Here is a 57,671-nt window from a genome sequence, read left to right as displayed (position 1 = left end):
TATCGCTGATGTCGTGCTCAAAACGCATGGTGGCAGTATCGGTGGTCGAATCGTCGTAATCGGAATCCGTACCATAAAAGTTATGCGTATCAACTTTTCCGGAATGATTCAGCGCCGCCGTACCCGCAGAAGGTGCGGAATAGCCCGGTAAACCAATGGTCGGAATGCCGCCGTCTGGCGTATTGTGCTGGGTAACGTGTAAATAGTTGAGATACAAACGATTCGACGTACCGAGACCAAATGCCACAGAAGGGGCGACGCCGTAACGCTCGTTTTTGACTTTATCGCGTCCGGCATCGTGCGTTTTTTCGCCCATCATATTCAGACGTACCGCTGTGGTATCGCCAATGACCTGATTAACATCCAGCGTGCCGCGACGGAACCAGGCGCTACCAATACTGGCGGAGGCGTCAATACCTGAATCATTGCGCGGTTGTTTGCTGATCATATTGATCGAACCCGTCGGCGCACTACGCCCGTAGTCGGTGCCGGATGGGCCTTTAATCACTTCGACCTGTTCGGTATTGAAGGTGTCGCGCGAGACGCTGCCAATATCGCGAATGCCATCAATATAAATGCTGTTAGAGGTATCGGCGCCGCGCATATAAATGGCGTCACCAGTGGTGGAGTTACCGTTCTCACCAGCAAAAAACGCACCCACGCCGGGGACGTTTTTAAGCGCGTCGGTAAGGTTGGTTGCGCCCTGATCTTTAATCACTTGTTCCGAAATCACCGTCATCGTGCGGGTTGTATCCGCTACCGGACGCGAGAATTTCGGGTCGGCAGATTGTTGTGGTGCATAAAGCGAAGGCGTTGATGCTTCGACAACCAGCGTGTCATCCGCGTTAGTTTGCCCTTCGGCGGCGAGTGCCTGTGCCACAGGCGTGATACCGATACAAAGACCGGCAAAGAACGTGAGCGAATGAAATTGTCTGGCGGGGAAATTGCGATTGTTTTCCATTTTGCAGGTGACTTTTTCTTATATGTTAAAATTTTCACTGTCACGAGAAAGCATCTCTGCGGATGCGATGCCACTGTTAATCCCGTAAAAGCGATCGTGTAAGTGATAATAATTTTGATAAGCATTATCACTTGGCGCGATTTTCTATCACCCATTGCGCGAAAAAGAAATACATTTATTTACATTATGTTCATATTTGATGTTTTTTGATTACAAAATGGGCGAAAACTGCATCCAGAGGCGAATGCAGTTACGTTGGTGGGGTTATTTGTAGATGGTTGCAGTACCGAACATCTGGTCATTTCCGCCTGCGGAATTAATGACATAACCTTTCGCGCCTTGTTCGCGCGCTTTTTCTGCCAGTTTATCCTCCAGATCGCTTAGGTTAGATGCGCCGGTCGCCGAAACGGTTCCGGCTGGTCGTAGTTGACCGCTGTCCTGGCTACTCAGTGGCTGCGCGGCATAAGCCGTGAAGGTGATTCCGCTCAGGACGGTGGCAATCAGTAGTGCGAGGCACTTTTTCATAATGACATCCTCATAAATACAACGAGTAGTGCCTGATAAGTGTAGGTCTCCTGTGCGATGAAAATGACGCAAAAAATTGACAGACATGTGCTTATTTTTTGAACAATATATTTTTACAAAACAAGACAAATCAATGACATGCAGCGTGCTGATTTTTATGATGAATTGATGAAAAATGCAGTCGGGTTAAGGTTTTGAAGCATGTTAAACGCAGCCAGATATTTACCCTGCTGCGTTATGCGGGTATCTTACGCCGCTGCTTAAAGGAGAATGCTATGTCCGCCCAGAAACCGGGGTTACACCCGCGCAATCGTCATCACAGTCGCTACGATCTCGCCACGCTTTGTCAGGTGAATCCTGAACTGGCGCAATTCCTTACGCTTACCCCTGCCGGTGAGCAAAGCGTTGACTTCGCCAATCCGCTGGCAGTGAAGGCGCTCAACAAGGCGCTGTTGGCACATTTTTATGCTGTGGCGAGCTGGGATATCCCTGACGGTTTTCTCTGCCCACCGGTGCCGGGTCGGGCGGATTATATTCATCATCTTGCTGATTTATTGGCTGAAGCAACCGGAACAATCCCGGCCAATGCCAGCATTCTGGATATCGGCGTTGGTGCGAACTGTATTTATCCGCTGATTGGCGTACATGAATATGGCTGGCGTTTTACTGGTACAGAAACTAACAGCCAGGCGTTAAGCAGCGCGCAGGCGATCATCAGCGCCAATCCGGGTCTTAACCGCGCTATCCGCCTGCGTCGGCAAAAGGATACCGGCGCCATTTTTAACGGCATCATCCACAAAAACGAGCAATACGACGCAACCTTGTGCAACCCACCATTCCATGACTCCGCAGCAGCAGCGCGTGCCGGCAGCGAACGCAAACGGCGTAACCTGGGGCTGGACAGAGATAACGCGCTGAACTTTGGCGGTCAGCAACAGGAGCTGTGGTGTGAAGGTGGCGAAGTGGCCTTTATCAAAAAGATGATTGAAGAGAGTAAAGGCTTCGCGAAGCAGGTGATGTGGTTTACCTCGCTGGTATCTCGTGGCGAAAACTTACCGCCGTTGTATCGTGCTCTGACGGATGTTGGCGCGGTGAAAGTGGTCAAAAAAGAGATGGCCCAGGGGCAAAAACAGAGTCGCTTTATTGCCTGGACCTTTATGAACGACGAACAGCGCCGTCGTTTTGTCAATCGCCAGCGTTAAAGCGTAGGCTCCCCCGATGGCAGTGGTGCTACCGGGGGCGTTCCCGGCAGCACCTGATAAGTTTGCACCGGCGCACGAACACCAGCCTGGTCGAAATGTTTTTTCACCTGGCTGTCGAGGGCAAATCTCACCGTCCACTGTTTGAGCGGCAGCGTGGTAAACGAAACACGCAGCGTAAACGCGGTATTGCTTAAGCCGACAATACCGGCAAAGTTCGGTTCACCAATAATCAGCCCGCGAATTTCTTCATTTTCCATCACCGCCGCTACGGCATCCTTCAGCGCCTGATTGGCTTTATCGGCATCCTCATGCCGATCGACATCATAGTTTGCTACCACCGAACCAATGCCACGGACGAAGTTAGCAAAGGTGGTTATCGAAGACCACGGAATGATGTGATACGCACCGGTATCCTGACGCACGCCCACGGAGCGAATCGACATCCGTTCCACCGTGCCGGTCAACGGCCCGATGGTAACCAAATCTCCAGTGTTCATGCCGTTTTCAAACTGAATGAACACTCCGGTAATAATATCTTTCACCAGCGTTTGCGAACCAAACGAGATAGCCAGACCTAATGCCCCGGCACCTGCCAGCAGCGGCGCGATATTGACGCCGATTTCCGACAACACAATCATGATGGTGATGGTGCTGATAATCACCGCCAGCGCATTGCGAAACAGTGTCAGCAGGGTACGCGTGCGGGCGCTGGGCAGCGGGCGACCGTGAATATCCGAAGCCAGCCGGTTTTCGATCAAACTGGCGAGCACCGTCCAGCCAACCGCCGAGAAGAAAAGGATGAGCGCGATACGGATCAGGATATCCACGGTTTTCTGCCCCGCGCCGTTTTGCAGCCAGTTCCAGAAATCGAACAGCCCCCAGGCGCTGAGCAGCAACATTACCGCCACGCACACCGTCAGAATACGCGCCGTTTTCAGTGCTGCTGATAGCCAGCCGTTCAGCCGTTTTTGCAGCTCCGGATAGTTACGCTGAGTATGTGGCGAGAGAGTGATGGTCTTCGCCAGCCAGCGGGAAAACATACCGGAAACAAACGCCGCGATACCAATAATCGCCAGACTGCGCACCGTTGCGCCCATCATAAATTTCAGGCTGTTTCCTGGATCGAACAACGAAAAGAAAAACAGCACAATAAAATAGGCGCTTGCCAGCCAGTGCCACACCAGCGCAAAGGCGCGGATAAACAGGCTGAAGAATGCCAGCGAGTGCTCCGCGAAGTTGAGCAAATGCTGGGTAATCTCTTTTTTATTACGAAAGATCAGATACAGCGCCCAGACGGTCATGCACAGCATGATTATCACGTTGGCGAGCGCCCCGATTTGCACATTCACCTGATTAGAGATAATCGGCACTGCCACAATCAGTCCATAACCAATCAGACTGCTTAACCAGCTAAGACGGCGGCACCAGTAGCGGGCGCTTTCATCCTGAATATTGAACGGGCGCAGCTCTGCCACGTTCGGGCAGAAAATCAGGCGTAAAACAGCTTTGAAAAATTCAATCAGAGCGAAAGCATTGAGAAACAGGCTTTGTTGAAAAGCGATGGTTTTGCTACCGGCGTTGAGATTGTCGCTTAGTACCTGGCCGACAAATAACGTCAGAGCCAGCAACAGCAAATCGATAATAAACGCCCCGATGATCATCGCCGGAAGCTGTAACCAGTTGCTGCGCTCACGGTTTTTTTGCCGCGCCCACTGACCCATTTTGCGATATAACGGCAGCGCGCACAGGCGAATCAGCCAGTAAAAACCAAACACTAAAACCGCTAGCATTGAAAAATGGGTCAGCGCATTGCTGAAGGTTTGTAGATTAAACGGCTTATGCGGGGAGCCAGTGATATTGCGGTAAAGTTGCCCGAAGCGGGCGGAAAGGGCTTCACCATAATGGCGGCTGATTTCAGTCACCTTTTGCAGCACGGTTTGCTCTTCAACCAGCGTCGGCGGCACGATTTTCGGTACGGGGTCTGCAGGGGGCGTGGCGGCAACGGTGCGTAGCTGGTCGATCAACTCTTTGCGCGAGGTGTCATTATCCAGCACGTCCGCCAGTGCGCCATAGGCCGCTTTTTTTTGTTCGATATCCGGTTCCTGAGCCGGTTCAGAGCCTGAATCTGTTGTTGCTGTGGTGGTAACGCCGGGTATGGATACTGCATGGACAGGTGCGCCCAGCAGGCAGATGAGGATGAACAGAATCCACCGCATGACTCCTCCAGTGAGAAAACAGAGCAAAAAGATAAGTATAGATGCTGGGGGAGGAGCGATTTGAAATGAGAGGAATCTGGTGTGCCTCCCTTTCAGGGGAAAGGGAGGCTGAGAAGTTAAGAGACGTGCTGTAAAAATTCCTGCAAACGCTGGCTCGGCGGGTTCTTGATCAACACCTGAGGATCGCCATCTTCCGCAATCCGGCCTTTATCAATAAAGATCAGACGTGAAGCCACTTTCTCAGCAAAACCGATTTCGTGGGTCACAATCACCATCGTCATGCCTTCTTCTGCCAGATCCTGCATAACCTTCAGCACTTCATGGCGCAGTTCCGGGTCAAGAGCGGAAGTCGGTTCATCGAACAGCATCATTTTCGGTTTTACCGCCAGCGCACGGGCAATCGCCACACGCTGTTGCTGACCACCAGAAAGTTCGGAAGGGTAGTGATGTGCGCGTTCTGCCAGACCGACCTTCGCCAGCAGCTCACGTGCCAGTTTTTCCGCCTCTTCTTTGTTTGCGCCACGCACGCGTAGCGGACCAAACATCACGTTTTCCAGCGCCGTCAGGTGCGGGAAGAGGTAAAATTGCTGGAACACCATGCCCGCTTCCTGGCGAATCAGACGCTCGTCAACTTTCGGATCGTTAACCTTCAGACCATCGACAATCAGATCGCCAGAGGTAATTTCTTCCAGTTTGTTGATGCAGCGCAGCAGGGTTGATTTACCGGAACCTGACGGCCCGATAATCACCACCACTTCGCCCTGGGCAATGTTCAAATCGATATTGTGCAGCACCTGGGTAGGGCCAAAATGCTTGGAGACGTTTTTAAATTCAATCACAGGATTTTCATCCTTCTTTCCAGACGACGCAGAATAAAGCTCAGCACCAGGGTAATAATCAGATAGAACACCGCCACGGCGCTCCAGATCTCAAGGGCGCGGAAGTTACCGGCAATAATTTCTTGCCCCTGACGGGTCAGTTCCGCCACGCCGATAACAATAAACAGCGAGGTGTCTTTAATGCTGATGATCCACTGGTTGCCCAGCGGCGGCAGCATACGGCGCAGTGCCAGAGGTAAAATGACGTAGCGAATGGTTTCCCAACGTGAAAGACCAAGTGCCAGCCCGGCTTCACGGAAACCTTTGTGGATTGACAGCACTGCACCACGCGTGATTTCCGCAATGTATGCGCCGGAGTTGATCATGATGGTGACCACCGCCGCAGTAAACGGGTCGATGCGTAAGTCGTTAAACGCCATCGGCAGGGCGAAGTAGATAAACATCACCTGGACGACGATAGGTGTGCCGCGAATCACTTCAATAAAGACTAACGCGACGTGGTTGGCTATCCAACCGCCAAAGGTGCGTGCAAAACCTGCCGCCAGTCCGATCACCAGGCCGCCAGCCAGACCGAGGATCGAAATCCACAGGGTCATTTTGGCGCCTTCAATCAGAAGCGGAATGGCAGGCCAGATGGCACTCCAGTCAAACTGCATATGTTGTTCCTGTTACCGTGGTGTAAATAATCAAATTCAGGGTAATTAATGGCGTTGGAGCAGGCCTGTGCCCTCACCCTAATCCTCTCCCCAGAGGGGAGAGGGGACTGTCCGTGCGCTTTACAGGCGTGGTGTTATTATTTCGGTTCTGTACCGAACCATTTTTTGTAGATTTCGTTGTAAGTTCCGTTTTCGCGCAGGGTTTTCAACGCGCCGTTGACTTTATCACGCAGCTCGTCGCTACCTTTCGGGAAAGCAATACCGTATTGCTGTGCTTCCAGTGAGTCACCCACCGCTTTGAACTGGCCGTTACCGGCGGTTTTGATGAAGTAAAGAATGTTTGGTGTATCGTGCAGGACGGCGTCTGCGCGGTTAGTACCCAGTTCCATATAGGCGTTATCGATGTTCGGGAACTGTCGCAGATCTTTGGTTTTGATGTTCGTCTTCGCGTAATCAACGGAGCCAGTGCCGCTCTTCACAGCAACCACTTTACCGTCGAGATCTTTCACGCTTTTCACATCGTTGTTGTTCGCTTTCACCATCACTAACAGACCGCTTTTGTAGTAGCCGTCAGAGAAATCGATCGCTTTTTTACGCTCGTCGGTGATAGTGATGCCCGCCAGCGCCAGATCGACGTTTTTGGTTTGCAGCGCCGGAATGATACCGCTGAAATCCATCGGTTTCAGTTCGTAATCCAGCTTCAGTTCTTTGGCGATTGCCGCCCACAGATCGACATCAAAGCCCACGTATTTGTCGCCCTGTTTAAATTCAAACGGAACGAAAGCGGTATCTGTCGCGACAACTAATTTTTTATCTGCGGCATGGGAAGAAACCGCAAAAGCCAGGGTCAGTGCTGCCAGTGAAACTTTTAATACAGACTTCATAGCATTTCCTTTTTTCTATCCACGGGACGATCCCCTGCGTAACATTTACCTATATGAAAAAATCGTGCCAGTTTTGCAACTCGTTGATTTTTCGAGAGGCGATGAAAACGGATTGCACGATTTATGAGGCAACACCGTTAGATTGCACCATTATGGGGCGCCAAAGTGGTGCGCTAAAATAGTGCAGTCAACACAGTGATTATTTAGCGTAAATCCTGATGAAAAAACAATCTTTATGTAACGATTGTGTGATGATGTTGATACAAAAAGTTTACTTTGGCAGGCTGGAAGGGCAGTTGGATGCACTAAAAAAGTGCGTAGAGACTGGGCATTAAAAAAAACGGCCCCCTTTCAGGAAGCCGCTTTTATTGCCTGCTAACGTTTTGAACCATCAGCGGCGGTGTTATTCGATGTTAGATTCGATAAACCACAGGAATTTATCCAGGTCGCGGGAGGCGGCGGTCAGGATATCTGCAGTATCATCATCTTTTGCTTCACCGATGGCTTTACGTACATCATTGGCGACAATTGCATAACGATCCGCCAGCTCTTTCAGGTGATCCTGAACGTTGTGGATGTCCAGCGGGTAGCTTTTCAGCGGTGTTTTGCTATTGATAACTTGAGTGGTGCCAAGGGCAACGCCGCCCAGTTGTACCGCGCGTTCAGCCATGGTATCCAGATGATCGATCAGAGCGGTACGGAAGCCATCCAGCATTTCATGTACGGCAATGAAGTTAGCGCCGCGCATATTCCAGTGTGCCTGTTTGGTAATCAACGAAAGATCAATAAACTGGATAACCTGACGATTCAGCAACTCTACTGTCGCTTTTTTCTCGCTGTCAGAGACATCGTTGCGGGTATAAAGCAGATTGGTCGCTTTTGATTTAACTAATTTAGCGGTACTCATAATTTCATATCCTCTTGATGTTATGTCCCAGTAATTAACGAGACTAAGTATAGCACCGGCTATGTGTTCCGCTATTCTGGCTGTTCCTATCACACTAATAGTGGTAACAAGCGTGAAAGATAAAACCGACGAAAATACAGTGGCTTATATATTCAAATAAGAACGATTCTTATTTATTTGTTCACCAGGAATTTTCGGAATAAATATGCTTTTGTGTAGTCAGATATATAAGGATGTGGCAGGTGAAAATTAGCGAAATATTCTGCATGGTTATGCATAACCATGCAGAATTGTAAATTTAATTAATATCTATTTCTTCTATTTTGCTCTCTTTGCGTGCTGTCAGCGTGGAGCCCATTGAAGCTGCGATGATAGCGCCGAGCGCCAGAATCTGTATTGGCGTCAGCATCTCACCGAGGAAAATCATCCCGGAAATGGCGGCCAGTGCCGGTTCCATGCTCATCAGCGTACCAAATGTCCGCGTCGGCAAACGGGTGAGGGCAATCATCTCCAGCGAGTAGGGCAGAGCGGTCGAGAGAATTGCGACAGCTAAACCTAATGGAACAACCGACCAATGCCAGAGAGCCTCTCCAGCCTGTAACGCGCCGATTGGCACGAAAATTAATGCCGCAATCAGCGAACCGATCGCCACCGTCGCAGGGCCGTGTTCAGCACCGGCACGTTGCCCACTTAATATGTAGATAGCCCAACAAGCACCGGCACCGAGCGCCAGCGCACAGCCGGTTAAATCGACATGGGAAACATCTTGCCCCAGCGGCAGCAGGAACCACAGACCGAGCACTGCCAGCAAAACCCAAACGAAATCTACCGGGCGACGAGAGGAGAACAGTGCCACCGCCAGTGGCCCGGTGAATTCCAGCGCAACTGCAATTCCCAGAGGTACAGTCTGAATAGAGAGATAAAAGAGATAGTTCATCCCACCCAGAGATACACCGTAAAACAACAGCGGTAACCGTTGTTCTCTGGCAAAACGCAGCCGCCACGGTTTAAAGAAAGCGACAAGAATCAATGTTCCCAGCGCAAGGCGCAGTGCAGTCACTCCAGGCGCGCCAACCAGTGGAAAAAGTGATTTTGCTAATGAAGCCCCACCCTGAATAGACGCCATGGCAACGAGCAATATGACTATTGGTAACCAGACCGGCATTTTACGTAATGACCCTGGCATCCTTTCTCCCATAAAGTTGTATAGCAAGGTAAAACGTGGAGTGTACTGGATGTACCAGTGGCTGGTTGAGCATTTGTTGAAAATTTTTTCCCCGTTTTGGCTAAAATGCGCCAGGATTGATGGATTCATCAGTTTGCTGATTAAGAATAATCTGGATGAGAGAGTGTGAATATATGCGTAATACTTACGCTGTTCACAGAAAAAGTGATTTAAATTTAGATGGATAGCGGTGAATGGAAACGTTCTGTTACACGAAATGGCCCGTTAGACATCACAAATCGCGAAGAGTTTCCCATTAATTTTTGATATATTTAAAACTTAGGACTTATTTGAATCACATTTGAGGTGGTTATGAAAAAAATTGCATGTCTTTCAGCACTGGCCGCAGTTCTGGCTTTCACCGCAGGTACTTCCGTAGCTGCTACTTCTACCGTAACTGGTGGTTATGCACAGAGCGACGCTCAGGGCAAAATGAACAAAATGGGCGGTTTCAACCTGAAATACCGCTATGAAGAAGACAACAGCCCGCTGGGTGTGATCGGTTCTTTCACTTACACCGAGAAAAGCCGCACTGCAAGCTCTGGTGACTACAACAAAACCCAGTACTACGGCATCACTGCTGGTCCGGCTTACCGCATTAACGACTGGGCAAGCATCTACGGTGTAGTGGGTGTGGGCTATGGTAAATTCCAGACCACTGAATACCCGATCTACAAACATGACACCAGCGACTACGGCTTCTCCTACGGCGCGGGTCTGCAGTTCAACCCAATCGAAAACGTTGCTCTGGACTTCTCTTACGAGCAGAGCCGTATTCGTAACGTTGACGTAGGCACCTGGATTGCCGGTGTTGGTTACCGCTTCTAATCACTTCGGTGATATAAAAAATCCGCCTCTCGGGGCGGATTTTTTTATCTTAAGATTTGGGATCGAATATATCGGTTCCGAGATGGTTGTAATCCACCTTCTGTAACTGGAAGTTAGTGATGTATATCGGCCCGGCTTTCTTCTCAGAGATAAACGGGTAATTGATGTTGATCTCCTTCGCTTTAATCCCTGTCCATTGAGAGAAAAAACCTAAGAAGTCATTGGCTGAACGGCGGGCTTTAATTATCCGGTGCGCTTTATCGTCGCTGGAAATGACCATAAAAGGCACCTGGAAATTTTGCTGATATTTATCGTCATGAGCCAGATATTGCACTTCTTTACCGCGTTCTTTAAAGGCCAGACCGTGGTCAGAAAAGTAAACCAGCGAGAAACTGCTACCGCTGTTGCGTAACTGGTCATAGAGTTTGCGCAGTAAATCGTCCGTTTGCGTCATGGTGTAGAGATAGCACGACGTCTCTTTCGATTGCACAAAGGTTTCGTATTTGCCTTGTGTCCGGTCGCAGGCCTGCGGATGTGAGCCCATCAGATGCAAAACAATCAGTTGCGGTTGCGAGTGTTCTTGCGCCAGCACCTGAGCGGTCATGTCCAGTAACGCTTCGTCTTTGGTGTTCTTATCTGCTTCAAAATTACCTTCTTTCAGGAAGTGCACTTCATCTGCACGTTTAGCAATGCTGGCGATGGCGGTATCGTACTCACCAATTTGTCCCTGATTGGAAAACCACCAGGTCTGAAAACCTGCGCGGTTGGCAAGGGTGACAAAGTTATCCTGAAATTGTGGCTTGCCATCGACGACGCGGTTAAGCGTTAAGCCAAGCGATTTTTGCGTGGAGCCGCTGGCGGCAATGTAGTCAGCGAAGATCAGACCGTTAACGCTGCTGGCAAACGGGGTGTTGTTCCAGTGACCGCCAAAGGCACCGAGAGCGTCGCGACGTGCGCTTTCACCGATCACCACCACATAGGTCTGATATTTCGGTTTAACTGCAGTAACCGTCCAGGTATCTTTCATCCCGGAAAGTTTTGCCATCCGCTCTTGCTCTTCAATCACCTCGTTATTGTTGACGATGACATCCTTAGCGAAACGAAATACCGGATAGCCAGTATCCTTCAATTTAAATACGCCGCCCCAGGCCAGGTTTTGCACGGGGGCAACAAAAAAAGTCGCCACACTGAATACCAGACACAGGCTGTCGAAGGTATTCCAGCGCGCTTTTTCATTCTCTTTTTTTCGCCTGATTGCTATTACGCCGAGCGCAAAAATAAATAAGCCGATCAGGTAGCTGTACCACGGAAAAATCGTCAGGATTTCGGTCGACTCTTCCATATTGGTGGAGTGCAATGCCAGCAATGTATTGAAATTAGGCGCGCCGTAGGCCTGAGCAAAAGGGAAATAACAAGCCGCCACCAGCGAACTGACACCGACCAGAATTTTTTGTACGCGAGGCAATGTTCGCCATAGCAAAAGCAAAATAGCCGTAAACGCAGCGGTGTAGAGCAAACTGAAGGGATAACCTAAGCCGAGATTAATTAATAGCGACTGTAAAAAGTAGAACGCAGTCCACGGGCTAAATACCCGGCTACGGGTAACAAGCGATTCTTTGAGGGTTAAATTCATATGCCACTATCGTAACAAACGCCATGTGCTTACCCTGGCGTCAAGGGTCAATACCTGCAAGAGTGCGTGAAGAGGGGAAAAGGGTCCGCATCCGCGAGCCGCAATATACGCAGGGCTGCAAGAAGATAGAGCGAGCCGCCGTTCAGGTCAACTACTGACGAACAAATCTTTTGCGAAGGGGATTGCAAATCCGACAAAAAGTGGGGGTTTTCAGGCAGAAACTATTTATGCCTGCAATAACGCAGGAGTGAAGCGGCGTACCGCGACGCCGCTATTTATCGGAAGGTTTATCTTGCTGCGGTTTATTGTTGACCATATCGCACAACATAGAGAGCAGCATTAACCGTACTTTAAAGGGAGAATGACTAAACACGCGCATACACCTCTTGAACTCATTCATAAGACCTCCTGACTTGCTAATCCCGTCGATCCATGAGGGATGATTGCATTACATACAGATATAGCACAGGCTATATTATATAGCTATTGCTAAAACGTTAATTTTTTGTGCCTTCGCAACTCTGGTTTACAATGTGCGCACGAAATAAGAACGCTATATATGTGTCACCATAATGAGGAAGCACAATGAGTCGTCGCGCAGGTACGCCAACAGCAAAAAAAGTGACGCAGTTAGTGAACGTGGAAGAGCACGTTGAAGGGTTTCGCCAGGTAAGAGAAGCGCATCGCCGCGAACTTATTGACGATTATGTTGAGCTGATTTCTGACCTGATAAGAGAAGTGGGGGAAGCCCGTCAGGTGGACATGGCTGCTCGTCTGGGCGTTTCGCAACCGACGGTGGCTAAAATGCTTAAGCGGCTGGCAACCCTGGGGCTGATTGAAATGATCCCGTGGCGTGGCGTGTTTTTAACGGCGGAAGGAGAGAAGCTGGCGCAGGAAAGCCGCGAGCGCCATCAGATAGTCGAAAATTTCTTGTTGGTGTTGGGCGTCAGCCCGGAAATTGCCCGTCGCGACGCGGAAGGCATGGAACACCATGTCAGTGAAGAGACGCTGGACGCCTTTCGTTTGTTTACCCAGAAACACGGTGCCAAATGAGCCTGCCTTTTTTACGCACGCTGCAAGGCGATCGCTTTTTTCAGTTATTAATTCTCGTTGGTATCGGATTAAGTTTTTTTGTTCCCTTTGCGCCGAAATCCTGGCCTGGCGCTATCGACTGGCACACCATCATTACTTTAAGTGGCCTGATGCTGCTGACCAAAGGTGTTGAATTAAGCGGTTATTTTGATGTGCTGGGGCGCAAAATGGTGCGCCGTTTTGCTACTGAGCGTCGGCTGGCGATGTTTATGGTACTGGCGGCGGCGCTGCTTTCTACCTTTCTGACCAACGATGTCGCGCTGTTTATTGTTGTCCCGCTGACCATCACGCTGAAAAGACTGTGTGAGATCCCGGTTAATCGGCTGATTATTTTTGAGGCGCTGGCAGTGAATGCCGGATCGCTGCTGACGCCGATTGGTAATCCGCAAAATATCCTTATCTGGGGACGTTCGGGTCTTTCGTTTGCCGGTTTTATTGCACAGATGGCACCGCTGGCTGGTGCGATGATGCTGACATTGCTGCTGCTGTGCTGGTGTTGTTTTCCTGGAAAGGCGCTGCAATATCATACGGGGACGCAAACGCCGGAGTGGAAACCACGGCTGGTGTGGAGTTGTCTGGGGCTGTATATCGTCTTCCTTACGGCGCTGGAGTTGAAACAAGAGCTGTGGGGGCTGGTGATTGTGGCGGCGGGCTTTGCGCTGCTGGCACGTCGCGTGGTGCTCAGTGTGGACTGGACGTTGCTGCTGGTGTTTATGGCGATGTTTATTGACGTCCATTTACTGACCCAGCTTCCGGCGTTGCAAGGCGTGTTGAGTAACGTGAGTCATTTATCCGAACCCGGATTATGGTTAACGGCGATTGGTTTATCGCAGGTGATCAGTAACGTGCCGAGTACTATTTTGCTGCTGAACTATGTGCCGCCGTCGTTGCTGCTGGCATGGGCGGTTAACGTAGGTGGTTTTGGCTTGTTACCGGGATCGCTGGCAAATTTGATTGCGCTACGGATGGCGAACGATCGTCGTATCTGGTGGCGTTTCCATCTTTATTCGATACCAATGCTGTTGTGGGCGGCGCTGGTAGGATACGTTTTGTTAGTTATGCTCCCGGCAGTGTAAGAGCTGGCAAATAAAAAGGCGGATTATGAGTCCGCCTTGTGCTTTAAGTTTTAAAGATTAATTCAGACGAACCGGCATCCCGGAACGGTTTTGAATAGCCTGATCCAGAACAGCCTGGTCAACATCTGGCTGACCGGTCACTGTCTGCACGCTCTTGGTTAGCGTAATCGGCACAATTTCCTGACCTTCAAACTGGGCTTCGGTCGTAGACAGCGGATTATGGACTTCAATATAACGGCTGCCGTCCGGCTCGGTGGTCGCTTTTACCGGCTCATCAATAAACTGTACGCGAGTACCGACCGGCACTTTCTCGAACAGGAATTTGATGTCTTCGTTACGCAGACGCACACAACCGTGGCTTACGCGCAGGCCGATACCAAAGTTGGCGTTGGTGCCGTGGATAGCGTACAGGCGACCGATATACAGTGCATACAGTCCCATCGGGTTATCCGGGCCAGCCGGAACGACAGCCGGAAGCGGTTCGCCCGCAGCGCGGTATTCTGCATGCATTTTAGCGGTCGGCGTCCAGGTCGGGCCTGCTTTCTTACGCTCTACTTTGGTGGTCCAGTTGATAGGCGTGTCTTTACCTAACTGACCAATGCCGATCGGCAGTACGATAACGGTGTTAGTCCCTTTCGGATAGTAATACAGACGCATCTCTGCGCTGTTAATCACAATGCCTTCATGAACAGTGTCCGGCAGGATCAGTTGCTGCGGGATGTTCAGTACGGTGCCGCCTTTCGGCAGGAAGGTATCCACACCAGGGTTCGCTTCCATCATATTGGAAAGCCCCATCTGATACTCAGCCGCAAAGTACTCCAGCGGCTGAGTGTTACCTTCAGGGATAGTGATCACCTGATTCTGACCAACCAGGCGACTCCCGTCGGTTGGCAGAGGATAAGTTACCGCTGAAGCGGTACTGCAAAAGCCGACAACAGCGAAGGCCGCTGCGAATAACGTTTTCAATTTCATATTCATGTTAAGCGAGATTTCGTGCCTGGCAGGCCATTAGGTTGAGAATATTAGAGTATTGGAAGCGCATTATATGTTCATTCCAGCTAACAGTGAAATCAGATGTGTACGAAATCACATTTTTTGCCTTTGGGAAGAGTGTAGACCTTAAGCGGGGGACGGGATCTTCTTTCAGATTTATGGCATAATGCGCGGTTTGTCATATCTCTTTTCAGGATACGCCTGTGTTAGTTTCCAGTAACGTCACCATGCAGTTCGGCAGTAAGCCGTTGTTTGAAAACATTTCCGTCAAATTTGGCGGCGGCAACCGTTACGGCCTGATTGGCGCGAACGGTAGTGGTAAATCCACCTTTATGAAGATTCTCGGCGGCGACTTAGAGCCGACGCTGGGTAACGTTTCCCTCGATCCCAACGAGCGCATTGGTAAACTGCGCCAGGATCAATTTGCCTTTGAAGAGTTCACCGTGCTGGATACGGTGATCATGGGGCATAAAGAGTTGTGGGAAGTGAAGCAGGAGCGCGACCGCATCTATGCTTTGCCGGAAATGAGCGAAGAAGATGGCTATAAAGTTGCCGATCTGGAAGTGAAATACGGCGAAATGGACGGTTACTCTGCGGAAGCTCGCGCTGGTGAACTGTTGCTTGGCGTGGGAATTCCAGTGGAACAACACTACGGCCCGATGAGTGAAGTTGCTCCTGGCTGGAAGCTGCGTGTGCTGCTGGCGCAGGCGCTGTTTGCTGATCCGGACATTCTTCTGCTCGACGAACCAACCAACAACCTCGACATCGATACCATTCGCTGGCTGGAGCAGGTGCTGAACGAGCGTGACAGTACCATGATTATCATCTCGCACGACCGTCACTTCCTGAACATGGTTTGTACCCACATGGCGGATCTGGATTACGGCGAACTGCGCGTTTATCCGGGCAACTACGATGAGTACATGACGGCGGCGACGCAGGCACGCGAACGTCTGCTGGCTGATAACGCCAAGAAGAAAGCGCAGATTGCCGAGCTGCAATCTTTCGTTAGCCGCTTTAGCGCCAACGCCTCTAAATCTCGTCAGGCAACTTCGCGCGCGCGTCAGATTGATAAAATCAAACTGGAAGAGGTGAAAGCCTCCAGCCGTCAGAACCCGTTCATCCGTTTTGAGCAGGATAAGAAACTGTTCCGTAACGCGCTGGAAGTGGAAGGGCTGACCAAAGGGTTTGATAACGGTCCGCTGTTTAAAAATCTCAACCTGCTGCTGGAAGTGGGTGAAAAGCTGGCGGTACTCGGCACCAACGGCGTCGGTAAATCGACCTTGCTGAAAACGCTGGTGGGTGATCTGGAACCGGATAGTGGCACCGTAAAATGGTCAGAGAACGCGCGCATTGGTTACTACGCGCAGGATCACGAATATGAGTTCGATAATGACCTGACCGTGTTTGAATGGATGAGCCAGTGGAAGCAGGAAGGCGATGACGAGCAGGCGGTGCGCAGCATTCTCGGTCGCTTATTGTTCAGTCAGGATGACATCAAAAAGCCTGCCAAAGTGCTTTCCGGTGGTGAAAAAGGCCGTATGTTGTTTGGTAAGTTAATGATGCAGAAACCGAACATTCTGATCATGGACGAACCGACCAACCACCTGGATATGGAATCCATCGAGTCACTGAACATGGCGCTGGAACTGTATCAGGGCACGCTGATCTTTGTTTCACACGACCGTGAGTTCGTAAGCTCCCTGGCGACCCGCATTCTGGAAATCACCCCGGAACGCGTGATCGACTTTAGCGGTAATTACGAAGATTACCTGCGTAGTAAAGGGATCGAGTAAGTTATTGTCAGTGGCCCTGGAAATGTCAGGGCTACTGATGACAAATGCAAGATTGTTATCAGGCCTACGTAGACCCTGCAATATATTGAATCTGAAGGGCTTTGTAGGCCGGATAAGGCGTTAACGCCGCATCCGGCATGAAGAAAGCGCACTTTGTCAGCAATCTGAGCAACATCGAACCGACTTCCTTAACCTCACATCAATTCACTTCCACTAATCCATCACCTCTCAAACATCCATGCCCAGCGCGCGTTTACCGTGAACGTTCAGATCCTCCAGCGTAAAACGACCTTGCCAGTTTGTTTCATAATCTTCACGCGGGAAATCCCCCGGCGAGATGCCTTTTTCCAGTGCCTCTTTGACCTTGTGCGCATAAGCCCGGTTCTTCTCGCACATCGGCGCGGCAGGAATATACATCACGTTCCCCCAGCCCTGTTGATTGTCTACCGGTGCGACACAGTGGATCACATCGCAGTGCCACCAGACAGAATCCCCCGCTGTTATTGCCGGAATTGACGTTAGTGCTTTCATCAATAAGGGGTGCCATTTTTCAGAAACAGGCAGAACTTTACCAGGCGCGACGCCGCACAGCTCGTCGTCCGGCACGTCATCCAACAGCGGGCGTAATAAAACATACGCCATCGCTTCCGGGATCGGCACCACATGCAACAACCCCTGGCCTGGTAACATATCGGAAAGTGCCGTCCAGCCCTGGAACGTGCGGAACACGGAACATTTGGTAGTGTTATCGACGGTGTATTCTTCTACATCGGTACGGTGTGCGGCATCCCACGGATCGTAATCATCAAAATTACCGTTGAAAACATGGGCAAAAACGCGCTGATAAGCGGGTAATAACCAGCGTTCCAGTGCGCCAGAATCAGTGTGTGCGCCCAGACCTTTGGACGTCGTGCCCGGTGGGCGACGGCGGATCCTGTCTGGATAGATTACGCTGACATCGGGATCAAACCATTGTTTGCCGTTGCTTTCAGACTTCCACAGGCGGTTAAGGAAAGATTGCACCGCAGCCATATTGTCGCTCTGCCGCGCCTGCATCTGTGCCTGTGACCAGTAAATGGGATAGATTTCGGGGCGAGACGCCTCCAGCGAGCCGAAAAAGCTGTCACCGGGACCTTTATAAACATCATCAAAGTGATTGGCATCAAGGTAGTTGAGCATTGCGCGATCCCACGCCAGCGCCTGCTCGCGGGGGAAATGGCCTTTTATTACCGCGCAGCCGCGACGTTTTATCTCATTGCGCGTGGCTTCACTCACTGTACCTGCTGCAATGTCGCTATAAGGAACTTCCGGCCAAACCGGCAGTCCTTGCGCTTTCAGTGCGTCTATTTCTGCTACACGCGCTTCGATTTTTGCAGAGAGTTTATCGAAGACCTGTTGTACATCGCCGATCTGTTGCCGCAGCTCCGCTTTCATCTCACGGATAGCCGTTTTCGCATCTGTTGGCAGCGTCTCATGGGTAAAAGTCATATCAACCTCACAACTTTCGTTCGAAAGTAAAAATGATTGCGATTGATACTTTAAGTTAAAAATAAGTTAACGCAAGATGAAAATCTTGAGTTAGGGCACAAAGTGAGCAAAAAAGAGAGATGCCGGAGCGGTCACTCCGGCCGGGAGAAGATTACTTATTGAAAGGAGTGGTGCTATCCAGCACCGCCTGAATCACATTCAGCGCGCCTTCATGATTATTATCATCGGTAGCGTAACGGGCGATTTGTTTAATGTTTTCCGCAGCATTGCCCATCGCAAAGGAATAATGCGCCATTTTAAGCATCTCTGCGTCGTTACCGCTGTCGCCAATCGCTACCACATTTTGCGGCGACAGACCCCAGCGTTTTAACAACCGCGAAATACCATTTGCTTTATGCAGGCCGGGAATAATCAGGTCGATAAAACCCGCGCCACTGGTGACAGGTTTCATAATGCCATCGAGCGCAACGTGCAGTTTGTCGACAACCAGCGGGATTTGTTCATCCGGCAGGTTGAGCGAAAACTTGAAAAGCACGTCATCAATCTCCTGGTAATCCTTCACAGGTTTCAGTCGATGGTAGTGTTTTTCCATCAGTGCGACGAATGCTTCCGGCGCATTTTCACTGATGTATGCGCTTTGCAGACCACAGGCGACAAAATTGAGTTGTTTATCTTTCAGCAGTTCCCCAATGACAATCCTGGATTCATGCCGGGTCAGTTCGCCGTGGAACAACTGCTTGCCATGTTCGTAGACCAGCGCGCCATTTTCCGCGACAAAAGAGATTTCATCTTTTAGCTCAGGAAAAAAGGAAATAAGCTGGTAATACTGGTTACCACTGGCGACAACGAACTCAATATCGCGCTTTTTCAGTTCCTGATACTGCGCCATAAAACGTGACTGGTTGTACATTTTGGCGTCGTTAAGAAAAGTACCGTCCATATCGCAAACGATAACTTTTACAGTCATAAAAGTGCTCCCGGCAATGAATGCAAACGCCACAGTGTAATGACAATGTGATGCGGAGCACAAACTAATTTCGAATGAAAGCGAGAGTAAAATTGATTTCGTGAATGTTTTAGCCCGGCGGCGACGCCGGGCTGAGGGGATTACAGCATGTGTTCGGTGCGGGCGATGATATCGTCCTGTGCGTCAGGAGAGAGCGCGGTGAAGAAGGCGGAATAGCCCGCGACACGCACGACCAGATCGCGGTATTGATCGGGATGTTTTTTCGCTTCCAGCAATGTTTCTCGGGAAACAATGTTGTACTGAATATGCCAGCCTTTGTGCACTTCGAAGAAGGTGCGCAGCAGGATCATCAGTTTCTGCTTGTCAGATTCGTTCTCCAGCGTCGCCGGGTTCAGTTTCTGATTGAGCAACACACCGCCGAGAATCGCTGCCGTAGGCAGTTTACCCACAGAGCCAATGACCGCCGTTGGGCCGAGATGGTCAGTACCGGAGGCCGGGCTTGCGCCTTCTGCCAGCGGGGTATGCGCTTTACGTCCGTCCGGCGTTGCCATCGTCTGCGCGCCAAACGGTACGTTGGCGGAAATAGATGATGTACCTGCGTAATAGTTGCCGCCAACTGGACCACGACCATAGCGCGGGTTATGGTACTGTTTCAGTTCGTCGATATAGGTCTGATAAGCGCGAGCCAGCAGCGTATCGACGCTATCATCGTCGTTGCCGTACTTCGGCGCGCCGTTAATCAGACGCTGACGCAGTTGCTCGTGAGTCAGACCTTCGAAGTCTTCCGCCAGTGCGGCAGCCAGTTGTTGCTGACCAATCGCACCCTGTTCAAATACCAGTTTCTTCACTGCCGCCAGGCTGTTGCCGAGGTTGGCAATGCCGACCTGCAGGCCAGAAACCCAGTCATATTTCGCGCCGCCTTGCTTGATACTTTTCGCTCGCTCAATGCAGTCATCCACCAGCGCCGAGCAGAGAATATCGTGCACGTTCTCTTCCAGCATGGTGTCGACGACATATTCGATTTCGATTGATTTGCGGGTGTAGTAACGGATTTGCGTATCCCACGCGTCCATTACTTCATCGAAGTTGTTGAAGTTACCCGCAGACAACGCTTTTTCTTGTGGCAGGAACACTTTGCCACTGGTGGCATCACGACCGCCTTCCAGCGCCGCCAGCATCACGCGGGCGAAGTTGATAAAGCTCATGCCGGTGCAGCGATAGCCCCATTTACCGCCGACGGCGGTTTCGATACAACCAATCGCTGCGTAATCGTAAGCGTCCTGCGGTTCAATACCGAGTTTAATAAATTCCGGGATGACGATTTCGTCGTTGTTGAACGCCGGCATCCCGAAGCCACAACGGATCACCTGCACACAGGCGTCGAGGAAATCGTTACTCATTCCCGCATGGTAACGCACGCTGAGGTTAGGCTGAGTGGAACGCAGGCGACCGCAGGATTCGAGGATCGCGTAAGAGAGGGGATTCACCGCATCCATTGGTTGACCATCAACCAGATTTTGCCCGCCAATGGTGACGTTCTGATACAGCGGGCTACCCGCAGAGGCTTTCGAGTGCGAGCCGGAGCGGATCTTGTTCACTTCCAGCAGTTTCAGCCAGCAGCTATGCAGCATCTCGATGGCGTGTTCGCGATCCAGCGTCTGGTTGAGTTCAACGTCGCGGCGATAGTACGGATAGAGATACTGGTCCATACGACCAAACGAAACCGAGTGACCGTTAGATTCAATCTGCAAAATCAACTGGATGAAGTAGCACAGTTGCAGCGCCTGCCAGAAAGTTTGCGGCGGCTGGTGGGCGATAAGATCGCAGTTTTCTGCTATCGCCAGCAGTTCATCACGACGGCTTTCGCGAGTTTCGGTGGCTGCCATTTCACGCGCCAGGGCAGCGAAACGTTCAATGTGTTCACTGACTGCCACCAGCACGATATCAATGGCTTTCAGGAACTGCTCGCCGTGCAGATCTTCCAGTACCGTCAGGTTGATACGCGAGCGACGCTCCGCCACTTTCTCGCGCAGACCATCAAGCCCTTTTTCCAGCAGCAGCGGGAAATTCACCGCCAGGTGCGCATCGCCGGAGGTCATATTGCCTTCTGCTTTAATGATACCGGTCGCCAGCAGGCCTTTTTGCTCATCGGTAAACATGCCGTAGCAGCGATCCTGTACCGTCTGACCGCGCCACCACGGGCACACTTCATGCAGAACGCGTTTGTTCTCTTCGCTCACCGCAAAACCAGCACCCGGACGATCCGCCAGATCATCAATCTCTTTTTCGATCCAGGAGACGGTATATTCCGGGAAGATCGGCGCGGCACGAACTTCGCTTGCCTGGTTGCCGATGATCAACTCATCGTGTTTGATCCAGATGGTGCGATTCGCCAGGTGATGTGCCAGTGCCAGTGCGCGACGTACCGGGATCGGCTTATCGAGATGTTGTTGATACATCTCGGTATAGTGCTGTGCGCGCTCGGTACAAACCGGCGGTTTCACAATATGCACCAGCGCATTTTTGTGCGCTTTAATGCGGTCGCTGAGCGTGTCCAGTTTCAGTGTTGTCATGGTTGTTATCCTCGTAAAGTCGCGGTTAACCCTTTCTGGCAGGCATACTGCTGGGCAAAGTCGAGCAGTTCTGGCGCATCAAGCGGTTTTTCCGGGGCGTCATAGGGCAGATTAAGTAAGTGATATTTGTTGATGCCCAGCGTGTGGTAGGGCAGGAAATGAATTTCGCCAACGTGCAGCTCGTCGGCGGCAAAATCGGTAATGGCTTTCACAGAGGTTTCATCGGCATTAAAGCCCTGAATCAGCGGCACGCGAATGATGATTTTTTTGCCCGCTGCGGCGAGTTTTTTCAGGTTATCCAGCACTCTGGCGGCGTTACCGTCGGTCCACTGTTTAAACGGCGCGTCGGCGACGTGTTTTAAATCGGCAAGAAACAGATCGATATAGGGCAGAGAAGGGGCGATATATTTCCACAGCACATGCAGGCAGGTTTCTACCGCAGTATGAATGCCGGCCTCGTGGCTGGCTTGCAGTAGCGCCATCGCCATTTCCGGCTGCATAAACGGTTCACCGCCAGAAAGCGTTAATCCGCCGCCGCTGCGATCGTAAAACGGTTTATCGCGCAGAACGGTCGCCATGATCTCCTCAACGCTTTTCACTTCGCCGCACACTGTTAACGCCTGTGTCGGGCAGCAGTCGGTTAACGCCGTCAGATGTTCAGGGGTTAACTTTTCCCGATGGATAAGCAGGCCATTCAGCGTGCGCTCAATCACTTCCGGGGCGGCCTTAGCACACAGCTCGCAGCCCTCCAGGCACAGACGCGCGTCATACAGCAGATCCTGCGTGCGGGCGCGGCTTTCTGGGTTCTGACACCAGCGGCAACCCAGCGAGCAACCTTTCAGAAAAACCACTGTGCGAATGCCGGGACCGTCGTGGGTCGAGTAGCGTTGAATATTGAAGATCATAGATGCCTCTCTGTTTCGTTCAAACATTAAATTACTTTCGAATGAAAGTTATGTTGATGTGCGTCAACTGTTCAGAGAGTTTTCTCGTGGTAGTCTGGTTTCAGACAAAAGTACATTTTGAGGATGGTTATGGAACTGTATCTGGATACTTCAGACGTTGCTGCAGTGAAGGTGCTGGCGCGCGTTTTTCCGCTGGCGGGTGTGACCACTAACCCGAGCATTATCGCTGCGGGTAAAAAACCGCTGGACGTTGTGCTTCCGGAACTTCACGAAGCGATGGGCAGTCAGGGGCGTTTGTTTGCCCAGGTAATGTCTACCACTGCTGAAGGCATGGTGAACGATGCGCGCAAACTGCGTTCTATCATTGCGGATATCGTGGTGAAAGTACCGGTGACCGCCGAGGGGCTGGCAGCTATCAAAATGTTAAAAGCGGAAGGGATCCCGACGTTGGGCACGGCGGTGTATGGCGCAGCACAAGGGCTGTTGTCGGCGCTGGCGGGCGCGGAATATGTTGCGCCTTACGTCAACCGTATTGATGCTCAGGGGGGGAGCGGTATTCAAACCGTGACCGATTTGCATCAGTTACTGAAAATGCATGTGCCACAGGCGAAAGTGTTAGCCGCGAGTTTCAAAACCCCGCGTCAGGCGCTGGACTGCTTACTGGCAGGATGTGAATCAATCACCCTGCCGCTGGATGTGGCGCAGCAGATGATTAGCTATCCGGCGGTTGATGCTGCCGTGGCGAAGTTTGAGCAGGACTGGCAGGGCGCGTTTGGCAGAACGTCGATTTAACAGGATGTTCTGCATCCTCATAAATTGCTTATGACGTGGCGGAGTGCACCGACGCCTGCCGCGTCTTATCAGGCCTGGAGGCGACAATTACTGCCCGCAAACCTCACATCCCGCATTGCGCATCAGTTTCATTTCGCGGAACTGACAGGTCATCGCATCGTACATCACTATTTTTCCGCTGGCAGGTTTGCCATAACCTGCCAGCAGTTTGATCGCTTCCATTGCCTGCAACGAACCAATTACGCCAATCAACGGCGCCATCACACCTGCTTCCACGCAGGTTAGCGCGTTCTCGCCAAACAAACGGCTAAGGCAGCGGTAGCAAGGCTCGCCGTCCTGATAAGTAAAGACGGTGATTTGCCCTTCCATACGAATTGCTGCCCCGGAAACCAGCGGCACCTTTGCGGCAAAACAGCCAGCATTCAGTTGATTACGTACCGCTACGTTATCCGTACAGTCGAGCACCAGATCGTGTTCAGCAATCAACGCTGCAAGCTCAGCGTCATCAAGCAACGCATTCACCGGCGTAATCGAGATATGGGGATTGATCCGTGCCAGGGCATCACGAGCAGATTCAACCTTCGGTTGCCCGACCGTAGCGTCACTGTGTAGCGTCTGGCGTTGCAGATTCGAGAGCGAAACAGTGTCGAAGTCGAGCAGCGTCAGGTTACCAACACCGGCGCTTGCCAGATACTGCGAGGCTGCGCAGCCGAGTCCACCAAGGCCGACGACCAGCACGCTAGAATCTTTTAACGCTTCCTGACCGTCAAAATCAAAACCACGCAGGATGATTTGCCGGTTGTAGCGCAGCATCTCCTGATCGCTGAGTTCCGCCATTACAGGCCTCCGAATAACGCGTTAAATGGCTCGACTTCCACCCATTCGCCCACTTCCACATTGCCGCGATCGCGTTCCAGCACGATAAAACAGTTGCCGAGGCTAAAGGAGCTAAATATATGTGAGCCCTGATGTCCGGTAGTGGTGACTTCCAGTTCGCCGTTGGCATTGCGTTGCAGCACACCACGCTGGAAATCAAGACGACCAGGCGTTTTCTTGAGGCGAGAAGCCGTGCGTACACGCTGGCGCGTAGGCAGGCCGCTGGCGGTGTTGCCGCTTAATTTTGCCAGTAACGGCTGTACCAGTTGGTAGAATGTCAGCGTTGCTGAAACCGGATTACCCGGCAGGCCGCAGAACCAGCTATTGCCGAGTTTACCGAACGCGAACGGTTTGCCCGGTTTAATCGCCAGCTTCCAGAAGGCAATTTCACCCAGCTCTTCGAGAATAGTTTTGGTGTAATCTGCTTCGCCAACCGAAACACCGCCAGAACTGATCACTACATCCGCCTGGCTGTCGGCTTCAATAAATGCGGCACGCAGGGCATGTGGATCGTCGCGGATAATCCCTAAGTTGATCACCTCGCAACCCAGTTGTTCTAACATCAGGTGTACGGCGAGACGGTTGGTATCGTAGATTTGACCGTCGCCCAGCGGCTGACCTGGCAACTGGAGTTCATCACCGGTGGAAAACAGCGCCACACGCACTTTGCGAATCACCGGAACTTCGGCAATTCCCAGCGAAGCAATCACCGGCAGCTCTGCGGTAGTCAGGCGAGTACCCGCCGGGAAAACAACCGCACCCGCAGAGATATCTTCACCGCGACGACGAATATTTTGCCCGCTACGCACTTCAGCGGTAAAACGCACTCCTGCGTCTGTTTGTTCGGTCTGTTCCTGCATCACCACCGCTTCGCAGCCTTCCGGCACCGGAGCACCGGTCATAATGCGAATACAGGTGCCAGCAGGCCATTCACCATGATACGGCTGACCGGCAAACGATTTGCCAGCAACAGAAAGCGGTTGCCCGGAGGCGATATCGGCTAAGCGAACCGCGTAGCCGTCCATTGCCGAGTTATCAAATCCAGGGACATCGAGCGGCGAAACCACATCGCTCGCCAGAATACGACCAAAACACTGAACCAGTGGCAGCGTTTCCTGGGCAGTCAAAGGGGTAACGCGAGAAAGCATCTCATTAAGCGCGGTGTCGAGCGACATCAAACCGGTGGTAAATTCCATGAAAACACTCCTGCGGGGCAAAATCGAATCCGCCTATTATGTCAGAAAAACGCCACGGACTGTATGCCACCTCGGTCGTAGAGCGGGCTCCTGCCTTTACATGCCATATACATCTTTCTATATTCAAAAATTGAATGAATAATTCATAAAAATTCTGATATTTATAGCAAAGTGGCGAGCCACCCTTAATGGACGAATACTATGGGCAAAGCAGTGATTGCAATTCACGGCGGCGCAGGCGCAATTAGCCGCGCACAGATGAGTCTGCAACAGGAATTACGCTACATTGAGGCACTGTCAGCCATTGTCGAAACCGGACAGAAAATGCTCGAAGCGGGCGCAAGTGCGCTGGATGCAGTGACGGAAGCCGTGCGCTTGCTGGAAGAGTGTCCACTGTTTAACGCTGGAACTGGCGCTGTCTTTACGCGTGATGAAACCCATGAGCTCGACGCCTGCGTGATGGATGGCAACACCCTGAAAGCCGGTGCTGTGGCGGGCGTCAGTCATCTGCGTAATCCGGTTCTTGCCGCCCGTCTGGTGATGGAACAAAGCCCGCATGTGATGATGATAGGTGAGGGCGCAGAAAATTTTGCTTTTGCTCATGGCATGGAGCGCGTCTCGCCGGAGATTTTCTCCACGCCTTTGCGTTATGAACAATTGCTGGCGGCGCGTGAGGAAGGGGAAACGCTCCTTGACCATAGTGGCGCACCGTTGGATGAACAACAGAAAATGGGCACTGTGGGAGCTGTGGCATTGGATCTCCATGGCAATCTGGCGGCTGCCACGTCCACGGGGGGAATGACCAATAAATTACCTGGTCGGGTCGGCGACAGCCCGCTGGTTGGCGCCGGGTGCTACGCCAATAACGCCAACGTGGCAGTTTCTTGTACCGGCACGGGCGAAGTCTTCATTCGCGCGCTGGCGGCGTATGACATTGCCGCGTTGATGGATTACGGCGGATTAAGCCTCGCACAAGCCTGCGAGCGGGTCGTTATGGAAAAACTCCCTGCGCTCGGCGGCAGTGGCGGTCTAATCGCTATCGATCACGAAGGTAACGTCGCGCTACCGTTTAACACCGAGGGAATGTATCGCGCCTGGGGCTACGCAGGCGATACGCCAACCACCGGTATCTATCGTGAAAAAGGGGACACCGTTGCCACACAGTGATGAGCTTGATGCCGGTGATGTGCTGGCGGTTGATAATCTCAATATTGCCTTTATGCAGGACCAGCAAAAAGTGGCAGCGGTTCGCGGTCTCTCTTTTAGCCTGCGACGTGGCGAGACACTGGCGATTGTTGGAGAGTCCGGTTCCGGCAAGTCAGTCACAGCACTGGCGCTGATGCGTCTGCTTGAACAGGCGGGCGGCCTGGTGCAGTGCGACAAAATGGTATTGCGGCGCCGCAGTCGTGAGGTGATTGAGCTTAGTGAGCAGAGTTCCCGGCAAATGCAGCATATACGCGGTGCGGATATGGCGATGATTTTCCAGGAGCCAATGACGTCGCTAAATCCGGTATTTACCGTGGGCGAGCAGATTGCCGAGTCTATCCGTCTGCATCAGAACGCCAGTCGTGAAGAAGCAATGGCGGAGGCGAAACGGATGCTGGATCAGGTTCGCATCCCGGAAGCGCAAACCATTCTTTCGCGTTATCCGCATCAACTCTCCGGTGGGATGCGCCAGCGGGTGATGATTGCCATGGCGCTGTCATGTCGCCCGGCGGTGCTGATAGCCGATGAGCCGACGACCGCACTGGACGTCACCATTCAGGCGCAGATCCTGCAATTAATCAAAGTGTTGCAAAAAGAGATGTCGATGGGCGTCATCTTTATCACTCACGACATGGGCGTGGTGGCGGAGATTGCCGATCGGGTACTGGTGATGTATCAGGGCGAGGCGGTGGAAACGGGCAGCGTCGAACAGATTTTTCATGCGCCACAGCATCCTTATACCCGTGCGCTATTGGCTGCTGTTCCGCAGCTTGGCGCGATGAGAGGGCAAGATTATCCCCGACGTTTCCCGTTGATATCGCTTGAACATCCGACTAAACAGGAACGCCCTGTCGAGCAGAAAACGGTGGTTGATGGCGAACCTGTTTTACAGGTGCGTAATCTGGTCACCCGTTTCCCTTTGCGTAGTGGGTTGTTGAATCGCGTAACGCGGGAAGTGCACGCCGTTGAAAAGGTTAGTTTTGATCTCTGGCCGGGTGAAACGTTGTCGCTGGTGGGCGAGTCTGGCAGCGGTAAATCCACTACCGGGCGGGCGTTGCTGCGCCTGGTCGAATCGCAGGGCGGCGAAATTATCTTTAACGGTCAGCGAATCGATACCTTGTCACCCGGCAAACTTCAGGCATTGCGCCGCGATATTCAGTTTATTTTTCAGGACCCTTACGCTTCGCTGGACCCACGTCAGACGATCGGTGATTCGATCATAGAACCGCTGCGTGTTCATGGGTTATTGCAGGGTAAAGACGCTGCTGCACGCGTTGCGTGGCTACTGGAACGCGTTGGTCTGTTACCCGAACATGCGTGGCGCTACCCGCATGAGTTTTCCGGCGGTCAGCGTCAGCGTATCTGTATTGCCCGTGCGCTTGCGTTGAATCCCAAAGTCATTATTGCCGATGAAGCCGTGTCGGCGCTGGATGTTTCTATTCGCGGGCAGATTATCAACTTGTTGCTCGATCTCCAGCGTGATTTCGGTATTGCATATCTGTTTATCTCCCACGATATGGCGGTCGTGGAGCGGATCAGCCATCGTGTAGCGGTGATGTATCTCGGGCAAATTGTCGAAATAGGCCCCCGGCGCGCGATCTTTGAAAATCCGCAGCACCCTTATACGCGTAAATTACTGGCGGCAGTTCCGGTTGCTGAACCATCCCGACTGCGGCCACAGCGCGTACTGCTATCGGACGATCTTCCCAGCAATATTTATCAGCGTGGCGAAGAGGTTGCAGCCGTCTCGTTGCAATGCGTCGGGCCGGGGCATTACGTCGCACAACCACAATCAGAATACGCATTCATGCGTAGATAACATTCAGGCGGAGAATCAAATGGCAAGAGCTGTACACCGTAGTGGGTTAGTGGCGCTGGGTATTGTCACAGCGTTGATGGCATCTTGTGCATTCGCTGCCAAAGATGTGGTTGTGGCGGTGGGATCGAACTTCACCACCCTCGACCCGTATGACGCGAATGACACGTTGTCACAGGCCGTGGCGAAATCGTTTTACCAGGGACTGTTCGGTCTGGATAAAGAGATGAAGCTGAAAAACGTGCTGGCGGAGAGTTATACCGTCTCCGGCGACGGCCTCACTTATACCGTGAAATTGCGTGAAGGGATTAAGTTCCAGGATGGCACCGACTTCAATGCGGCGGCGGTAAAAGCGAATCTGGACAGAGCCAGTGACCCTGCGAATCATCTTAAACGCTATAACCTGTACAAGAATATTGCCAAAACTGAAGCGGTCGACCCGACAACGGTGAAGATTACGCTTAAGCAGCCGTTCTCAGCGTTTATTAATATTCTTGCCCATCCGGCGACAGCGATGATTTCTCCGGCGGCGCTGGAAAAATATGGCAAGGAGATTGGTTTTCATCCGGTGGGAACCGGGCCGTATGAACTGGATACCTGGAATCAGACCGATTTTGTGAAGGTCAAAAAATTCACTGGTTACTGGCAGTCGGGACTGCCCAAACTGGACAGCATTACCTGGCGTCCGGTGGCGGATAACAACACCCGTGCGGCCATGCTGCAAACCGGTGAAGCGCAGTTTGCTTTCCCCATTCCCTACGAGCAGGCCGCGCTGCTGGAGAAAAACAAAAATATCGAGCTGATGGCCAGTCCGTCGATTATGCAGCGTTATATCAGTATGAATGTGACGCAAAAGCCATTCGATAACCCGAAGGTACGTGAGGCGCTGAATTATGCCATCAACCGTCCGGCGCTGGTGAAAGTCGCGTTTGCGGGATATGCAACGCCCGCCACTGGCGTGGTGCCGCCGAGTATCGCCTACGCGCAAAGTTACCAACCGTGGCCTTACGATCCGGCAAAAGCGCGCGCATTACTCAAAGAGGCGGGATATCCCAACGGTTTCAGTACCACGCTGTGGTCGTCGCATAACCACAGCACCGCGCAGAAAGTGCTGCAATTTACCCAGCAGCAGTTAGCGCAGGTAGGGATTAAAGCCCAGGTGACGGCGATGGATGCCGGACAGCGGGCGGCAGAAGTAGAAGGTAAAGGGCAAAAAGAGAGTGGCGTGCGACTGTTCTATACCGGCTGGTCGGCTTCGACCGGCGAAGCTGACTGGGCGTTATCGCCGCTGTTTGCGTCACAGAACTGGCCACCGACGCTGTTTAATACTGCGTTTTACAGCAATAAACAGGTAGATGACTACCTGGCTCAGGCACTGAAAACTAACGATCCGGCGGAAAAGACCCGCTTGTATAAGGCGGCGCAGGATATCATCTGGCAAGAGTCGCCGTGGGTTCCGCTGGTGGTCGAAAAACTGGTGTCGGCACACAGTAAAAATCTGACCGGTTTTTGGATCATGCCAGACACCGGCTTCAGCTTTGAAGATGCGGACTTGCAATAAGCAACGCAGGGAGTGGAATGCTTAATTACGTTATAAAACGCTTACTGGGGTTGATTCCGACGCTGTTTATCGTCTCGGTGCTGGTGTTTTTATTTGTCCATATGCTGCCCGGCGATCCGGCGCGATTGATTGCCGGGCCCGAAGCTGATGCTCAGGTCATCGAACTGGTGCGTCAGCAACTGGGGTTGGATCAGCCGCTGTATCACCAGTTCTGGCACTATATCAGCAATGCCGTGCAGGGAGATTTTGGCCTGTCGATGGTCTCGCGTCGTCCGGTTGCCGATGAGATTGCCAGCCGCTTCATGCCAACGCTGTGGCTGACCATAACCAGTATGGCCTGGGCGGTGATATTTGGTATGGCGGCGGGGATTGTTGCCGCCGTCTGGCGTAACCGCTGGCCAGATCGCTTGAGTATGACCATCGCGGTGTCGGGGATCTCCTTCCCGGCATTTGCCCTGGGGATGCTTTTGATTCAGGTTTTTTCCGTTGAGCTGGGTTGGCTGCCGACTGTCGGTGCGGATAGTTGGCAGCACTACATTTTACCCTCCCTGACGCTCGGCGCGGCAGTGGCAGCCGTGATGGCGCGCTTTACCCGCGCGTCGTTTGTCGACGTATTAAGCGAAGATTATATGCGTACCGCGAGGGCGAAAGGGGTGAGCGAAACCTGGGTTGTCCTCAAACATGGGCTACGCAACGCGATGATTCCGGTAGTGACCATGATGGGCTTACAGTTTGGCTTTTTGCTCGGTGGGTCCATCGTGGTGGAGAAAGTCTTCAACTGGCCCGGACTTGGGCGCTTACTCGTTGACTCCGTAGAAATGCGCGATTACCCGGTGATTCAGGCGGAAATTCTGCTTTTCTCGCTGGAATTTATTCTTATCAACTTAGTGGTGGACGTGCTTTATGCCGCCATTAACCCGGCTATCAGGTACAAGTAAGGATGCGATTATTTAACTGGCGTCGTCAGGCGGTGTTAAACGCCATGCCACTGGTAAAACCTGATCAGGTGCGTACTCCGTGGCATGAGTTCTGGCGACGTTTTCGCCGTCAGCATATGGCGATGACCGCCGTATTGTTCGTTATTTTATTGATTGTGGTGGCCATTTTTGCTCGCTGGATCGCCCCCTATGACGCCGAAAATTATTTCGATTATGACAATCTGAATAACGGACCTTCTTTGCAGCACTGGTTTGGCGTCGATTCACTGGGGCGCGACATTTTCAGCCGTGTCCTGGTTGGTGCACAAATCTCGCTGGCGGCGGGTGTGTTTGCGGTGTTTATCGGTGCGGCGATTGGGACGTTGCTGGGTTTGCTGGCTGGATATTATGAAGGCTGGTGGGATCGGCTGATCATGCGTATTTGTGATGTGCTGTTTGCTTTCCCTGGCATTTTGCTGGCTATTGCTGTTGTTGCGGTGCTGGGAAGCGGCATTGCTAACGTGATTATCGCCGTCGCTATCTTTTCTATTCCGGCGTTTGCCCGACTGGTGCGCGGCAACACGCTGGTGTTAAAACAGCAAACCTTTATTGAATCAGCGCGCAGTATTGGTGCCAGCGATATGACGATTTTGTTGCGCCACATCTTACCGGGGACAGTCTCTTCCATCGTCGTGTTTTTCACCATGCGCATTGGCACCTCGATTATCTCCGCCGCCAGTCTGTCGTTTCTCGGCCTGGGAGCGCAGCCGCCGACCCCGGAGTGGGGAGCGATGCTCAACGAAGCGAGAGCGGATATGGTTATCGCGCCGCATGTGGCGGTTTTTCCGGCACTGGCTATTTTCCTGACCGTGTTGGCGTTCAACTTGCTGGGTGATGGTTTGCGTGATGCGCTGGACCCCAAAATTAAAGGATAGTCACGGTTGAATATTGCTTGAAAGGGTAATGACCTCAGAGGAAATTATTGCCTTAAGCAAGTGTTGTAACTTTCTTCTAATTTTGTAGAATCGGGTAATTTGGTTAAAAAGCCGTTGCGAGGGACTATTTATGCAGCGGCACAGCGTACTGACAGTTATTTTGTTAAATGTATTAACATGCTGAGTTTATACGAAAAGATAAAGATAAGGCTGATAATTTTATTTTTATTGGCTGCGCTGTCATTTATTGTTCTTTTTTTCATCATTAACTATCAACTGGTATCGGAGCGTGCGGTAAAACGTGCCGATAGCCGCTTTGAACTTATTCAAAAAAACGTTGGCTATTTCTTTAAAGATATTGAACGTTCCGCTCTGACGTTAAAGGACTCACTCTATTTATTGAAAAACAGTGAGGAGATTAAACGTGCCGTCATCCTGAAAATGGAAATGATGCCATTTTTAGACTCAGTGGGGCTGGTACTGGATAATAATAAATATTATCTATTTTCGCGGCGGACGAATGATAAAATCGGTGTTTATCATCAGGAAAAGGTAAATGCCCCCCTTGTTGATGAAGCAGGACGCGTCATCTTTGCCGATTTTAATCCGTCGCAGCGCCCGTGGTCAGTAGCTTCGGATGGCTCTGACAGTAGCTGGAATCCGGCATATAATTGCTTTGATCGTCCGGGGAAAAAATGTATTTCTTTTACGCTGCGAATTAACGGCAAAGACCGTGATTTGCTGGCTATTGATAAAATTCATGTCGATTTAAACTGGCGATATCTGAACGAATACCTTGATCATATCAGCGCAACTGATGAAGTCTTGTTTCTGAAACAAGGTTATGAAATCATTGCCAAGAACCAACTCGCCCGTGAAAAATTGATTATTTATAATAGCGAAGATAATTATAATATTATTGATTCTGTCGATACGGAGTATATAGCAAAAACATCGCGCGTACCCAATAACTCGCTATTCGAAATCTATTTTTATTATCCTACGGGGAAACTATTTAACGCGTCAGATAAACTCTTTTATTTGCCGTTTGCTTTCATTATTGTCGTATTGCTGGCGCTTTACTTAATGACGACCCGTGTGTTCCGTCGCCAATTTTCAGAAATGACAACGCTGGTCAATACGCTGGAGTTTTTACCTGACTCTGCGGATCAAATGCAGGCACTGAAAATTCGTGACGGCGATGCGAAAGAGATTATCAGCATCAAAAATTCGATCGCGGAAATGAAAGATGCTGAAGTTGAGCGTTCAAATAAATTGCTCTCACTGATCTCCTACGATCAGGAAAGCGGTTTTATCAAAAATATGGCGATTATTGAGTCAAACAATAATCAGTATCTGGCCGCCGGGATCATCAAACTGTGCGGACTGGAAGCCGTCGAAGCCGTGTTTGGTGTCGAGGAACGCAACAAAATTGTCAGGAAGCTGTGTCAGCGAATTGCCGAGAAATATGCACAATGCTGCGATATCGTGACATTTAATGCCGATCTCTATTTATTATTGTGTCGGGAAAATATACAGACTTTTACCCGTAAGATCGCGATGATAAACGATTTCGACAGTAGCTTTGGCTACCGCAACCTGCGTATACACAAATCTGCCATTTGTGAACCTCTGAAGGGCGAAAATGCCTGGAGCTATGCAGAAAAACTGAAGCTGGCGATTTCCAGCATCCGTGACCATATGTTCTCTGAGTTTATTTTCTGTGATGATGCGAAACTCAGCGAAATTGAAGAGAATATCTGGATTGCGCGCAATATCCGTCACGCCATGGAAAAAGGCGAGCTATTCCTGGTTTATCAACCGATTGTTGATATTAACACCCGCGACATTCTGGGCGCTGAGGCGCTGTGTCGCTGGGTTTCTGCGGAGCGGGGGATCATCTCGCCGCTGAAGTTTATTGCTATCGCGGAAGATATCGGTTTTATCAATGAACTGGGTTACCAAATTATTAAAACGGCGATGGCTGAATTCCGCCATTTTAGCCAGCGTGTGCTCCTGAAACAGGATTTCTTACTGCATATTAATGTTTCGCCCTGGCAGTTAAACGAACCACATTTTCATGAGCGTTTTATCGCCATCATGAAAGAACATGAACTGACAGCGAAAAGTCTCTGTATTGAGATCACTGAAACTGTGATCGAGCGAATTAGTGAACATTTTTATCTCAATATTGAACAATTGCGTAAACAAGGGGTACGAATATCGATTGATGACTTTGGTACAGGTTTGTCAAACCTGAAACGTTTTTATGAAATTAATCCTGATAGCATAAAAGTGGACTCGCAATTTACCGGCGATATTTTCGGCACTGCGGGCAAAATTTTGCGCATTATCTTCGATCTGGCACGCTATAACCGGATCCCGGTGATTGCAGAAGGTGTTGAGAGCGAAGAGGTTGCGCGTGAATTAATCAAATTAGGGTGTATTCAGGCCCAGGGGTATCTGTACCAGAAGCCGTTGCCATTCTCTGCCTGGGACAAAAATGGGAAGTTAGTAAAAGAGTAGTTTAGGTATGTCCAGAATCAATAAATTCGTACTTACAGTCAGTCTGCTGATTTTTATCATGATTTCAGCGGTTGCCTGCGGGATCTATACCCAGATGGTAAAAGAACGGGTGTATGGCCTGAAACAGTCCGTTATTGATACTGCTTTTGCGGTGGCAAATATTGCTGAATATCGGCGTAGTGTGGCAATTGATCTCATTAACACGCTTAACCCGACTGAAGAAGAATTGCTGGCTGGCTTGCGCACAGCTTACGCTGACTCGGTTTCACCTTCTTATTTGTATGATGTTGGTCCTTATCTGATTTCCAGTGATGAGTGTATTCAGATTAAGGAGTATGAAAACAATTATTGTGCAGATATTATGCAGGTTGTTAAGTATCGGCATGTTAAAAATACGGGGTTCATCTCTTTTGACGGCAAAACCTTCGTCTATTATCTCTATCCGGTTACTCACAATCGCAGTTTGATATTTTTGCTTGGGCTGGAACGATTTTCGTTACTGTCAAAGTCACTGGCAATGGATAGCGAGAACCTGATGTTCTCACTGTTTAAGAACGGCAAACCAGTTACCGGTGATGAATATAATGCCAAAAATGCCATCTTCACCGTTTCGGAAGCGATGGAGCATTTCTCCTATTTGTCGACCGGATTGTACGTATTTGCTTATAAAAAAGACGTTTATTTGCAGGTATGTACGCTGATTATTTTCTTTGCTGCCCTGGTGGCAGTTATTTCAGGCACAAGTTGCCTTTATCTGATACGCAGAGTGATTAATCGTGGCATTGTTGAGAAAGAAGCCATTATTAATAACCATTTTGATCGCGTTCTGGACGGTGGGCTTTTCTTTTCAGCGGCGGATGTCAAAAAACTCTACAGCATGTATAACTCGGCGTTTCTTGACGATCTGACCAAAGCAATGGGCAGAAAATCCTTTGACGAAGACTTAAAAGCCTTACCGGAAAAAGGCGGTTATTTATGCCTGTTTGACGTCGATAAATTCAAAAATATTAACGACACCTTCGGTCATTTGTTGGGCGATGAAGTGTTGATGAAGGTAGTGAAAATCCTTAAATCACAAATCCCGGTGGATAAAGGTAAAGTCTACCGCTTTGGCGGCGACGAATTTGCGATAATTTATACTGGCGGAACCCTGGATGAGTTGCTATCGATTTTAAAAGATATTGTCAATTTCCAGGTGGGGAGTATTAATTTAAGCACCAGTATCGGCGTGGCGCATTCAAATGAATGTACTACCGTTGAACGACTGAAAATGTTGGCGGATGAGCGGCTGTATAAGAGTAAGAAAAACGGCAGGGCACAGATTAGCTGGCAGTAATTTTTATTAACGAACCGGGCAAATGATTTTGCCCGGCCTGAATTAATTAAACCCGGCTACCCCACAAATCGTACTCGTCGGCGTGCTCGACTTTCACACGCAGGATATCGCCCGGCTTAACGTTGGTTTCACCATTGAGATAAACTGCGCCGTCGATTTCCGGAGCGTCTGCCATGCTGCGGCCGATTGCGCCTTCTTCGTCTACTTCATCGACGATCACCAGAATTTCACGGCCCACTTTTTCTTGCAGGCGCTCGGCAGAAATCTGCTGTTGCAGTTGCATGAAGCGATTCCAGCGTTCTTCTTTCACTTCTTCCGGCACTTGATCTGGCAGAGCATTGGCATCAGCGCCTTCAACCGGGCTGTATTTAAAGCAGCCAACGCGATCCAGACGTGCTTCTTTCAGGAAGTCGAGCAGCATCTGGAAATCTTCTTCCGTCTCGCCAGGGAAGCCGACAATAAAGGTTGAACGCAGGGTCAGTTCCGGGCAAATTTCGCGCCACTGTTTAATGCGCGCCAGTTGGCGATCTACAGAACCCGGACGCTTCATCAGTTTGAGAATTCGCGGGCTGGCGTGCTGCAACGGAATGTCCAGATACGGCAGGATTTTGCCTTCAGCCATCAGCGGGATAACGTCATCTACATGCGGGTAAGGGTAAACGTAGTGCAGACGTGTCCAGATCCCCAGTTTTGATAACTGTTCGCACAGGCTGACCATACTGGTTTTTACCGGCTCGCCGTTGTGGAAGCCTGTACGGTGTTTAACATCAACGCCATACGCGGAAGTATCCTGGGAGATCACCAGAATCTCTTTAACGCCTGCATCTACCAGGCGTTTCGCTTCGCTTAACACTTCGCCAATCGGACGGCTCACCAGATCGCCGCGCATAGACGGAATAATGCAGAAGGTGCAGCGGTGGTTACAGCCTTCGGAAATCTTCAGATAGGCGTAATGACGTGGCGTCAGCTTAACGCCTTGCTCCGGCACCAGGCTCAGGAATGGGTTGTGTTTCGGTTTTGGCACGTAGTGATGAACGTGCTCCAGAACCTGCTCATAGCTATGAGGGCCGGTGATTTCCAGCACTTTTGGGTGGACTTCGCGGATCTGATCTTCTTTCGCCCCCAGACAACCGGTCACTATTACCTTGCCGTTTTCATTCAACGCTTCACCAATGGCTTCCAGTGATTCTTGCACCGCACTGTCAATAAAACCGCAGGTGTTGACGATCACCATGTCTGCGTCGTCGTAGCTCGGTACTACGTCATAACCTTCAGTGCGCAGTTCGGTCAGGATACGCTCTGAATCGACGAGGTTTTTCGGACAGCCGAGGGAAACAAAGCCGATTTTCGGCTGGGGAGTTACTTTGCTCATAGCTTAAAAAATATTCAGTTACAGGAAAGGTCAGGGCAGGGATTCTACAGAGTTCTGGATAAAATTTGTATCGTAATCTGGTCAACAGGCGAGGAAAACGCCCCAACTATCGGGGCGTAAATGGTTATCAGGCTACTGGGGTTTCAGTTAGCGCCTTTGCAGGCTGGTTGCTGGATTTGTCCCGCAGCGTAAAGACCGAAATAAGCGTGAAGCAACCGGCAATCGCCCCCAGGATGAGATAGGTTTCAGCAAAGCCAATGGTGTCATACAGATAGCCAGCAATGGGTGAATAGATTGCCGTGGCGATGGATGCCACAAAAAGCACCAGCAGGTAGACCGTCGAAGAGAGTTTGTGATCAAAGTTAGCCGCGATAAATTTAAACACAGACACCAGGATCAGTGGTTTTTCGATGGCATGCATCATTTTAACGGCCGCAATCCACACCGGTCCCAGTTGGATAGCAGAACCGGCAATGCGTAACGACATAATGGTTCCGGCAATCACTAATGCCCATTTTGCGCCAGTGCGGTTAACAAACCACGGCATCAGACAGAGAAATAGGGTTTCTCCGCAGACCTGGACAGAAGCCAAAATCCCGTACCAGCGATTGCCTTCTTCTGGCGTCGGAAATTGCAGCGAAAAATATTGTGCGAATTGTTGATCGTAGGTGTCATAAATTTGCGTTACGAACAGAGTGAACATCAATAAAAACCAGAACTGACTATTTTTCGCCAGTTCAAGCGCATGGATAGCTTTCAGCGAATTAGTTTTTTCAATTTCGGCCTCGGTAAGTTCGATTTTGGTAAACATAAAGCAGATTGCGGCGACCACAATGGCACAGCTTGCCAGCCAGAAAGAGAGATTAGGGTTGGTATCAATGTATTTACCCACAATCCACGCGGCGGCGGCCCATCCCAGAGAGCCCCACATTCTTACGCGACCATATTCAAAATGATAACGACGCGAAACTTTATCTATCCAGGAATCCAGAACGCCACAACCAGAATTAAAAATTATCCCCAGGTAAACGCCACCCAAAACAGCGCCCAGCCAGAAGTTATGAACCAGAAGCGGGGCATACACATAAATAAAGAATGGGCCTACGGGAAGTAATAATGCGACGAGGATCCAGATGAGTTGTTTCTTAAGACCAAATTTATCGGAGATGAAACCGAAGAACGGTTGCATTAATAACGCAATGAAAGCATTAACGGAATAAAGTAATCCTGTGCGTGTGGCGGTAATTTCCAGATGCTGTGTCGTCCATATGACAAAAAATGCCATCGTTGCCGACCAGGCAAAGAGGTACAGGAAATCGAAAATACTGAGCAAAATATAATTACGTTTACCGGGCAATAACATAGCCATATCCTCAATCACTGGCGTTGGGTCATTTACCGTTGGCACAGGCATTCACTGTGCTTACTGGTTATTGTTTTGGTATGCATCTCCGGAAAATGTCATACGTTAACAATTTCATTTTTACTCTGACCCTGAGTGCGATGATTAGGCAATGTGTTAAATGAATGTTTGCGATTTGCATCACAATTATTGCTGGTAATAAAAAAGATTTAGCGAAATAGATCACTAAATCTTTTTATGAGAACGTATTACTTTTATGCCTTGCGTGTTAGCTCATCCGCCAGTGTGCGAAGGTGTTCAGCAATATTCATCAGATCAGTCTGTGGTGAGTGCAGAGGGCCAGCAGAGTTACGCACGACCAGGCGACTGGGAAGGATGGTTGAAGAGCGGAGCATCGCGTGTTCATCGTCCGGTTGTAAAATTTGTTGAACGGCAATTTTCCCTTGTAAATCGAAGTCGATTGCGACGGTCGTCAGTGAAGGTTCAAAAAACGCACTCTCATAGGTGTCGTCATAGCCTATGACAGAAATATCTTGCGGGATTTTACGTTTTTGTTGATGTAAGGCGCTTAACGCCCCCAATGCCATCTGATCATTGGCGATCAGAAGAGCGGTCGCCTGTGGCGTTTCACGTAGCATCTGTAACGTCGCCAGATAGCCGCTTTGAGCGTCCCAACTACCGTAATGAATGGCCAGCGGCGTCAGTTGAAGTGAGGCGAGAGTATCGCGCCAGGTATTGAGTCGTAGCCGCGCCGGTACTGAGTTTTCTGGGCCAGAGATCAGGCAAAATTGACGATGCCCCAAATCGTAAAGATATTTCACGCTGGCGCGTGCACCTTCTGCAGGATTAAAAGTGACGTTAAACACCGGGCTATAAGGGTCCACGTCGAGAAACAGACACAACACATCGCTGTTTTCAGCAACCAGAGTTTCAGCCAATGCCGTTTCCAGCGGTGCGTTGATAATAATCTTTGTTACCCGTTGTGCTTTTAAGTCATTAATTGCAGCCTGAATACCTTTAATATCAACATCATCGATCATGGATATCAGCACCTGATATCCCTGTTCTCCGGCATATTTTTTCACTGCTGCCGCAATTTGCGAGGGGGCATGTAGGGCGAGCGAAGTTGTAACCAGCCCGATCGTTTTGCTCTCTTTCCCTACCAACTGTTGAGCTACGCGATTTGGAACGTATTTAAGTTCAGCAATGGCTTGCTCAATTTTTTGACGTGTTTTGGCAGACACGTTCGCTGAATTGTTAAGCACCCGCGACACTGTCTGATAAGAAACATTGGCATGACGAGCAACATCGGCAAGGGTTGCAGCTTTGGTTTTCATATTCGCCCCGGCTAAAAGATTTGTCACAGTATACCGCAGTGAATGTCATACGTATCACGCTCACCTGTCTCAGTGCCGGTAAGCTGACCCATCGAACCTGTTTGCAGGGAAAAACGCGTACTTGATCACATTCCTGCCGGACATTCCTTGCATAACGAAGCAATTAATTACTAGATGACAGTATTGTGAACGAATAACATTTTTTGTCTGTTTAAAACAATTCAGGAGTCAGCATGGACAAGCACCCACCGATCATCCCCAGAGCCCCATGGTTACTTCATGGTGCTGATTACAACCCGGAGCAATGGTTACATGTCCCCGGGATTCTGGAGAAAGATATCGCCATGATGCAACAGGCTGGTTGTAACACCATGTCGGTGGGTATTTTTAGCTGGTCAATGCTGGAACCCACAGAGGGGGAATATTGCTTTAACTGGCTGGATGAGGTGCTGGATAAACTTCATGCTGGTGGGATCTCTGTCTTCCTCGCAACACCAAGCGGAGCCAAACCTGCCTGGCTTGCTGCACGTTATCCAGAGGTTCTGAGAGTTAGCGCCTCACGCGAGAAAATGCTTCACGGCGGTCGCCATAATCACTGCCTTTCTTCTCCCGTGTATAAAGAGAAAGTGACGCAAATTAACCGTAAGCTGGCGCAGCGATACGCAAATCATCCGGCGGTTCTGGGATGGCATATCAGTAATGAGTATGGCGGAGAGTGTCATTGTAATGGATGCCAACAGGCGTTTCGCCGTTGGTTGCAGACTCGTTACACCACTCTTGAGGCGCTTAATCAGGCATGGTGGACTGGCTTCTGGAGCCATACATACAGTGACTGGTCACAAATTGAATCTCCTTCCCCATTAGGTGAGATGTCTAACCACGGTTTGAATCTTGACTGGCGGCGCTTTGTCACATCGCAGGTAAAAGAGTTCTATCAAATGGAGATTGCGCCGTTAAAAGCAGAACGCCCCGATTTACCTGCGACGACCAATTTTATGTGGTATTTCAATGACTACAACTACTGGGCATTAGCTGAAGTGGTTGATTTTGTGAGTTGGGATAGCTATCCCATGTGGCATAAACAGGAAGATGAACGCGCCGTTGCTTGTAAAACAGCGATGTATCACGACCTGATGCGTACTTTAAAAAATAAACCGTTTATTCTGATGGAATCCACGCCCAGCCAGACAAGCTGGCAGCCAACCAGCAAATTGAAAAAGCCGGGAATGAATATTCTTTCTTCCTTACAGGCCGTCGCTCACGGCGCAGACGGCGTGCATTATTTTCAGTGGCGTAAGAGTCGTGGCGCCGTGGAGAAGTTTCATGGTGCGGTGGTTGATCACGTCGGTCATCTGGAGACGCGTACCGGGCGCGAAGTCATACAACTGGGGCAACGGCTGGCTCATCTTAAACAATTGGTCGGAACGAAAACCCAGGCAAAAGTTGCCATTATTTTCGACTGGGAAAACCGCTGGGCGGTCAACGATGCTGCCGGGCCGCGCAATTGCGGTATCCACTACGAGCAAACGGTAGTGGAGCATTACCGACCTTTCTGGGAGCAGGGCGTGGCGGTCGATATTATCAATGCTGATTGTGATCTTACGGGTTATCAGTTAGTTATTGCCCCAATGCTCTATATGGTTCGCGATGGATTTGCTGCTCGTGCTCGCGCCTATGTTGAAGCTGGTGGCAATTTTGTCACCACTTACTGGTCCGGGATTGTCAATGAAACCGATTTATGTCATCTGGGTGGATTCCCTGGCCCGTTGCGTGACCTGATGGGTGTGTGGGCTGAAGAGATTGATAGCCTTAATGATTATCAGCATAACGAAGTTATCTGCGAGCCGAATGCGTATGGACTGCAGGGGCAATGGCAGGCACGGGAATTATGTGCGGTTATTCACGCCGAAGGTGCACAGGTTCTGGCGCGCTATGGTGAGGATTTTTATGCGGGTACACCTGCGTTAACAGTAAATCACGTCGGACAAGGTCGAGCTTTCTATGTGGCTTCGCGTAATGATGCGTCATTTCATCAAGCGTTTGCCGCGATGTTGATCAACACACTTCATCTCCCAAAAGCACTTGCTACTGAACTTCCTGCTGGCGTTATTGCAACGCGTCGGACAGACGGCGAGCAGGAATGGGTTTTTGTACAAAATTACACTGCTCATGTACAAAATGTTGTGCTTCCTGGAGCGTGGCGAGTGACGGAAACAGGCAAGGCTTGTTCACAAGCATTAGAACTGGCGCCGTGGGGATGTGAGGTACTGGAAAGAGAAATAATGTAAATTCTTATTAATAAGATGTGAAGTATTGATCCCTGACAGCATTTTGTACAAAAAGTAGCCATACTATTTAATTGCACAAAGGCTGCAAAGAGGAGGATCGAAGTATGTTCGTTGACAGACAGCGAAGCGATCTACTTAACCGGTTGATCGATGCAAGAGTTGACCTCGCCGCATACGTGCAACTGAGGAAGGCCAAAGGATACATGTCCGTCAGCGAAAGCAATCATCTACGAGATAACTTTTTTAAACTGAATCGCGAACTGCACGATAAATCGCTGCGGTTGAATCTTCATCTGGATCAGGAAGAGTGGAGTGCTCTTCATCATGCTGAAGAAGCATTAGCGACAGCCGCAGTATGTTTGATGAGCGGGCATCATGATTGCCCGACTGTTATTACCGTCAACGCCGATAAGCTTGAAAATTGTCTGATGAGCTTAACGCTGAGTATCCAGAGCCTTGAACAGCACACCATGCTTGAGCAGGCCTGAAAACTAAGGGGGAGAAAGCGTCTCCCCCTTCATGTTTAAGTTTTTGTAAAAATGAATTTGTCATCTCCTCCACTGACTACGCTTTAAGCCAGAGTCAATCCGGAGGCGTTATGCATCGACAATCCCTTTTCCTTGTGCCCTTTTTCTGTGTTTCTTCCGCTCTCTGGGCGGCTCCTGCGCCGGTAAATGTCGAAGTACTGCAAGACAAACTCGATCATCCGTGGGCGCTGGCCTTTTTACCTGATAATCATGGCATGTTAATCACCCTGCGCGGTGGCGAGTTGCGTCACTGGCAAGCAGGAAAAGGATTATCTGCGCCGCTTGCCGGTGTGCCGAACGTCTGGGCGCATGGACAGGGAGGCTTGCTGGATGTGGCATTAGCGCCTGATTTTGCCCAGTCGCGCCGCATCTGGTTAAGTTATTCCGAAGTTGGCGATGATGGCAAAGCCGGAACTGCCGTGGGTTATGGTCGCTTAAGTGATGATCTCTCAAAAGTGACCGACTTCCGCACCGTTTTTCGCCAGACACCAAAACTTTCTACCGGCAACCATTTTGGCGGGCGGCTGGTCTTCGACGGTAAAGGTTATCTTTTTATTGGTCTGGGAGAAAACAATCAGCGCCCGACAGCGCAGGATCTGGATAAATTGCAGGGTAAATTAGTGCGTCTGACTGACCATGGCGAGATCCCGGATGATAATCCTTTTGCCAGGGAATCCGGTGCGCGCGTAGAGATCTGGTCTTATGGCATTCGTAACCCGCAAGGAATGGCGATGAACCCGTGGAGTAATGCACTGTGGCTGAATGAACATGGCCCGCGTGGCGGCGATGAAATAAATATCCCGCAAAAAGGCAAAAACTACGGCTGGCCGTTGGCTACCTGGGGCATTAATTACTCAGGTTTTAAAATACCGGAAGCGAAAGGGGAAATCGTCGCCGGAACCGAGCAACCGGTTTTTTACTGGAAGGACTCACCAGCGGTGAGCGGCATGACCTTCTATAACAGCGACAAATTCCCCCAGTGGCAGCAAAAATTATTTATTGGTGCGCTGAAAGATAAAGATGTCATCGTGATGAGCGTCAACGGCGATAAAGTGACAGAAGATGGTCGTATTTTAACGGACAGAGGGCAGCGAATTCGTGATGTTCGCACTGGACCCGACGGTTATTTATACGTTCTCACCGACGAGTCCAACGGGGAATTACTCAAAGTTAGCCCACGCAATTAGCTAACGGGGATCATCACCACTTTACGCACTGCGGGGCGTTCGGTGAGTTGCTGATACCAGCGTTGCAGATTCGGACGCGGTGTCCAGGTCAGGCCAACGTTAAACAAATTGTAGATAAACGGTGCGATAGCAATATCGCCCACACCAAACTCGTCGCCAGAAAACCATTTTACTTTTGCCAGTTCCGCATCAAGTAGAGCAAACAGGGCATCGCACTCTTTGCAGCTGGCATCAATGGCGGCCTGATCACGTTCTTCCGGTGGCGTTCTGACTAACCCCATCAGGATCCCACGATGGGCATTGCTGAGCGTCTGGTTTGCCCAGTCCATCCACTTTTCGGCTTCTGCGCGACGTGCCGGCGAGTCGATCCACAGACGTTTTTGCCCGTACTGTGCAGCCAGGTAGCGGACAATGGCATTTGATTCCCAAAGAATTAAGTCACTTTCGTCGTCACGCAACAGCGGCACCAGCCCGTTGGGATTCATCGCCAGAAAATCGGCGTCATGGTTTACCCCAAACTCACGACCCGCCAAAATTTGCTCATAAGGCAGTTCCAGTTCTTCGAGCGTCAGCAACACTTTTTTAACGTTGGTTGAATTATTCCGACCCCACAGCGTAATCATACTCACCCCTTTTCCGACAGGCAGCCACAGGCTGAACAGGACTCCGATGGTGAAGTAAAGTTAACTTTTAAGCAACAGCGAGTAAAAAAATGACGCCAGAAGCAGCGAAGCGGCAGGATATTGCATAAACTTTAAAAACTTTACCAACTTACGGTTTCTTTAAACTTGTGTGTGCGTTATTAATCACCGAACTTATCATACGGCGATATAACGTATTTTTTTTGAATGGATACTCGGGTGGCATTTATGACGCAATACTCCTCTTTCCTTCGTGGTCTTGCAGCGGGTTCTGCATTTTTATTCCTTTTTGCCCCAACGACATTCGCGGCGGAACAAACCGTTGACGCGCCGAGCGTGGATGCGCGTGCATGGATTTTAATGGATTACGCCAGCGGTAAAGTGCTGGCAGAAGGCAATGCGGATGAGAAACTGGATCCCGCGAGCCTGACCAAAATAATGACCAGCTATGTGGTTGGACAGGCGCTTAAGGCTGATAAGATCAAACTCACCGATATGGTGACGGTCGGTAAAGATGCCTGGGCGACGGGAAACCCGGCACTGCGCGGTTCGTCGGTGATGTTCCTCAAACCGGGCGATCAGGTTTCGGTGGCAGATTTGAACAAAGGTGTGATTATCCAGTCCGGTAATGACGCCTGTATTGCACTGGCCGATTACGTTGCCGGGAGCCAGGAGTCATTTATTGGTTTGATGAATGGTTATGCCAAAAAACTGGGCCTGACCAACACTACCTTCCAGACTGTGCACGGTCTGGATGCGCCGGGGCAATTCAGTACCGCGCGCGATATGGCATTGCTGGGTAAAGCGTTAATCCACGATGTGCCGGAAGAGTACGCCATTCATAAAGAGAAAGAGTTTACCTTTAACAAAATTCGCCAACCAAACCGTAACCGTCTGCTGTGGAGCAGCAACGTTAACGTTGATGGTATGAAGACCGGAACCACGGCAGGTGCGGGATACAATCTGGTCGCTTCTGCTACTCAGGGTGATATGCGTTTGATCTCCGTGGTGCTGGGGGCAAAAACTGACCGCATCCGTTTTAATGAGTCTGAGAAATTACTGACCTGGGGCTTCCGCTTTTTTGAAACCGTGACGCCAATTAAACATGATGCCACCTTTGTGACTCAGCGCGTCTGGTTCGGTGATAAGAGCGAAGTGAATCTCGGCGCAGGCGAAGGGGGATCAGTGACCATCCCACGTGGGCAACTGAAAAACCTGAAAGCGAGTTATACGTTAACGGAACCGCAGCTCACCGCGCCGCTGAAAAAAGGTCAGGTTGTCGGCACCATTGATTTCCAGCTTAACGGTAAATCTATTGAACAGCGTCCGCTGATCGTGATGGAAAATGTGGAAGAGGGCGGGTTCTTTGGTCGGATGTGGGACTTCGTGATGATGAAATTCCATCAGTGGTTCGGCAGCTGGTTCTCTTAATCTTCTGATGACCGGATGGCGCGGAAACGTCATCCGGTTATGCGTTATTAATACATCAACTTAATACGCTGCGTCTGCGCATACTTCACATACTCATCTTCCGGACAACAATCGCTCACCACAATATCAAAGCGTTTCAGCTCGCCCATGCGCGCCGGACGTACCTTGCCAAACTTACTGTGGTCGACAACCAGCACGTGCTTTTGTGCCATCGACATCGCCCAGTGTTTTACCGGCAACTCTTCAAGATTAAAACAGGTTGCGCCTTTACTGACATGCACGCCCGCTGCGGAATAAAAAGCGATATCCGGGCAAAAATTATTCAGTGTTTGCTGAAAATCAATGGGTTTGAAAATGGCGTTGCTGGCGTGAAATTCACCACCACAAAGAAACGCGCGGCAATGGGGTTTCTCTTTTAGCGCCAGAAAGGTATTTAGTGAATAACAAATGGCGGTGAAAGGGATTTCATTATCTATCGCTTCAATAATCCACGGCGTAGTGGTGCCGCAGTCAAAAAAGAGGGTCTGATCGGGTTCAACCAGCGTCGCGGCCAGTTTTGCCGCCCGGCGTTTTTCTTCCACCAGGCGGGATTTTTGATCGCTTAACAGGTAATGGCTGGCACTACGCGGTTCCAGAACAATATAGCCGCCGAGTAGTACGACGGGGGCACTGTTGTTATTCAAATCGCGACGAATCGTCATCTCTGAAACCCCGAGCAGGGCGGCGGCGTCCTTCAGGTGTAACTTATCGCTGCGTTTTAATTCTTGTAGTAACTGCCCTATACGCTCTTCGCGACGTGTTTCCATATTCCCTCTGAATAGTTATTGAAGCGAGCCGCCTGATATTACACTTTTTATCCGAAATCAGCCACGCACCCAGCCTTTACGTATAGGTAAGGCGAAACAGAAGCGATACCACAATTGCAGCTTCTGGTAGAGTATAGCCCCCACAGCCTGCCAGATAATCTGGGCGCTAAGGCAACCAATCATTCCTGCCAACAATCCACCGAGCATGTCCAGCGGCCAGTGAACACCGAGATAAACACGTGACCAGGCAATGACCACCGCCAGCGCCATAAGGATTGTGCCTGACCACAGGCGATGCCAGCATAAAAATGCCAGCGCAAAGGTGAATATCACCGTGCCGTGATCGCTTGGGAAAGAGTCATCCGCCGCATGATGCAGGAAGTTATAGCCGATATGATCAACAAACGGACGGTCGTGCGGAAATAAGTGCCCCATCGTCCAGGAAACAAACAGGCCGACCGCCAGCGCGATAGCGATTTTTATCACCAGTTGCCGTTGAGCCGTAAATCCCCATAGCCAAAGCACCGTAGCCAGCAGCGGCACTACAGTAATTAAATCTTTGGCAATAAAAATCGCTAACGAAATCATCCATGCGGATGAGTCTGGCGTCGCATTAATAAGAGAGAATAATGAGTAATTCAGATTTTCCAGCATAACTTTCAGACTCAAAAGGTGATTAAAATGGGGAGCCATCAGGCAAGTCGATGAGCATAAAGTGCGTGTTAAACAGGGTAAAGCGGCATCGTCTTATTTCACTTTCGGATTGGCTTACAACAGGGAATAGTAACGCGAAGGAATTAAATAAAGCTTAAAGAAAGAGTAGCTATACTCGGAATAATGTAAGAATGTGCTTAAGCGTGGTTTCACCTACAAAATTTACTTTCTCGTTTGCCGCGCTTTTATTAAACTTTGCGCGATTATTATTGGCGAAGAAATTGCATGCAAAATAGATTAGCTTCCGGTGCCAGACTTGGGCGTCAGGCATTACTTTTCCCCCTCTGTCTGGTGCTCTACGAATTCTCGACCTATATCGGCAATGATATGATTCAACCCGGTATGCTCGCGGTAGTGGAAGAGTATCAGGCGGGTATTGACTGGGTTCCTACTTCGATGACCGCTTACCTGGCGGGCGGGATGTTTTTACAGTGGCTCCTGGGGCCGCTGTCGGATCGTATTGGTCGCCGTCCGGTGATGCTGGCAGGCGTGGTGTGGTTTATCGTCACCTGTCTGGCAATATTGCTGGCGCAAAACATTGAACAATTCACGCTACTACGCTTCCTGCAAGGCATAAGCCTTTGTTTCATTGGCGCTGTTGGATACGCCGCGATTCAGGAATCCTTCGAAGAGGCGGTTTGTATCAAGATCACCGCGCTGATGGCGAACGTGGCGCTGATTGCTCCGCTACTCGGTCCGCTGGTGGGCGCCGCGTGGATCCATGTGCTGCCCTGGGAAGGCATGTTTGTGCTGTTTGCTGCATTGGCGGCGATCTCCTTTTTCGGTCTGCAACGCGCTATGCCGGAAACTGCCACGCGTATTGGTGAGAAACTGTCCCTGAAAGAGCTAGGCCATGACTACAAGCTGGTGCTGAAGAACGGTCGCTTTGTTGCCGGAGCTCTGGCGCTGGGATTCGTCAGCCTGCCGCTGCTGGCGTGGATCGCCCAGTCACCGATTATCATCATCACCGGCGAAAAGTTGAGCAGCTATGAATATGGGTTGCTGCAAGTGCCAGTTTTCGGGGCGTTAATTGCGGGTAACTTGCTGTTAGCGCGTTTGACCTCGCGCCGCACCGTTCGTGCATTGATCATCATGGGTGGCTGGCCGATTATGATTGGCTTGCTCGTCGCCGCTGCCGCAACGGTTATCTCATCGCACGCGTATTTATGGATGACCGCCGGGTTAAGTATTTATGCTTTCGGTATTGGTCTGGCGAATGCGGGACTGGTGCGATTAACCCTGTTTGCCAGCGATATGAGTAAAGGTACGGTTTCTGCGGCGATGGGGATGTTACAAATGCTGATCTTTACCGTCGGTATCGAGATCAGTAAACATGCCTGGATGAATGGCGGTAATGGACTGTTTAATCTCTTTAACCTTGCCAACGGAATTTTGTGGCTGCTGCTGATGTTTATTTTTTTAAAAGATAAACAAACAGGAAATTCAAACGACGGATAAGAAAATGCCTGGTTGCTTTGTACAATCAGGCATTCATGGATTAATGGTGATGGTCGTCGATTTGATGTTCGATAACCATCCCTTCGCCTACGCTGGCAAGATGACGAACATACGGATGTGGGCGGTAAGCCGAAGCTGGAGTAGGCGCCACATAGACAGTTTGTGGTACAGTCGCGACGCTGACCGCTTGTGGAACGCTGACTGAATCGGGGACTACCACCACTTTGTATCCGCTCGGCACATCAACGGTGACACTTTGCGCCATTGCCACACCAGTAAAACTCAACAGAAACGTGCCCAGCAGTACACAATTTTTCATCATCATTTCGCCTGAAATAATCCAGAAGGGGAATTTCCGCGAATTATGCATCCTTCATTCAGGCATTGTGTTGCCGGGCGTGCTGCCGTTTTATTGATTAAATGGCGCTTCGTGCTTAAGAATTTTATCGATCACATCCAGTACGCCTTCACGGTTATTGGAGCCTGCGCGGTATTTCGCCGCAGCTACGACCGCGTTGCCAGCATTTTCCATCGCAAAGCTAAAGCCAGCCTGGCGCAGCATTTCGATATCGTTACCGCCATCGCCAAAGACCACCACTTCACTGTCATCTATTCCCCATAACTTCTGGAGTTTCCGCAGGCCATTGGCTTTATGTACGCCGGGGATAATCAGATCGATGCTACCGTTGCCGGTGTGAACCGGCACCATAATATCGCCAATCGAATCATGTAACTCTTTTTGCACTTGCGGAATCAGTTCATCGGAAAGATTCAGGCCAAACTTAAAGAAGATATCTTCTAAGTTGTCAAAGTTATCGACATATTCCAGACGGTGATAATACATTTCCGCCACCGTTTTCATGGCATCGTCATATTTTTTGAGGGTATAGGCGCTATTTTTTCCGCAGGCAATAATTTCCACTTCCGGGCGCGTCAGTAAATGTTCCACGACAGTGGCAAATGCATCCTTCGACAGCTCGCCATTAAAAACATCTTTGCCTTCGCTCACAACCCAACCACCGTTTTCTGCCACAAAGGCAATTTCATCGGCAATTTCGGGGAAGAAAGAGATCAACTGATAATATTGATTCCCGCTGGCGACCACAAAGCGAATCCCTTGTGCTTTCATCTGCTGATACTGAGCCATAAACCGCTCGCGGTTATAGGTTTTTTGATCGCTTAAGAAAGTACCATCCATGTCTACCGCAATTAATTTAATGCTCATCAATTATTCTCCATCGCCGTCTGCGTTTTGGTATCGGGTTTGGCGACGGCTTTCGCGACAATAGCCGCGAGAATAACCAGCGCCAGTACAACCAGCATTGCACTACGTAATCCATAATGTTCGCCGAGATAGCCCAGCAGCGGCGGCCCGACGAGGAAAGCCAGATAACCGGTCGTCGCTACTACGCTGACGCGGGTCGGCGCATCGGGGCCGGTATCGCTGGCGGCAGAAATGGTTAGCGGGAAGCCCAGCGAGGCACCCAATCCCCAAAGAACAACAGACACCCCAGCGACCCAGGCGCTATCGACAAAAATAATCAGCCCAATACCCAACGCACCCATTAGCGCACTGGCCCGAACCACGGCAACGCGGCTGTAACGGTCTATGAACCAACCGCCAGTGAAGCGTCCAACGGTCATCCCCAATGTGAAACCGGCATAAATCAGTGAGCCGGAAGTGGGGCTAAAACCGTGACCATCAACCATTAACAAGGGTAACCAGTCGTTGGCAGAACCTTCTGCAAAGGCCATCGCCAGCACCACAACACCAATCAACAGCAACTGGATATCGCGATAAAAAGGTACGCCTTTTTCGCCATGCTGCGTGCCATCGGCGGCATTTTTTCCCGTACCGCCAGGGATTGCCTGAATGGCGATATAAATAGGCGCGATGCCTACCAGTGCCGCCAACAAAATATGCACAGTTGCCGGAACGCCAAAGGCCGTTAGCGCCATCCCAACACCAGCGCCTGCCAGCGTGCCGAGGCTATAAAAGCCGTGCATCATCGGCAAAACCGTTTTATTCATTTCTCGCTCAACGGCGGCACCTTCAACGTTTATAGCAACTTCAGCGGAACCAAAACTGGCTCCAAAGACGCCAAGACCAACGGCAAAGAGCACGGGCGATGTCAGCCAGAGCGCCAGACTTAATATCATCATCCCGATCAACGCGCAGGACATCGTGACCAGGATGACATTACGCGTCCCAAAACGTTTCACTAACCACGCTGAGCAGAGAATTCCGCTCATCGAACCGATCGACAAACCAAAGAGTACACCGCCCATTTCAGCGATCGAAACAGAAAGAATGTCTCGAATCGCTGGCGTACGGGTTGCCCAGGACGCCATTAACAAGCCTGGCAAAAAGAAGAACATAAACAGCGCCCAGGTTCGGCGTTTCAAGGCATTACGTGAAGAATTTACGGTCATAGATCACGTCAAAAAAAGAAGAGGGAAGACAACCTTAGCAAGGTTGTGTACATTTGTACACAATTGCAAAGAGAGGAAATGACATGCGTCGCGCTAACGATCCGCAACGGCGAGAAAAAATCATCCAGGCCACGCTGGAGGCGGTGAAACTTTACGGAATACATGCCGTTACGCACCGCAAAATCGCTACCCTTGCCGGAGTGCCGTTGGGGTCGATGACCTACTATTTTTCAGGAATTGATGAGTTGCTGCTGGAGGCGTTCAGCAGTTTTACAGAGATAATGTCTAAGCAATATCAGGCATTTTTTAGCGATGTTAGTGATGCTTCAGGCGCCTGCCAGGCCATAACTGACATGATCTACAGCTCGCAGGTTGCAACGCCGGATAACATGGAACTGATGTATCAACTCTACGCATTGGCCAGCCGAAAACCGCTATTAAAAACGGTGATGCAAAACTGGATGCAGCGTAGTCAGCAAACGCTCGAACAATGGTTTGAACCCGGAACCGCCCGCGCGCTGGATGCGTTTATTGAAGGGATGACACTGCATTTTGTCACTGACCGTAAGCCGCTATCGCGCGAGGATATTTTGCAGATGGTGGCGCAATTGGCAGGGCAGGAGATAAATTTCAGGAAACAAAAAAACCATCAACCTTGAACCGAAATGGCGGGGTTGATGGGCTCCACAAAATGGGGACATCAAAGAAAAGCAGTGGCACTAATTAAGACTGATGCCCCGAGGAAAAGTTCTGTGGTTGTACAAAAAAATTTCATTTTTGGGGCAACTTCAGTTTTATCCGAGTCCTGGCCACACCATTACGATGATTGTCCCTGCCAGCGTCAGCAGTACGTTAGCTATTGCATAAGTGCCCGCATAACCTAAGGCCGGGATGTTGCTGCGCGCAGTGTCGCTGATGATCTCCATTGCCGGAGCACAAGTACGTGCGCCCATCATTGCACCGAATAACAGCGCGCGGTTCATGCGCAGCACATAAGCGCCAAACAGGAAGCAAATAACAACGGGCACCAGGCTGACAATTAACCCGGCAATCAACATCTGACCGCCAATAGCACCCAGGCCGTTATTGATGCCACTACCGGCGCTTAAACCCACGCCCGCCATAAATACCATCAAACCGAACTCTTTCACCATGCTTAACGCGCCTTGGGGAATATAGCCGAAGGTCGGGTGGTTCGCTCGCATAAAGCCCAGCATAATACCAGCGAATAACAACCCGGCGGCGTTACCCATGCCGAAGCTGAATGTGCTGAACTGGAAGGTGATCATCCCGATCATCAGACCTATGACAAAGAACGCGCAGAATGCCAGTAGATCGGTAACCTGGCTGTGAATCGAAATAAAGCCGATGCGATCGGCGATGGTTTTCACGCGACGGGCATCGCCGCTCACCTGCAATACATCGCCTTTATTAAGCACCACGTTATCGTCGATCGGCATTTCGATCTGGCTGCGGATGACGCGGTTAAGGAAACAACCGTGATCGGTCAGCTTCAGTTGTGCCAGACGTTTACCGACAGCGTTATGGTTTTTGACGACCACCTCTTCAGTGACGATACGCATGTCGAGAAGGTCTCGATCAAAAACTTCTTTACCGTTACGGAAGCTGGGATCGAGCCGGGCGTGGGCGTCGGGATATCCTACCAACGCTATTTCATCGCCCATCTGTAGCACGGCGTCACCATCCGGATTTGCCAGAATCCCGTTACGACGAATACGTTCAATGTAGCAACCGGTTTGTCGATAAATACCCAGTTCGCGCAAGTTTTTGCCATCGGCCCAGGCGACCAGTTCCGGCCCGACGCGGTAGGCGCGAATGACCGGCAGATAGACTTTACGGCTGGCGTCGGTATCCAGACCCCGTTCACGAGCGATTTGTTGGGCGCTGGTTTGTAAGTCCTGATGCTGCAACTTAGGCAAGTAACGCGCACCAACAATCAAACTCACCAGGCCAATCAAATAGGTTAATGCATACCCGAGGCTTAAATTATCCAGTGCCGCAGAGAGCTGCCCGCTTTCTATTCCTGAGTGGCGTAAGGTATCGCCCGCACCAACCAAAACCGGTGTTGATGTCATTGAACCAGCCAACATACCGGCCGTCAGGCCGATGTCCCAGCCAAACAACTTACCCAGTCCTAAGGCGATCAGCAGTGCACTACCGACCATTACCAGGGCTAACATTAGGTAATTTTTCCCATCGCGGAAAAAAATGGAAAAAAAGTTGGGTCCGGCTTCGACCCCGACGCAGAAAATAAACAGCATAAAGCCAAGATTAAGCGCGTCGGTGTTAATACTGAAATGTTGTTGACCTAATAACAGTGATACGACTAAAACGCCAATGGAATTACCCAGTTGGATTGAACCAAGTCGTAATTTTCCGAGACATAGTCCAAGCGCGAGGACCACGAATAATAACAGAATGTAATTCCCATTTAACAATTCGGCGACGTTTATATTCACGGAGACTAACTTCTTGTTTACGAGTAAGCTGTTGAAAGAAATGGTAATTTAAGATAATGTTTTTACCTGAATTCAGAGCGCAGATTCATTCAGCGCACTTAATCAATAGTAAAGTAACAATATATTTTACTAGTGTAATCACATTAGATACCAACGGCTATAAGAATTGTGTTGGCCTATATTAGCATGGAATGCGAAGCGGCTTTATCTTACTGAGCGCCACACCGGCGAAAAATGTGTTCGATAGAGGCAGTGTCAGGAGGAACATGTGAAACATAAACAACATTGGGCGGGGGCAATTTGCTGTTTTGTCCTCTTTATTGTGGTGTGCCTTTTTCTGGCGACACATATGAAGGGAGCTTTTCGGGCTGCCGGGCACCCTGAAATCGGCTTACTGTTTTTCATTCTTCCTGGGGCTGTAGCCAGCTTTTTTTCGCGGCGTAGAGAAGTCCTTAAACCACTGTTTGGCGCAATGCTGGCAGCGCCGTGTTCTATGTTAATTATGCGTCTGTTTTTTTCACCATCACGCTCATTCTGGCAGGAGCTGGCGTGGTTGTTGAGTGCCGTCTTCTGGTGTGCGCTGGGCGCATTATGTTTTTTGTTTATCAGTAGCTTGTTCAGGCCGCAACACAGAAAAAATCAATAAAGCCCTCAAACAGAGAGGGCTTATCCAGTAATCAGGCGTCAAGATTCTCTTTCACCCAGGCAGCAAAATCGGTATAGCCACCGATGTGTTGCTGATCGACAAAAATCTGCGGTACGGTTTCTACCGGCTTGCCAGCTTTCTGTTGCAGATCCTCTTTAGTGATCCCTTCAGCACGAATATCCACATACTGGTAGTGAAAATCATCGTGTTCATTACTTAACTTTTCTGCCAAATCTTTGGCACGCACGCAGTAAGGGCAACCCGGACGACCGAAAATAACGGTTTGCATTGGCTTTCTCCATTTATCTCTCATGTGTGCATGATCACGCCAAATGTTATTCGCTGAAAGTAGGTTTAACCTGTTGCATTGATTGCTTAAAGCTATAACTGTTAAGCACAACGCGGCGAAAGGTTTTAAACTGGCAGCTCACTTTGCAGAGGGAAGTTTATGCGCGCGATCGGTAAATTGCCTAAAAGCGTGTTGATACTGGAATTTATCGGAATGATGTTACTGGCGGCGGCGTTGCTGTCGATAAGTGACAACTTTTCGCTTCCAGCGCCGTTTTCTACGCCAGAAGCGCAAATTCTGATGATTTTTCTCGGTGTTTTGCTCATGCTTCCCGCTGCGGTGGTGGTTATTCTTCAGGTGGCAAAACGGCTGGCCCCGCAACTGATGAATCATCCACCGGAATCTTCACGTTCAGAAAGAGAAAAAGATAATGACGCCAACCATTGAACTTATTTGTGGTCACCGCTCCATTCGCCATTTCACTGATGAACCTATCTCCGCTGAACAGCGTGAGGCGATTATCAACAGCGCCCGTGCAACCTCCAGTTCCAGCTTTTTGCAGTGTAGTAGCATTATTCGCATTACCGACCCCGCATTGCGTGAAGCCCTGGTGCCGCTGACCGGCGGGCAAAAACACGTTGCGCAAGCGGCGGAGTTTTGGGTGTTTTGCGCCGACTTTAACCGTCATTTGCAGATCTGCCCGGATGCTCAACTCGGCCTGGCTGAACAGTTGTTGCTCGGTGTTGTTGATACAGCGATGATGGCACAAAACGCCTTAACCGCAGCGGAATCGCTGGGGTTGGGCGGTGTATATATTGGCGGCCTGCGCAATAACATTGAAGCGGTGACGGAACTGCTGAAATTACCAAAGCATGTTCTGCCGCTGTTTGGCCTGTGTCTCGGCTGGCCTGCAGATAACCCGGATCTCAAGCCGCGTTTACCGGCCTCCATTTTGGTACATGAAAACAGCTACCAGTCGCTGGATAAAGATGCTCTGGCGCAGTATGACGAGCAACTGGCGGAATATTATCTTACCCGTGGCAGCAATAATCGCCGGGATACCTGGAGCGATCATATTCGGCGGACGATTATCAAAGAAAGCCGTCCTTTTATTCTCGATTATTTGCATAAACAAGGTTGGGCGACGCGCTAAAACCGTTACGGCGATGTATTATACGCGGGCTTTTGACCAGGTCTGACAGAGAGGTGCAGGGTGAAAATTGCCATATTGTCCCGGGATGGAACGCTCTATTCGTGTAAGCGGCTGCGTGAAGCCGCCATACAGCGTGGTCACCTGGTTGAAATTCTCGATCCGCTTTCTTGCTACATGAACATTAATCCTGCGGCGTCTTCCATTCACTATAAAGGCCGCAAACTCCCCCATTTTGACGCGGTGATCCCACGCATTGGCACCGCCATTACCTTTTATGGGACGGCGGCGCTGCGCCAGTTCGAAATGCTGGGCAGTTATCCGCTGAACGAATCGGTCGCGATTGCCCGGGCGCGTGACAAATTGCGTTCAATGCAACTGCTGGCGCGTCAGGGCATTGACCTGCCTGTCACGGGGATTGCGCATTCGCCGGATGATACCAGCGACTTAATCGATATGGTCGGTGGTGCGCCGCTGGTGGTTAAGCTGGTCGAAGGCACGCAGGGAATTGGTGTGGTGCTGGCGGAAACGCGCCAGGCGGCAGAAAGCGTGATTGATGCTTTTCGCGGCCTGAACGCCCATATTCTGGTGCAGGAATATATAAAAGAGGCGCAAGGGTGCGATATCCGCTGTCTGGTCGTCGGTGATGAAGTTGTCGCGGCGATTGAACGGCGGGCGAAAGAGGGCGATTTCCGCTCCAATTTGCATCGTGGCGGCGCAGCAAGCATCGCCAGTATCACGCCGAAAGAGCGTGAAATCGCCATCAAAGCCGCGCGAACAATGGCGCTGGATGTTGCCGGTGTGGATATTCTGCGTGCCAATCGCGGGCCGTTGGTGATGGAAGTGAACGCGTCGCCGGGGCTGGAAGGAATAGAAAAAACCACCGGTATCGACATTGCGGGTAAAATGATCCGCTGGATCGAACGCCACGCCACGGCAGAATATTGCCTGAAAACGGGTGGTTAGTCGCAATTACATTACTGATCATGGTTTTGCCTGCGCTTTTTGCGTAAGCTGTGTCAGTCTTTTTATCGGAAGAGGTTGTACAAAATTATGACATCGCTGGTCGTTCCTGGTCTGGATACGTTGCGTCAATGGCTCGATGACCTGGGGATGAGTTTTTTTGAATGTGATAACTGTCAGGCTTTGCATCTGCCCCATATGCAGAATTTCGACGGGGTCTTTGATGCCAAAATCGACCTGATTGATAACACAATCCTGTTTTCTGCCATGGCGGAAGTCAGGCCTTCAGCCGTGTTGCCGCTGGCGGCGGATTTATCAGCCATCAATGCCAGCTCACTGACCGTGAAAGCATTTCTCGATATGCAGGATGATAATCTGCCAAAGCTGGTGGTTTGCCAGTCTTTATCTGTTATGCAGGGCGTAACCTATGAACAGTTTGCATGGTTTGTACGTCAGAGCGAAGAACAGATTTCGATGGTCATCCTCGAAGCTAATGCCCATCAGCTGCTGTTGCCGACTGACGATGAAGGGCAAAATAACGTTACCGAAAACTATTTCCTTCACTGATAACTTTCTTCGAACACGCAGTCGCTGCCGCAGTGACTGCGCGTCGTAATATTTCCTGCTGATTTTAACCTTTCATTAAAGATTAATTCACT

The 57,671-nt window shown here is 50.4% G+C and carries 53 protein-coding genes (1 of these 53 only partly in view); 25 read left to right on the top strand and 28 right to left on the bottom strand.

Annotated elements, in window-relative coordinates; all coding sequences use genetic code 11:
• On the bottom strand, positions 1-961 hold the beginning of the coding sequence (locus HEN21_RS08930) for a catecholate siderophore receptor Fiu (protein WP_176252354.1). It extends 1,322 nt beyond the left edge of the window; only the first 961 of its 2,283 coding nucleotides appear in the window; the start codon lies at positions 959-961; the stop codon falls past the left edge of the window.
• 264 nt (positions 962-1,225) lie between these two features.
• Positions 1,226-1,486, bottom strand: coding sequence for a DUF1471 family periplasmic protein McbA (gene mcbA, locus HEN21_RS08925; RefSeq protein ID WP_010351222.1), 261 nt, complete (start codon positions 1,484-1,486; stop codon positions 1,226-1,228).
• Positions 1,487-1,761: 275 nt separating this feature from the next.
• On the opposite strand from mcbA, the gene rlmF reads away from it, so the two are divergent.
• Entirely contained in the window at positions 1,762-2,688 is a 927-nt protein-coding gene (gene rlmF / locus HEN21_RS08920; RefSeq protein ID WP_176252355.1) for a 23S rRNA (adenine(1618)-N(6))-methyltransferase RlmF, read from the top strand.
• Here rlmF and ybiO read toward each other — a convergent pair.
• From ybiO to rhtA, 6 genes are all read right to left on the bottom strand, one after another.
• Complete coding sequence (gene ybiO / locus HEN21_RS08915; RefSeq protein ID WP_016231639.1) at positions 2,685-4,904, bottom strand: mechanosensitive channel protein; 2,220 nt, start codon at positions 4,902-4,904, stop codon at positions 2,685-2,687. The genes rlmF and ybiO overlap by 4 nt on opposite strands.
• 116 nt (positions 4,905-5,020) lie before the next feature.
• Positions 5,021-5,743, bottom strand: coding sequence for a glutamine ABC transporter ATP-binding protein GlnQ (gene glnQ, locus HEN21_RS08910; protein ID WP_000569080.1), 723 nt, complete (start codon positions 5,741-5,743; stop codon positions 5,021-5,023).
• Positions 5,740-6,399, bottom strand: a complete 660-nt coding sequence (gene glnP, locus HEN21_RS08905) for a glutamine ABC transporter permease GlnP (RefSeq protein WP_001159053.1) — start codon at positions 6,397-6,399, stop codon at positions 5,740-5,742. Before glnP ends, glnQ begins: the two co-directional genes overlap by 4 nt.
• A gap of 137 nt (positions 6,400-6,536) precedes the next feature.
• Positions 6,537-7,283, bottom strand: coding sequence for a glutamine ABC transporter substrate-binding protein GlnH (gene glnH, locus HEN21_RS08900; protein ID WP_000843874.1), 747 nt, complete (start codon positions 7,281-7,283; stop codon positions 6,537-6,539).
• Positions 7,284-7,686: 403 nt separating this feature from the next.
• Positions 7,687-8,190, bottom strand: a complete 504-nt coding sequence (dps, locus tag HEN21_RS08895) for a DNA starvation/stationary phase protection protein Dps (RefSeq protein ID WP_000100800.1) — start codon at positions 8,188-8,190, stop codon at positions 7,687-7,689.
• A gap of 298 nt (positions 8,191-8,488) precedes the next feature.
• Entirely contained in the window at positions 8,489-9,376 is an 888-nt protein-coding gene (rhtA, locus tag HEN21_RS08890; RefSeq protein ID WP_010351217.1) for a threonine/homoserine exporter RhtA, read from the bottom strand.
• Positions 9,377-9,609: 233 nt separating this feature from the next.
• Between rhtA and HEN21_RS08885 the strand changes: the two genes are divergently transcribed.
• Both HEN21_RS08885 and ompX read left to right on the top strand, forming a co-directional pair.
• Positions 9,610-9,675, top strand: coding sequence for a hypothetical protein (locus HEN21_RS08885; protein WP_123056750.1), 66 nt, complete (start codon positions 9,610-9,612; stop codon positions 9,673-9,675).
• A gap of 52 nt (positions 9,676-9,727) precedes the next feature.
• Positions 9,728-10,243: an outer membrane protein OmpX gene (gene ompX / locus HEN21_RS08880; protein ID WP_010351215.1), complete on the top strand. Its 516-nt coding sequence runs from the start codon at positions 9,728-9,730 to the stop codon at positions 10,241-10,243.
• 49 nt (positions 10,244-10,292) lie between these two features.
• Here ompX and opgE read toward each other — a convergent pair whose 3' ends face one another.
• Together opgE and mntS are read right to left on the bottom strand one after the other, a co-directional pair.
• Positions 10,293-11,876 carry a phosphoethanolamine transferase gene (opgE, locus tag HEN21_RS08875; RefSeq protein WP_176252356.1) on the bottom strand — a complete coding sequence of 528 codons (1,584 nt, stop codon included), beginning with the start codon at positions 11,874-11,876 and terminating at the stop codon, positions 10,293-10,295.
• Positions 11,877-12,147: 271 nt separating this feature from the next.
• On the bottom strand, positions 12,148-12,276 hold the full coding sequence (gene mntS / locus HEN21_RS08870) for a manganase accumulation protein MntS (protein ID WP_001001761.1): 129 nt from the start codon (positions 12,274-12,276) through the stop codon (positions 12,148-12,150).
• A 185-nt stretch (positions 12,277-12,461) separates the two neighbouring features.
• On the opposite strand from mntS, the gene mntR reads away from it, so the two are divergent.
• Both mntR and HEN21_RS08860 read left to right on the top strand, forming a co-directional pair.
• Positions 12,462-12,929 carry a manganese-binding transcriptional regulator MntR gene (gene mntR, locus HEN21_RS08865; protein ID WP_000091012.1) on the top strand — a complete coding sequence of 156 codons (468 nt, stop codon included), beginning with the start codon at positions 12,462-12,464 and terminating at the stop codon, positions 12,927-12,929.
• Positions 12,926-14,044, top strand: a complete 1,119-nt coding sequence (locus HEN21_RS08860; protein WP_176252357.1) for an anion transporter — start codon at positions 12,926-12,928, stop codon at positions 14,042-14,044. The genes mntR and HEN21_RS08860 overlap by 4 nt, the downstream gene beginning before the upstream one ends.
• Positions 14,045-14,101: 57 nt before the next feature.
• Here HEN21_RS08860 and ldtB read toward each other — a convergent pair whose 3' ends face one another.
• The gene (gene ldtB / locus HEN21_RS08855; protein ID WP_001056379.1) at positions 14,102-15,022 is read right to left on the bottom strand and encodes a L,D-transpeptidase; all 921 of its coding nucleotides are present in this window, start codon (positions 15,020-15,022) and stop codon (positions 14,102-14,104) included.
• Between the two features lie 218 nt (positions 15,023-15,240).
• Between ldtB and HEN21_RS08850 the strand changes: the two genes are divergently transcribed.
• Positions 15,241-16,833 (top strand): ABC-F family ATPase, encoded by a 1,593-nt coding sequence (locus tag HEN21_RS08850; RefSeq protein ID WP_000961452.1) that lies wholly within the window; start codon positions 15,241-15,243, stop codon positions 16,831-16,833.
• Between the two features lie 228 nt (positions 16,834-17,061).
• Here HEN21_RS08850 and HEN21_RS08845 read toward each other — a convergent pair whose 3' ends face one another.
• The 4 genes from HEN21_RS08845 to HEN21_RS08830 all read right to left on the bottom strand — a co-directional run bounded on the left by HEN21_RS08845 (position 17,062) and on the right by HEN21_RS08830 (position 22,766).
• Positions 17,062-18,321, bottom strand: coding sequence for a DUF1479 domain-containing protein (locus tag HEN21_RS08845; RefSeq protein WP_176252358.1), 1,260 nt, complete (start codon positions 18,319-18,321; stop codon positions 17,062-17,064).
• 151 nt (positions 18,322-18,472) lie between these two features.
• Positions 18,473-19,288 (bottom strand): sugar-phosphatase YbiV, encoded by an 816-nt coding sequence (gene ybiV / locus HEN21_RS08840; RefSeq protein ID WP_000216899.1) that lies wholly within the window; start codon positions 19,286-19,288, stop codon positions 18,473-18,475.
• 140 nt (positions 19,289-19,428) lie between these two features.
• A complete protein-coding gene (locus HEN21_RS08835; protein ID WP_000209333.1) occupies positions 19,429-21,861 on the bottom strand; it encodes a glycyl radical protein in 2,433 nt (810 codons plus the stop codon).
• 5 nt (positions 21,862-21,866) lie between these two features.
• Positions 21,867-22,766, bottom strand: coding sequence for a glycyl-radical enzyme activating protein (locus HEN21_RS08830; protein WP_176252359.1), 900 nt, complete (start codon positions 22,764-22,766; stop codon positions 21,867-21,869).
• A gap of 129 nt (positions 22,767-22,895) precedes the next feature.
• On the opposite strand from HEN21_RS08830, the gene fsa reads away from it, so the two are divergent.
• A complete protein-coding gene (gene fsa, locus HEN21_RS08825; protein ID WP_176252360.1) occupies positions 22,896-23,558 on the top strand; it encodes a fructose-6-phosphate aldolase in 663 nt (220 codons plus the stop codon).
• Positions 23,559-23,645: 87 nt separating this feature from the next.
• On the opposite strand, the gene moeB is transcribed toward fsa, so the two are convergent.
• Together moeB and moeA are read right to left on the bottom strand one after the other, a co-directional pair.
• Positions 23,646-24,395 carry a molybdopterin-synthase adenylyltransferase MoeB gene (moeB, locus tag HEN21_RS08820; RefSeq protein ID WP_000829264.1) on the bottom strand — a complete coding sequence of 250 codons (750 nt, stop codon included), beginning with the start codon at positions 24,393-24,395 and terminating at the stop codon, positions 23,646-23,648.
• Positions 24,395-25,630, bottom strand: coding sequence for a molybdopterin molybdotransferase MoeA (moeA, locus tag HEN21_RS08815; protein ID WP_176252361.1), 1,236 nt, complete (start codon positions 25,628-25,630; stop codon positions 24,395-24,397). The genes moeB and moeA overlap by 1 nt, the downstream gene beginning before the upstream one ends.
• A 201-nt stretch (positions 25,631-25,831) precedes the next feature.
• Here moeA and iaaA point away from each other — a divergent pair, with 201 nt between their 5' ends.
• The 7 genes from iaaA to HEN21_RS08780 all read left to right on the top strand — a co-directional run bounded on the left by iaaA (position 25,832) and on the right by HEN21_RS08780 (position 35,927).
• Entirely contained in the window at positions 25,832-26,797 is a 966-nt protein-coding gene (iaaA, locus tag HEN21_RS08810) for a beta-aspartyl-peptidase (RefSeq protein ID WP_016159014.1), read from the top strand.
• Positions 26,784-28,655 carry a glutathione ABC transporter ATP-binding protein GsiA gene (gene gsiA / locus HEN21_RS08805; RefSeq protein ID WP_010351158.1) on the top strand — a complete coding sequence of 624 codons (1,872 nt, stop codon included), beginning with the start codon at positions 26,784-26,786 and terminating at the stop codon, positions 28,653-28,655. Before iaaA ends, gsiA begins: the two co-directional genes overlap by 14 nt.
• A 19-nt stretch (positions 28,656-28,674) precedes the next feature.
• Complete coding sequence (gene gsiB, locus HEN21_RS08800) at positions 28,675-30,213, top strand: glutathione ABC transporter substrate-binding protein GsiB (protein ID WP_016235167.1); 1,539 nt, start codon at positions 28,675-28,677, stop codon at positions 30,211-30,213.
• 17 nt (positions 30,214-30,230) lie between these two features.
• On the top strand, positions 30,231-31,151 hold the full coding sequence (gene gsiC / locus HEN21_RS08795) for a glutathione ABC transporter permease GsiC (protein ID WP_000936029.1): 921 nt from the start codon (positions 30,231-30,233) through the stop codon (positions 31,149-31,151).
• 2 nt (positions 31,152-31,153) lie between these two features.
• Positions 31,154-32,065 (top strand): glutathione ABC transporter permease GsiD, encoded by a 912-nt coding sequence (gene gsiD, locus HEN21_RS08790; protein ID WP_001236057.1) that lies wholly within the window; start codon positions 31,154-31,156, stop codon positions 32,063-32,065.
• A 177-nt stretch (positions 32,066-32,242) separates the two neighbouring features.
• Complete coding sequence (locus tag HEN21_RS08785) at positions 32,243-34,591, top strand: sensor domain-containing phosphodiesterase (protein WP_176252362.1); 2,349 nt, start codon at positions 32,243-32,245, stop codon at positions 34,589-34,591.
• 7 nt (positions 34,592-34,598) lie between these two features.
• Complete coding sequence (locus tag HEN21_RS08780; RefSeq protein WP_176252363.1) at positions 34,599-35,927, top strand: GGDEF domain-containing protein; 1,329 nt, start codon at positions 34,599-34,601, stop codon at positions 35,925-35,927.
• Between the two features lie 46 nt (positions 35,928-35,973).
• Here HEN21_RS08780 and rimO read toward each other — a convergent pair whose 3' ends face one another.
• The 3 genes from rimO to HEN21_RS08765 all read right to left on the bottom strand — a co-directional run bounded on the left by rimO (position 35,974) and on the right by HEN21_RS08765 (position 39,999).
• A complete protein-coding gene (rimO, locus tag HEN21_RS08775) occupies positions 35,974-37,299 on the bottom strand; it encodes a 30S ribosomal protein S12 methylthiotransferase RimO (RefSeq protein ID WP_000049371.1) in 1,326 nt (441 codons plus the stop codon).
• 127 nt (positions 37,300-37,426) lie between these two features.
• On the bottom strand, positions 37,427-38,662 hold the full coding sequence (locus tag HEN21_RS08770) for an oligosaccharide MFS transporter (RefSeq protein WP_105285218.1): 1,236 nt from the start codon (positions 38,660-38,662) through the stop codon (positions 37,427-37,429).
• Positions 38,663-38,916: 254 nt separating this feature from the next.
• On the bottom strand, positions 38,917-39,999 hold the full coding sequence (locus tag HEN21_RS08765; protein WP_176252364.1) for a LacI family DNA-binding transcriptional regulator: 1,083 nt from the start codon (positions 39,997-39,999) through the stop codon (positions 38,917-38,919).
• Between the two features lie 233 nt (positions 40,000-40,232).
• On the opposite strand from HEN21_RS08765, the gene HEN21_RS08760 reads away from it, so the two are divergent.
• The 3 genes from HEN21_RS08760 (at position 40,233) to yliI (ending at position 44,001) form a co-directional block, all read left to right on the top strand.
• A complete protein-coding gene (locus HEN21_RS08760; RefSeq protein ID WP_176252365.1) occupies positions 40,233-42,287 on the top strand; it encodes a beta-galactosidase in 2,055 nt (684 codons plus the stop codon).
• Between the two features lie 104 nt (positions 42,288-42,391).
• Entirely contained in the window at positions 42,392-42,775 is a 384-nt protein-coding gene (bssR, locus tag HEN21_RS08755) for a biofilm formation regulator BssR (RefSeq protein ID WP_000497145.1), read from the top strand.
• Between the two features lie 110 nt (positions 42,776-42,885).
• Complete coding sequence (yliI, locus tag HEN21_RS08750; RefSeq protein WP_176252366.1) at positions 42,886-44,001, top strand: aldose sugar dehydrogenase YliI; 1,116 nt, start codon at positions 42,886-42,888, stop codon at positions 43,999-44,001.
• Here yliI and gstB read toward each other — a convergent pair.
• A complete protein-coding gene (gene gstB, locus HEN21_RS08745; RefSeq protein ID WP_010354318.1) occupies positions 43,998-44,624 on the bottom strand; it encodes a glutathione S-transferase GstB in 627 nt (208 codons plus the stop codon). The two genes, yliI and gstB, sit on opposite strands and share 4 nt — an antisense overlap.
• 246 nt (positions 44,625-44,870) lie before the next feature.
• Here gstB and dacC point away from each other — a divergent pair, with 246 nt between their 5' ends.
• Positions 44,871-46,073, top strand: a complete 1,203-nt coding sequence (dacC, locus tag HEN21_RS08740) for a serine-type D-Ala-D-Ala carboxypeptidase (RefSeq protein WP_176252367.1) — start codon at positions 44,871-44,873, stop codon at positions 46,071-46,073.
• Positions 46,074-46,120: 47 nt separating this feature from the next.
• Here the strand turns inward: dacC and deoR are convergent, their stop codons facing one another.
• Both deoR and ybjG read right to left on the bottom strand, forming a co-directional pair.
• Positions 46,121-46,879 carry a DNA-binding transcriptional repressor DeoR gene (gene deoR, locus HEN21_RS08735; RefSeq protein ID WP_000450138.1) on the bottom strand — a complete coding sequence of 253 codons (759 nt, stop codon included), beginning with the start codon at positions 46,877-46,879 and terminating at the stop codon, positions 46,121-46,123.
• 57 nt (positions 46,880-46,936) lie between these two features.
• Complete coding sequence (gene ybjG, locus HEN21_RS08730) at positions 46,937-47,533, bottom strand: undecaprenyl-diphosphate phosphatase (protein WP_176252368.1); 597 nt, start codon at positions 47,531-47,533, stop codon at positions 46,937-46,939.
• 285 nt (positions 47,534-47,818) lie between these two features.
• Here ybjG and mdfA point away from each other — a divergent pair, with 285 nt between their 5' ends.
• Positions 47,819-49,051, top strand: a complete 1,233-nt coding sequence (gene mdfA / locus HEN21_RS08725) for a multidrug efflux MFS transporter MdfA (protein ID WP_176252369.1) — start codon at positions 47,819-47,821, stop codon at positions 49,049-49,051.
• Positions 49,052-49,091: 40 nt separating this feature from the next.
• Here the strand turns inward: mdfA and ybjH are convergent, their stop codons facing one another.
• The 3 genes from ybjH to HEN21_RS08710 all read right to left on the bottom strand — a co-directional run bounded on the left by ybjH (position 49,092) and on the right by HEN21_RS08710 (position 51,484).
• Positions 49,092-49,376, bottom strand: a complete 285-nt coding sequence (ybjH, locus tag HEN21_RS08720) for a protein YbjH (RefSeq protein WP_176252370.1) — start codon at positions 49,374-49,376, stop codon at positions 49,092-49,094.
• A gap of 84 nt (positions 49,377-49,460) precedes the next feature.
• The gene (gene ybjI, locus HEN21_RS08715) at positions 49,461-50,276 is read right to left on the bottom strand and encodes a 5-amino-6-(5-phospho-D-ribitylamino)uracil phosphatase (protein WP_176252371.1); all 816 of its coding nucleotides are present in this window, start codon (positions 50,274-50,276) and stop codon (positions 49,461-49,463) included.
• The gene (locus tag HEN21_RS08710; RefSeq protein ID WP_176252372.1) at positions 50,276-51,484 is read right to left on the bottom strand and encodes an MFS transporter; all 1,209 of its coding nucleotides are present in this window, start codon (positions 51,482-51,484) and stop codon (positions 50,276-50,278) included. Before HEN21_RS08710 ends, ybjI begins: the two co-directional genes overlap by 1 nt.
• An 83-nt stretch (positions 51,485-51,567) precedes the next feature.
• Here HEN21_RS08710 and rcdA point away from each other — a divergent pair, with 83 nt between their 5' ends.
• On the top strand, positions 51,568-52,143 hold the full coding sequence (rcdA, locus tag HEN21_RS08705; protein ID WP_176252373.1) for a DNA-binding transcriptional regulator RcdA: 576 nt from the start codon (positions 51,568-51,570) through the stop codon (positions 52,141-52,143).
• A 135-nt stretch (positions 52,144-52,278) separates the two neighbouring features.
• Here rcdA and HEN21_RS08700 read toward each other — a convergent pair whose 3' ends face one another.
• Positions 52,279-53,964 carry an aspartate:alanine antiporter gene (locus HEN21_RS08700; RefSeq protein WP_001024862.1) on the bottom strand — a complete coding sequence of 562 codons (1,686 nt, stop codon included), beginning with the start codon at positions 53,962-53,964 and terminating at the stop codon, positions 52,279-52,281.
• A gap of 268 nt (positions 53,965-54,232) precedes the next feature.
• Here HEN21_RS08700 and HEN21_RS08695 point away from each other — a divergent pair, with 268 nt between their 5' ends.
• Positions 54,233-54,610 carry an inner membrane protein YbjM gene (locus HEN21_RS08695; RefSeq protein WP_000681103.1) on the top strand — a complete coding sequence of 126 codons (378 nt, stop codon included), beginning with the start codon at positions 54,233-54,235 and terminating at the stop codon, positions 54,608-54,610.
• Positions 54,611-54,641: 31 nt separating this feature from the next.
• Here HEN21_RS08695 and grxA read toward each other — a convergent pair whose 3' ends face one another.
• On the bottom strand, positions 54,642-54,899 hold the full coding sequence (grxA, locus tag HEN21_RS08690; RefSeq protein WP_001195223.1) for a glutaredoxin 1: 258 nt from the start codon (positions 54,897-54,899) through the stop codon (positions 54,642-54,644).
• Between the two features lie 159 nt (positions 54,900-55,058).
• Here grxA and HEN21_RS08685 point away from each other — a divergent pair, with 159 nt between their 5' ends.
• The 4 genes from HEN21_RS08685 (at position 55,059) to HEN21_RS08670 (ending at position 57,579) form a co-directional block, all read left to right on the top strand.
• Complete coding sequence (locus tag HEN21_RS08685; RefSeq protein ID WP_001201566.1) at positions 55,059-55,346, top strand: YbjC family protein; 288 nt, start codon at positions 55,059-55,061, stop codon at positions 55,344-55,346.
• Positions 55,330-56,052: a nitroreductase NfsA gene (nfsA, locus tag HEN21_RS08680; RefSeq protein ID WP_000189119.1), complete on the top strand. Its 723-nt coding sequence runs from the start codon at positions 55,330-55,332 to the stop codon at positions 56,050-56,052. The genes HEN21_RS08685 and nfsA overlap by 17 nt, the downstream gene beginning before the upstream one ends.
• A gap of 60 nt (positions 56,053-56,112) precedes the next feature.
• Entirely contained in the window at positions 56,113-57,015 is a 903-nt protein-coding gene (gene rimK, locus HEN21_RS08675; protein ID WP_000684316.1) for a 30S ribosomal protein S6--L-glutamate ligase, read from the top strand.
• An 87-nt stretch (positions 57,016-57,102) separates the two neighbouring features.
• Positions 57,103-57,579: a type III secretion system chaperone family protein gene (locus HEN21_RS08670; protein ID WP_000203025.1), complete on the top strand. Its 477-nt coding sequence runs from the start codon at positions 57,103-57,105 to the stop codon at positions 57,577-57,579.
• Positions 57,580-57,671 lie beyond the last annotated feature (92 nt).

Source organism: Escherichia sp. 93.1518 (assembly GCF_013368915.2).
Classification (GTDB): Bacteria; Pseudomonadota; Gammaproteobacteria; order Enterobacterales; family Enterobacteriaceae; genus Escherichia; species Escherichia ruysiae.
Note: the sequence above shows the minus strand (reverse complement) of the source record. Positions and strands in the feature narration are given on the sequence as shown.

What these genes read in the sequence shown, in the direction of transcription:
- mcbA (WP_010351222.1), bottom strand. Translation starts at nt 1,486, where the DNA reads ATGAAAAAGTGCCTCGCACTACTGATTGCCACCGTCCTGAGCGGAATC.
- rlmF (WP_176252355.1), top strand. Translation starts at nt 1,762, where the DNA reads ATGTCCGCCCAGAAACCGGGGTTACACCCGCGCAATCGTCATCACAGT.
- ybiO (WP_016231639.1), bottom strand. Translation starts at nt 4,904, where the DNA reads ATGCGGTGGATTCTGTTCATCCTCATCTGCCTGCTGGGCGCACCTGTC.
- glnP (WP_001159053.1), bottom strand. Translation starts at nt 6,399, where the DNA reads ATGCAGTTTGACTGGAGTGCCATCTGGCCTGCCATTCCGCTTCTGATT.
- glnH (WP_000843874.1), bottom strand. Translation starts at nt 7,283, where the DNA reads ATGAAGTCTGTATTAAAAGTTTCACTGGCAGCACTGACCCTGGCTTTT.
- dps (WP_000100800.1), bottom strand. Translation starts at nt 8,190, where the DNA reads ATGAGTACCGCTAAATTAGTTAAATCAAAAGCGACCAATCTGCTTTAT.
- rhtA (WP_010351217.1), bottom strand. Translation starts at nt 9,376, where the DNA reads ATGCCAGGGTCATTACGTAAAATGCCGGTCTGGTTACCAATAGTCATA.
- ompX (WP_010351215.1), top strand. Translation starts at nt 9,728, where the DNA reads ATGAAAAAAATTGCATGTCTTTCAGCACTGGCCGCAGTTCTGGCTTTC.
- opgE (WP_176252356.1), bottom strand. Translation starts at nt 11,876, where the DNA reads ATGAATTTAACCCTCAAAGAATCGCTTGTTACCCGTAGCCGGGTATTT.
- mntS (WP_001001761.1), bottom strand. Translation starts at nt 12,276, where the DNA reads ATGAATGAGTTCAAGAGGTGTATGCGCGTGTTTAGTCATTCTCCCTTT.
- mntR (WP_000091012.1), top strand. Translation starts at nt 12,462, where the DNA reads ATGAGTCGTCGCGCAGGTACGCCAACAGCAAAAAAAGTGACGCAGTTA.
- HEN21_RS08860 (WP_176252357.1), top strand. Translation starts at nt 12,926, where the DNA reads ATGAGCCTGCCTTTTTTACGCACGCTGCAAGGCGATCGCTTTTTTCAG.
- ldtB (WP_001056379.1), bottom strand. Translation starts at nt 15,022, where the DNA reads ATGAATATGAAATTGAAAACGTTATTCGCAGCGGCCTTCGCTGTTGTC.
- HEN21_RS08845 (WP_176252358.1), bottom strand. Translation starts at nt 18,321, where the DNA reads ATGACTTTTACCCATGAGACGCTGCCAACAGATGCGAAAACGGCTATC.
- ybiV (WP_000216899.1), bottom strand. Translation starts at nt 19,288, where the DNA reads ATGACTGTAAAAGTTATCGTTTGCGATATGGACGGTACTTTTCTTAAC.
- HEN21_RS08835 (WP_000209333.1), bottom strand. Translation starts at nt 21,861, where the DNA reads ATGACAACACTGAAACTGGACACGCTCAGCGACCGCATTAAAGCGCAC.
- HEN21_RS08830 (WP_176252359.1), bottom strand. Translation starts at nt 22,766, where the DNA reads ATGATCTTCAATATTCAACGCTACTCGACCCACGACGGTCCCGGCATT.
- fsa (WP_176252360.1), top strand. Translation starts at nt 22,896, where the DNA reads ATGGAACTGTATCTGGATACTTCAGACGTTGCTGCAGTGAAGGTGCTG.
- moeB (WP_000829264.1), bottom strand. Translation starts at nt 24,395, where the DNA reads ATGGCGGAACTCAGCGATCAGGAGATGCTGCGCTACAACCGGCAAATC.
- moeA (WP_176252361.1), bottom strand. Translation starts at nt 25,630, where the DNA reads ATGGAATTTACCACCGGTTTGATGTCGCTCGACACCGCGCTTAATGAG.
- iaaA (WP_016159014.1), top strand. Translation starts at nt 25,832, where the DNA reads ATGGGCAAAGCAGTGATTGCAATTCACGGCGGCGCAGGCGCAATTAGC.
- gsiB (WP_016235167.1), top strand. Translation starts at nt 28,675, where the DNA reads ATGGCAAGAGCTGTACACCGTAGTGGGTTAGTGGCGCTGGGTATTGTC.
- gsiC (WP_000936029.1), top strand. Translation starts at nt 30,231, where the DNA reads ATGCTTAATTACGTTATAAAACGCTTACTGGGGTTGATTCCGACGCTG.
- gsiD (WP_001236057.1), top strand. Translation starts at nt 31,154, where the DNA reads ATGCGATTATTTAACTGGCGTCGTCAGGCGGTGTTAAACGCCATGCCA.
- HEN21_RS08785 (WP_176252362.1), top strand. Translation starts at nt 32,243, where the DNA reads ATGCTGAGTTTATACGAAAAGATAAAGATAAGGCTGATAATTTTATTT.
- HEN21_RS08780 (WP_176252363.1), top strand. Translation starts at nt 34,599, where the DNA reads ATGTCCAGAATCAATAAATTCGTACTTACAGTCAGTCTGCTGATTTTT.
- rimO (WP_000049371.1), bottom strand. Translation starts at nt 37,299, where the DNA reads ATGAGCAAAGTAACTCCCCAGCCGAAAATCGGCTTTGTTTCCCTCGGC.
- HEN21_RS08770 (WP_105285218.1), bottom strand. Translation starts at nt 38,662, where the DNA reads ATGTTATTGCCCGGTAAACGTAATTATATTTTGCTCAGTATTTTCGAT.
- HEN21_RS08765 (WP_176252364.1), bottom strand. Translation starts at nt 39,999, where the DNA reads ATGAAAACCAAAGCTGCAACCCTTGCCGATGTTGCTCGTCATGCCAAT.
- HEN21_RS08760 (WP_176252365.1), top strand. Translation starts at nt 40,233, where the DNA reads ATGGACAAGCACCCACCGATCATCCCCAGAGCCCCATGGTTACTTCAT.
- bssR (WP_000497145.1), top strand. Translation starts at nt 42,392, where the DNA reads ATGTTCGTTGACAGACAGCGAAGCGATCTACTTAACCGGTTGATCGAT.
- yliI (WP_176252366.1), top strand. Translation starts at nt 42,886, where the DNA reads ATGCATCGACAATCCCTTTTCCTTGTGCCCTTTTTCTGTGTTTCTTCC.
- gstB (WP_010354318.1), bottom strand. Translation starts at nt 44,624, where the DNA reads ATGATTACGCTGTGGGGTCGGAATAATTCAACCAACGTTAAAAAAGTG.
- dacC (WP_176252367.1), top strand. Translation starts at nt 44,871, where the DNA reads ATGACGCAATACTCCTCTTTCCTTCGTGGTCTTGCAGCGGGTTCTGCA.
- deoR (WP_000450138.1), bottom strand. Translation starts at nt 46,879, where the DNA reads ATGGAAACACGTCGCGAAGAGCGTATAGGGCAGTTACTACAAGAATTA.
- ybjG (WP_176252368.1), bottom strand. Translation starts at nt 47,533, where the DNA reads ATGCTGGAAAATCTGAATTACTCATTATTCTCTCTTATTAATGCGACG.
- mdfA (WP_176252369.1), top strand. Translation starts at nt 47,819, where the DNA reads ATGCAAAATAGATTAGCTTCCGGTGCCAGACTTGGGCGTCAGGCATTA.
- ybjH (WP_176252370.1), bottom strand. Translation starts at nt 49,376, where the DNA reads ATGATGATGAAAAATTGTGTACTGCTGGGCACGTTTCTGTTGAGTTTT.
- ybjI (WP_176252371.1), bottom strand. Translation starts at nt 50,276, where the DNA reads ATGAGCATTAAATTAATTGCGGTAGACATGGATGGTACTTTCTTAAGC.
- HEN21_RS08710 (WP_176252372.1), bottom strand. Translation starts at nt 51,484, where the DNA reads ATGACCGTAAATTCTTCACGTAATGCCTTGAAACGCCGAACCTGGGCG.
- rcdA (WP_176252373.1), top strand. Translation starts at nt 51,568, where the DNA reads ATGCGTCGCGCTAACGATCCGCAACGGCGAGAAAAAATCATCCAGGCC.
- grxA (WP_001195223.1), bottom strand. Translation starts at nt 54,899, where the DNA reads ATGCAAACCGTTATTTTCGGTCGTCCGGGTTGCCCTTACTGCGTGCGT.
- HEN21_RS08685 (WP_001201566.1), top strand. Translation starts at nt 55,059, where the DNA reads ATGCGCGCGATCGGTAAATTGCCTAAAAGCGTGTTGATACTGGAATTT.
- nfsA (WP_000189119.1), top strand. Translation starts at nt 55,330, where the DNA reads ATGACGCCAACCATTGAACTTATTTGTGGTCACCGCTCCATTCGCCAT.
- HEN21_RS08670 (WP_000203025.1), top strand. Translation starts at nt 57,103, where the DNA reads ATGACATCGCTGGTCGTTCCTGGTCTGGATACGTTGCGTCAATGGCTC.